Here is a 54,221-nt window from a genome sequence, read left to right as displayed (position 1 = left end):
AGCAGTAATCGACCTCGCGAACATAGTTGTAGTCGCTGAGCATGGCATGGTCCGAGCGACCATAATTCCAGGCGGATCCGTCGCGCCAGATGACGCCGCCTGCTTCCTGCAGGCTGCCATCGGCATTGAGCAGCTTCGATCCGACGGCACCGCATTGCGGATAGCGGTTGAACAACTCCAACATTGCATCCAGCCAGCCCGACGAAACGGCTGTATCGTTGTTGAGAAAATGAAGAAATTCTCCGCTGGCCAGCGCCGCACCGAGATTGCAGGCACGGAGATAACCGACGTTTTCTCCGGTGTCATGAAATCTCAAACCGGGAATTCCGGCCATCACTGCCATCCCGGGATCGCCAGAAGCGTCCTCGACGACAATAATCTCGACTGGAACCGAAGGAGGGTTTGCCGCGATCGATCGCAGGCAGTGCAGCGTCTGGGCGAGGCCACCGAAGGCGCTGATGATGATTGAAACGCGGGGCGCGGTCGGACGGTCGAACGCGAGGCCCGCCGTGGAAATGTCCGTTGCGGTAAACACGGCTCTGCCCGCCGGCGCGACCGACGCGGACGATCTGGCGTCGATCCAGCGCCCGATGCGGAAAACCAGCCCCTCGCTCGCTTGCCGTTTCAACGACCCGACGAGCTCCGGAAACCGCAAATATCTGTCATTTCGCGCGAGCCTTTCGCCATGAAGCTCGACCCCAGTGCTTCTTATAGTCTCGAACAACCCGCTATGTGTTCCCATGAAAGTCGGCAGGTCAACCATACCGACACACGGTATTTCTTGCCGAAGACCCACCGGCGCGATCGTCGCCACCGACAACGGTTCCACGCCGGTATCAAGGCCGCTTTTCACCATCCGGACGCATCGGCAACCGTCTCCGAGCGCGGCGGGCAAGAGTTCGCCGGCTCAGACCGTCCAGAAATAGCGCACGATGTGAAAGAAGATCGGGGCAGCGAAGACCAGGCTGTCGGTACGGTCCATCATGCCGCCATGGCCTTCGATGAGATGGCCCCAATCCTTGACCCCCTGGTCACGCTTGATGGCGGAGGCTACCAGCCCCCCCAGAAATCCCATCGAGCAGGCGACGAAGGCCACGCACGCCGCCTGCAGTGGCGAGAAGGGCGTCACGAACGACAGCAGCGCGCCGAGCAGGCTCGCCGACACCAGTCCGCCGATCAGGCCCTCCCAGGTTTTCGACGGCGACACGGTTGGCGAAAAACGGTGTTTTCCTAAGAGCTTTCCGAAGATGTACTGCAGCACGTCGCTGCCTTGTACCACGATGATCAGGAACGCGATCAGCAACAGGTTGCGGCCTTCGAAGCCTGGCACATCGAGCGTCAACAGCGCGGGAACATGGCTGACGCAATAGACCGAGATCATCACCGCCCATTGCTGCGCGGCGATCCGCTCGAGAAAGCGTTCGGTGTCGCCATGCAGCGCGGTGATGGCCGGCATCAACAGGAAGCAGTAGACTGGAATGAAGATGACGAAGAGTCCGTACCAGGCGGTCCATACCAGCCAGTATTGAAACGGTATGATGATGCCGAACATGCCAAGCAGCACCCAATGGTCGCTGCGGCTTGTATGCGTCAGCGTCACGAATTCGCGGAGGGCGGCGAAGGAAATCAGCGCGAACAGGATGGTCATGCCGTAGCGGCCGAAGAAGAAGGCGACCGTCATCAGCGCCACCATCACCCACCAGGCGTTGATGCGCTGGGTGAGATTGACCAGCGTCGAGCTGAGTGGCTTCGGCGCCCGCGCGCAAAGTATGGCGGCGACGATGCTGGCGGTCGTCAGCACCGCGAGCAGGCCGATGATCAGGATGGAGATGTCGTGGCGCATCAATCGTCTCGCTCGGGGCGCGGGTTGAGCGCCAGAAGCGTGGTGTGGGCGCGGTCGAGAAAGGCGCGGCGTTCTTCGCCGGGGGCCACCGTTACCGGTGCGCCGAAGACGACACGGCAGAGCAGCGGCACCGGGAGGAACTGGCCCTTGGGCAGCACACGCGACATATTCTCGATCCAGCACGGGATCAGTTCGACTTGCGGCCGCGCCATCGACAGATTGTACAGTCCGGAGCGGAAGGCCAGCAGCGGCTGGTCGGTCATGTTGCGGGTGCCTTCGGGAAACAGGATCAGCGAGTGGCCCTGATCGAGAACCGAGAGCATGATCTCGATCGGGTTTTCCTCCGGCCTGGTCCATTGCCGGTTGATGAGCACGGACGACAGCATGTCTTCGGCGATGAAGCGGCGCAGCCGCGACTTCCCCCAGTATTCGCCGGCAGCCACGGCATGGGTGATAGCGCGCTCCTTTTCGCTCAGGCAGGCCGATAGCAGGATGAAGTCACCATGGCTGGTGTGATTGGCGAAATAGATACGCTGCCGGTCCGACGGCAAGCTGCCATTCCAGATCGGACGCACGCCGGTCACCACCCAGGCCAGGACCGATAGGCCGACGGAGGTTGCCGTCTGCAGCATGGTGAAGGTCTTGAGCGAAAGCTTGCTCATCGCGGCGCCCAGAATCCCGCCGCGAAAAGCATCACCACAAACAGGCCAAGGGCTGCGCGTTGGCGGGTGAGCAACCGGCGCGTGCCGGCAACCCGGTCATCGAACTGGCGTATGGCGGACGGGATAGGCTTCAGGCGCATGCGCGCCAGCATGTCATCCACCGCGGCACCGCTGGAAGCCTCGTCTTCATGGCTGGCCATCAATCGGAACAGCAGCGCATCGAATGCCAGCAGCGTCGAAAGCGCCAGCACGGCGACAGCGCTCGCGGCGGCGACCGAAAGGGCGACGGCCGCGGGCCAGGTCTCGAAGGCGCCGCGCGCCGAAGCAGCCAAGGGCGTGAGAATATTTGCGGCCACCACAACTGCAGCCGGCCATGCGGCCTGTTGCATCAGCATGCGGGCGAAGCGTTTGGCGCGTTCCCGGCTGTCATTGTCCGTCATGACGCCGCCCGCTCCGTGGCCTTGGCAAGATGAATCGGCCGGCCGGCGGCGACGAGCATCTCGCGGGCAAGCACCGGCGTCCTGGCTCTGCCTGTCGCCACCAGCCATTCGGCGACAACGCCGGCGCTGCGTTGGAAACCGAGCGCGCAGCACACCAGCACGGTGCCGTCGCGGCGCGCGCTCTCCAGCGCGCTGGCTGTCTGCTGCTGTATCGTCACTGGCGGCGGCAACAAGTCGATCATCGGCAAGCTGATCCAACGGCAATTTGCTCCAGCCGGCTTCTCAAGTTCGGCGGCGACATCAATGACCGTGCCGAAGCTGTTGGCTTCGCTCGCCGTCGGAAAGCGGCCGAGAAAGACGCCATCGGTGACCGCCACGAGCGGCGGGAGCTTGCGCGTCCATATCGCGATATTGACCCTGGCGCCCAGTCGATAGGGGGAAAGCAGGATACGGCTTCCCAGGGACACATGGCCTTCCGCCGTCTTCTGGAACACCTTGGTGCTTGCCCCGGCATAGACGAAGGCGACGATGGCCAGCGCCAGCGCCGGCCAAAGCAGGACAAGCGCGACGGCGGAAAAGAAGGCGCCGAACGCGGCGCCCGCCAGCGCAAGGACAGCACCCAGCGCATAGAACCGCGCCAGCCGCCGCGCTTTCGCATCGCCGGTCAGTCGGGCGCCGGAAAACGGCAAGTCGCCGCTGCGCGGAAACAGCCACAGCGCAAAAAAACCGAGCAGCGCGCCGGTGGGGATGTCGATGAAATGATGTTGCCAGGTCGTCAGCACCGAGACGCCGATCAGGAAGCACCAGGCATGCCAGAGCGGCAGGAAAAGGCCGCCGAGCCGGTGGCGCCAGTGGTCCCAGATGATCACCAGCAGGGCGATGTGCAGCGAGGGCGCCTGGTTGAAAGGCTTGTCGAAACCGCCAAGCACGCCAAACAGGAAACCCGGCACGCCGGTCGTTTCCGGTCGCATGAAGGTCGCGGTCAGCGGGAACAGAACGAAGCAGGCCACGGCCACGATCTGCGCCGTGAGATAACGCCCGGCCAGCCGGTCGACCCCCTGCCTGCTATCGTTGAGCAACAGCGACAGGCCGTAGAAAAGGTTGATCGACCAGTAGGGTACGATGGTCCAGGCGATGAACGGGATGCTGTGCTCCCAGGAAAACACGATGCTGCCGACATCGTCGCGCCGTGAAGCCAACCAGTTGGCGAAACCGTAGGTCAGGTAGAAGAACGGCGTCAGGAAGGCCAGCCAAAGAGCTGCCCTGAAGACCACCCGGCCGTAAGGTTCGGCGCGCGCCGTGGATGCAAGCGATGACACCATCCTGTTCAGCGCCGCCGTGCGACCGAGACGGTGAAAATGCCCCATTGGTCGATGCGCTGGTCGAGTTTCTCGAAACCGGCGGCTTCGACGAGCTGGTCCATTTCGCCTTGCGTGCGCCGGCGCATGACCCAGGCCTGGCCGCCGCGATGCGAGGTCGGGCTGCGTGCGATCATCTCCAGCTGCGGATGCCAGGGCTGGTTGGTGTAGAGCAGTAGGCTTCCCGACTGCATGGCGCGGGCCAATCCACCGAGCGAACGGGTGATCAGCGCGTTGTCGGCGAACAGTTCGTAAAGACCCGACACAATGGCGAGGTCGGGTGCCGGATCGACGGCGGCGAGCATGTCGGCATCGAAAGCATCCGCGCGCTGGAACGAGACACTCGCCGGCAATTGCCGCTCGGCGATCAGCTTGCGGCCAAGCTGGACGTTGAGGTCGGAATAATCCTGCAGACGCACGCTCGCCGGCTGGTCTGGGCACTTCACGATGGCATCGAGGACATAGCGGCCGTGGCCGGCGGCGATGTCGAGAATATGGACTGGCCGGCCGGCGGCCTTCAGTGTCGCCAGGCAGGAACCGATCAGCTCTTCGAGATGCAGCTTGCGCTGGCGGATGCCGCGCCAGCCAATGGCTTCCAGGAAGATGCGGTCGACGACGCGGCCAAGAGGTGTAAGACCCCGCGCGTCGTTCTCGTAGACGTAATCCAGCGTCGAGCCCGAATCGAAGCCGGTGGTGACGCCCGCCTTCATACCCGACGAGAACCATGCGCCCATGCGGATGGAGGCACGGCTGAATGCCCAATGAAGGCCCTTGAGCGACAGCGGATCTAGTGGCGAGGCAAGCCTGTCGGCCTCGTCGCGCGTGTAGCCGGCGATATCCGCCTGCTTGAGGTCGACCGGCGCGTCCGGCGCGGCGAACTGCCTGGCCAGGAACGGCCGGATCAGGTCGAGGGCCCGCGCCCGATCGCGCTCGCCGAGCGTGTCATGGAAGAAGCCCGGCAACACATGGCGTTCCTTGGCGCGGCTGCCGAGATTGACGAAGAACTCGTGCTGCGGGCCGTGGCGCACCACCCAGTCACTCCCCGAAAGCAGAAGCTGCGTCGGCACCGTGATGGCGCGTGCGTCCGCAACGATGCGCGCCGCATGCTGGTAGAGTTCGACCAGGATGTTGGAGGCGATCGGCCGCGTGATCAGCGGATCGCTCTCGAAAGAGGCGATACGCACGGGATCATGGGTCAGGAACTTCGCCTTGACGTAGGAATTGACGAAGAAACGCCCCTTGATCTGCTGCCAGAACGCGATGCCTTCCTTGGCGAAGGGCACGTAGAGCTTCACCGAAAAGGCCGGTGAGGCCAGCACCATGGCACGCAGCTTGGGCGCATAGTCGTGCACCCAGGCTGCAGCGAGCACGGCGCCGAAGGATTGCGCGACCAGCGCAATATCCTGCGTGGCGAAGCCATCCTTGACGGCGATCTCGCGCATGAAGCAGTCGATGTCGCGCACCAGGGCCGAAAAGGAAGGGGCATAGCCGCGCTCGCCGGACGAGCGACCATTGCCGCGAGCGTCCCAGGCGTAGAAAGCGTGGTCGGGCATTTGCAATTCGTCGACGAGATGGGCCATGCGACCGCCATGCTCGTGGCCGCGGTGGAAGAGCACCACCGCGCCCTTGGCATTGGCGGAAGCCGCCGGCCAGAACCGGTAGAAGATCTCCGTCCCGTCATGGCTGCGGAAGACACGCTCTTGCGCTTGCCGATCAAGGCTTTCCGCAACCACGGCTGCGATTGGCTCGTGCAACATGGTCTTTCCCTCTGGCGGCATGGCGAGCCTCGATGCTCAGCTGGCGCTGCCAATAAGGCCGGCGCGTATCCGGTTTATGGCGGTCAACAGCGAAAGCGTTGCCATGGCCGGAAACACAAGCGGTGCGATGGCTGCCGGCCAAAGCCCGGCGGCGCACAGCACGGCGACCACGCCCAGCGCCAGCGCCCTGTCGCTTTTGCCGAACGGCCCGGCATAGTTTCGTCCGATCTTGGCGGCGATGCCGAGCACGCCAGCGAACTCGGTCAGCACGGCTGACATGGCGAAGGCGACGACGCCCCATGGGCTGAACTGTGGAAAGGCGGCGAACGGCAAGATCAGCGCGAGGTCCGAGACGACGTCGCAAAATTCGTTCAGATACATGCCGAGCGTCGAAGCTTGCCCGTGTTCCCGCGCCAGCATGCCATCCATGGCATTTAGCGCCATGCGCACGAACATCACCGCGGGTATCAGCAGCAGAAGCGAGCGCCATTCATGCAAGATCGCGATGACCGTCCCGGCCGCGATCGACAATAGGGCCGCCAGGATGGTTATGCTGTTTGCGGTAACTCCGATTGCCGCCAGCCGATTGACCAGCGGCCGCAGTCTTCCCTGGAAAGCCGGCTTGAGAGCGTAAAGCGTCGGCATTTCGTCGATCCCCCGATCCTGATCTGCGGCTGTACATCAATATGTCAGACGCGACCAGTAGGTCGCTGAGGCCGAAACGGCGCCTCTCCGGGGCGTGCATCCTGACGTGGCGGATGCGGTCGTGCCGACTGGGATGGCCACCCGCCAGATGTTCACCAACCGCTAACCATGACTGCATCGCAGGGCTGCCATCCACATTTGCCAGCTTTTGGCGTAATGCGGCATCTTGAATAGTGAGCACGCTTATTATATATCCCGCTCATGGTTTCCGATGGCATAGACAGGTTGGGCTTCCTGATCCACGACGTGCAGCGCCTGATGCGCAAGCGCTTCGAGGCGAGAGCCAGTGGTTTGGGACTTTCCTCGGCGCAATGGCGGCTTCTTGTCCGCGTTGCCAAGGAAGATGGTGTCGCGCAGGCGCGGCTGGCCGAACTTCTCGAAATCGAGCCGATCAGCGTTTCTCGTCTGGTCGACCGCATGGAGGAGGGAGGCTGGATCGAGCGTCGTTCCGACGCCGCTGATCGCCGCGTCCGCATGATCTTCCTGACACCCAAGGCGAGCGAAGCCTACGCCCTGATCAAGAGTCTTGCTGGCGAAGTCTACGAAGAATCGCTGACCGGCGTGTCGCCGGAAGATCGCCGCGTCCTGATCACGGGGCTTGAGGCGATGGTCCAGAACCTGGCGGACGACGAGACGCCGTCCATTGAAAAAGTGAAGAATACAGAAGGCGCAGCAGCATGAACGCGGTAGCCAAGATCGATGAGAACGCGACCAAGCTGGAAATGGAAGCGCCGGGACAGCCGGCTGCTGCCCCCATGGCGGTTGCACCTCCGGTCCAGCCGGTCCCATCGCCTGTGAAGAAGAAGCGCCGGCTGGGCCGCTCCCTGCTGATGGTGGCGCTGCCTGCGGCACTGGTCGTTGGCGGCGGCTATGTCTGGATCACCGGCGGTCGCTATCAGGAGACGGAAAACGCAAATCTGCAGCAGGCCAAGGTGTCGATCGCATCGGATACGGCCGGCCGCATCGTTCAGGTCGACATCGCTGACAACCAGTTGGTCAAGCAGGGCGACGTGCTGTTTGCCATCGACCCAGAGCCATACCGGATCGCATTGGCCCAGGCCGACGCGGCGGTTGCTGTCGCACGGGTTGGCATCGAGCAGTTGCGCGCCGCCTACAGCCAGGCGACGGCGCAGGAAAAGTCCGCCACCAGCGAAGTCGACTACGCGCAGTCGCAATATGATCGCGCCGCCGACCTCGCCCAGAAGGGCATCAACACCAAGTCGGCGCTGGACCAGGCAAGAAACGATCTCGACAAGGCCAAGCAGCAATTGGCCGTTGCCCAGCAAGGCATCATCAGCGCCAAGGCAGCACTTGCCGGCAATCCCGACATCGAGACCGACAGGCATCCGACGGTGATGGCCGCGCTCGCCGCGCGTGACAAGGCGGCCTACGACCTGGCGCAGACCACGGTCAAGGCGCCGGCCGATGGCGTCATCAGCCAGGCTTCGTCGTTCAAGGTCGGTCAGTATGTCGGCTCCGGAACGCCGCTCTTTTCGCTTGTCGAAACCGGCGACACCTGGATCGAAGCCAATTTCAAGGAAACCCAGCTGACCCATATGAAGCCCGGCCAGAAGGCCGAGATCGTGGTCGATACCTATCCGGGCCGCACCTTCGAGGCGACGGTCAAGGCGATCGGTGCCGGCACGGGAGCCGAATTCTCGCTGCTGCCTGCCCAGAATGCCACGGGCAACTGGGTCAAGGTCACGCAGCGTATTCCGGTGCGCCTGGAGCTGACCGATGCCGACGCCCGGATGGCGTTGCGCACCGGCATGAGCACCGCCGTCACCGTGGACACCGGCGTTTCGCGCGGGTTTCCCGCCATATTCGGCCACGCCACCGCGGGTGAGGTCAAATAGGGCGCTCGCCGCGCTTGGCGTGACACAGATGGCAAGATTGGTCCGAGGGGAGGGTGTGAAGGGAGAAGGGTTAGATGGCCGGGCTGCATCGAAGATGCTGTTCGCTCCAACCCTGAACCACTCGACGCCGGACCCTTTGGTCCTTCGGTTTCCGGGCGGCAGGCGTCCGCCAGGTCGAGACGCTCGGTCGATGTAACCCCCACATCGATACTCGCGTCCCACCGCGATGAGAGTCTCTCCTTACGGAAGGCTCTGCCGCCCGGAAGCCAACTGTACACGACTTTGTTACCTGCCGGAAGTTCCACATCATGAGCACGCCAGAACCCTTTCGCGAAGTGCCGCATCGCGGCCTGATCACGGTCGCGCTGATGCTGGCGACGATCATGCAGGCGCTCGACACGACGATCGCCAACGTCGCGCTGCCGACCATGACCGGCGATCTCGGCGCCTCCCCGGACAACATCAACTGGGTGCTGACCTCCTACATCGTTGCCGCAGCCATCATGACGCCGGTGACCGGCTGGCTGGCCGACCGCTTCGGCCGCAAGGAACTGTTCCTGACGGCGGTGGTCGGCTTCACCGTGTTCTCGATGCTGTGCGGCATCGCCTGGAGCCTGGAGACCATGGTGTTCTTCCGGCTGATGCAAGGCGTGTTCGGCGCCGCGATCGTGCCCCTGTCGCAGACTTTCCTGCTCGACATCAACCCCAGGGAACGCCACGGCCAGGCCATGGCCATCTGGGGCGCCGGCATCATGCTGGGGCCGATTCTGGGCCCGACCCTGGGTGGCTGGCTGACAGAGAATTTCAACTGGCGCTGGGTGTTCTTCATCAACCTGCCGGTCGGTATCGTCGCCTTCCTCGGCATGGCTGCCTATTTGCCGGCCGTTGCACGGCGGGTGCGCAGCTTCGATTTCTTCGGCTTCGCCATGATATCGCTCGGCGTCGGCGCGCTTCAGCTGCTGCTCGATCGCGGCGGCGAGGTCGACTGGTTTTCCTCGGTCGAGATCTGGATCGAACTTGGCCTTTCGATCACCGGGTTCTGGGTGTTCATCATCCACACGGTGACATCAGAACATCCCTTCATCGATCCGAAGATTTTCCTCGACCGCAATTTCGTGACCGGGCTGGCGTTCATCTTCGTCATGGGCGTGCTGATTCTGGCCTCCATGTCGCTGCTGCCGCCTATGCTGTCGACCATCTTCGGCTATCCGACCGTCACCATCGGCATCGTCATGGGGCCACGCGGCGTCGGCACGATGATTTCGATGCTCGTCGTCGGGCGACTCATGAGCAAGATCGACGCCAGGATACTCGTCGTTATCGGCTTTCTCCTGACCGCGCAGTCGCTCTACACCATGTCCAGCTTCACGCCTCAGATGGACAACTGGCTGATCATCAGCTCCGGCGTCATTCAGGGCCTGGGAATGGGAATGGTGTTCGTGCCACTGTCGACCGTGGCCTTCGCCACGCTTGACGTACGCTTCCGCACCGATGCCACGGCCTTGTTCAGCCTGGTGCGCAATCTTGGATCGTCCATCGGCGTGTCGGTCGTGACGGTTTTGATGGTGCGCAACACGCAGATCAACCATGCCGAGCTTTCAGCTTTCATCAACCCGTTCAACCCCAATCTATGGGCGGTCTCACCGGCGGCGGCGAGCGGAAATCAGATGGCGCTTTCCCAGGTGGATCGCATGGTCAATCTCCAGGCGATGATGATCTCTTATGTCAATGACTTCAAAATACTGATGATGATGACGTTGGTCGCGGTCCCGTTTGTCTTCCTGCTGCGCAAGCCGGCGCGGGCGCCGGCCGCCGGTGGGGCACCCGCCGCGCATATGGACTAAAAGGCTGGCCAGCGTTTTCCGCTGCTCATGCACTAGCCAACCGAGGTTGGCTCGAGAAATATCGCCTCCGTCCCGACGATGCCGTCATGCATCGCTGGTGGCTCCGCGAGCATTGGCTTCGGCCTGGAGGAGATGCGATGCAACATCCGACATTCCCGGTATTCGATCTCGGGCGGTTCGAGGGCTCCGGCCACGAGGAGAAAAAGGCGCTCGGCGCCGAGGTCGACCGCATCTGCCGCGGCACCGGTTTTCTGGCCGTGACGAACCACGGCATTCCGGAACCCGTGATCGACGCCGCCTGGTCGAAGGCGCGAGCTTTCTTCGACCTTCTTCCGGAGGAAAAACAGCGTTCGAAGGCGCCTTATAAGGGTTACCCCTACGGCTATCTCGGCCCCGAACTCGAAGCGCTTGCCAAATCGCGCAATGTCGACACGCCGCCTGACCTGAAGGAAAGTTTCAACGGCGGTCCGCTGCGCGTGCCGTCGGGCATGCGTGATCCGGAGGCGTTGGCCTTCTGCTACGCCGAGACGATCTGGCCGGCCGAGCCCGCCGGCTTCATCGAGGCATGGAAGGCCTATTATGCCGCGCTCGAGGACCTCGCCGTTCGCATCATGCGGGTTTTCGCCACCGCGCTCGGCCTGCCCGAGAGCTATTTCGACAGCTATCTCGATGCGCCGATCAGTGCGCTACGAGCCCTCAATTACCCTGAACAACATGTCGCGCCGAAACCCGGCCAGATCCGCGCCGGCGCCCACACCGACTATGGCAGCCTGACGATCCTCTTGCCGCAGGCCGAGTCGCGCGGTCTCGAGATCATCACCCCGGACGGGGAGTGGACGCCGGTTCCGCCAATCCCGGGCGCCTTCGTCATCAACATCGGCGATCTGATGGCGCGCTGGACCAACGATCGCTGGGTTTCCACCCTGCATCGCGTGGTCAATCCGCCGGCCGACAAGGGCGGCAAGGACCGGCGCCAGTCCATGGCCTTCTTTCACCAGCCGAACTGGGATGCGCGGATCGAGGTGCTGGACGTATGCCTTGCCGACGGTGAGGCGCCGAAATACGAACCGGTGCTATCCGGTCCCTACCTCATGGCCAAGTTCAAGGCGACGACCGCGTAGGGGAGAACATCCTATTCCCAAGCGCGAGGCTCCAGTAGCGAATGGCGCTGTCGCAATCGCTTCGCGCATAGTCGAGGCCGACGCGGCTGAAGCGCGGCTCGTGTCGCGGCGGTGGTCAGCTGAATTCGTCCTGATGCCGAAGAACACTGAGCCTGAAAGCTCAAGAGTGGTTCTGGAAGCACGATTGAGTTTCAGGCATCCAGGCCCCGCGGCCCGATTTCGATCCGGTTTATCTGTCATTAGTACATCGGTAACACTATAGGCCGACTTTCATTCTGCAGGTGGCGGTTTTTCCCAAGCACAAAATCCGAGGAACTCTGTTTGGTCACGAAATCATCCAGGCAAGTCACCGAAGCGCCCGAGTCGGCCAGTCTGGCCGTACTTGCAAAACTGGCAACTGCTTCGTACGAAACTCTTGAGCTCGAGCTTCGGGCGACGGTCGCAACGCTCGAAGCACAGGCGCTGCGGCTCGAGACGGTGATCGACAACATCTCGCAAGGCATCTGCTTTTTCGGTGCCGATGAACGGCTGATCCTGTCCAACCGGCGCTATGCGGAGATCTACCGCATTGCGCCTGGGCGATTGCAATCGGGTCTGACATTGAGCGAAATCGTCGAACGCCGCGTTGCCGCCGGAACATCCACGATGGCAGCCGAGGCCTATCTCGCATTGGTCCGGTCGGTCAATTCGGGCACCGCTTCGAAAATCTGGATCGCCAAACTCACTGACGGTCGAACTATTCAGATTTGCCATCAGCCGATGCCCGATGGCAGTTGGGTGGCCACGCATGAGGACATTACGGAACTCGCTGCCAATCGCCAGATTGTCGACGAGCGCATCTCGCTGCAAACGTTGATCGACTGGGTGCCCGACTATCTCTGGGTCAAGGACAGGGAAAGCCGCTTTGTCGTGGTCAACAGCGCTCTTGCGGCCGACAGTGGCCGGGATAAGACCAGAGACATGATCGGCTTGACCGATTTTGATCTCCATGCCCCGGAACTGGCGCAGAAATTTCGCCTCATCGAGCAGAACGTCCTCAACAGCGGACAACCGGTGATCGACGAGGAGGAGTTCATTGTCGATGCGTCAGGCACCGGCAAATGGCTCTCGTCGACGAAGGTGCCGTTGCGCAATGCTCAAAACGAAATCCTCGGTCTGGTTGGCATTGCCCATGACATCACTGCCCGCAAGCAAGCGGACGTCCTTAGGAACGGGCAGGCGCATATCCTGGAAATGATCGCGATGAGCGCTCCGCTCGAGGCCGTCCTCGACCGTCTCATGCGCCTCGTGGAATCCCAGTTGACTGGGATATTCGGTTCCGTCTTGCTGCTCGACAAGGACGGCCGCCACTTGCGGCACGGCGCCGCGCCGAGCCTGGCGAAAGACTACACGAACGCCATCGACGGTGTCGCTATCGGTCCGAAGGTGGGATCCTGCGGGACCGCCGTCTACCGGCGGGAGTCGGTCATTGTCGCCGACATCGTGCAGGACCCCCTCTGGGAAGATTATCGCGAACTGGTGTCGGCCTTCGGCTATCGTTCGTGCTGGTCGACCCCGATCCTGTCGCATCAGGGCACCGTCTTGGGCGTGTTCGCGATGTATTCGATGACGGTGCGCGAACCGGCCGAGGCCGAGACCCGGCTGATTGATTTCACGACCCACATTGCCGGAATCGCGATCGAGCGCAAACTGGCTGAAGACCAGATCCACTTCATGGCCAACCATGATGTGCTGACCGGTCTTCCCAATCGCGCCTTGCTGGAGGACCGGCTTTCTCAAGCGATCCTGTACGCGCAGCGATACGATCGCTGGGTGACGGTGGTGTTCATCGATCTGGACAATTTCAAGCTCGTCAACGACACGCTCGGCCACAATGCCGGAGACGAGCTCCTGAAGATTGTCGCCAACCGCATGGTTGAATGCGTAAGAGCGACCGACACCGTGGTCCGACTTGGCGGCGATGAATTTGTTATCGTCCTGTTTGATCAACCGACGAACGTCGATCTCATTTCGGAGACCTTGCAGAAGATCCGCACAGCGATTGCCGAGCCAGTTCATCTTGGAGAGCATTGGCTGAGGGCGACAGCCAGCATCGGCATCGCAAACTACCCCAAGGACGGAACGAGCACGGAAACTCTGCTGGCCAATGCCGATGCGGCTATGTATCGCGCAAAAGAGTTCGGCCGCGACAATTTCCAGTTTTATGCTCCCGAATTCAACTTGAGTGCGCATGAAAAATTCGTGCTTCAGGAGGAGTTGCGAAACGCCCTGGCCCGTTCAGAATTCGCGCTGCTCTATCAGCCGCAAGTCGATCTTCGCTCAGGGCGCGTCTTTGCGGTCGAAGCGTTGATTCGCTGGAACCATCCGGCACTGGGGGTGGTAGCGCCGGCCAGTTTCATTCCGATGGCCGAGGAGACGGGTCTGATCGTGCCGATCGGCGACTGGGCTCTGCATGAAGCGTGTCGACAGAACATGGCCTGGCAGGATGCGGGTCTGCCGCCGATGACCGTCTGTGTGAATGTGTCGGCACGGCAGTTCAGAGAAAGGAACCTGGTCGGTCGCGTCGTCAATGCACTCAGGGACAGCGGTCTGGAGGCCAGATATCTCGAGCTGGAGGTGACCGAAAGCCTCATCATGCAGGATATCGAATTGGCGGTCGCGACAATGAACGAACTGCAAAGCCTGGGCGTTCAGATATCGATCGACGATTTCGGAACCGGCTATTCCAGCCTCAGCGCGCTCAAGACCTTTCCAGTTGCGCGGCTAAAGATCGACAAGTCTTTCATCAACGACGTCGCCGACAACGAAAACGATCAGGCTGTGGCCAGCGCCGTGATTTCGTTGGGTCAAAAGCTGAACATGAGGGTCATCGCCGAGGGTGTCGAAACCGACGATCAGGTGGCCTTCTTGCTCAAGAACAATTGCGACGAAATGCAGGGCTACCATTTCAGCAAGCCGGTCTCTGCCCGCGACATCGAGAAATTGCTCAACCAAAAGGATTGACGGACTGCTCAGCAAGCGGGCCCGGTCGGCTCGACGAAGATCGCACGGGCGGCGATACGCCTGCTTTTATTTTCCGAGCACAAGGCTCCAGTAGCGGAGGTTGCTGTCGCGGCCGTCGCGCACATAGGCAAGGCCAAAGCGAGTAAAGCGCGGGTCGAGCATGTTGCGGCGGTGGCCGGGCGAATGCACCCAGATGTCGAACAGCTTCTGCAGGTCGAAGCGGCCCTCGGCGATGTTCTCGGCCGCCGCACCCGCGATGCCGTTGCCCTTGACCCGCGAGGCGAAATCCTTGCCCCAGCCGGTGGTGTGGGTCATGCGGCCACCCTGCGCCATGTAGCCGGCCTGCTGCAAGGCCGCCTGTTCGAGTTGCGCGTCGGGGATCAGCGGCGCGAGACCCGCCGAGGCGCGGATACTGGTCAACGTGCCGGTGGCGGAGGAGGAGACCCCGGCGCCTTCACCGGTTGGCAGCGAAACGGTACTGCAGGCAGCGAGCCCGGCCAATGCCGCGAGGGCGGCTGCCTGGAGCCATTTGCGCCTGTTCAGGCCTGCTTGACGGATTTCGATTTCTTGAGCTGTCATGCCTGCCTGACATAGTCGCGATCATGGCTTTTGCCGGGCAGGGCGGTGAAAATCGCGACAACAGGCCAAGCAGATTCGGAAAGGAGATCCGAAATGCTGCGCCGCCGGCTTTCGCCGACATGGCGATGACAATCCCGTGAGGGCGTGTCCGAGACCATCGATTCGGCGACAAGTCCTGGCAAATCGTCTATGGTGTTGCATCTACTAGTGGCAGCTGCGGGCGGCCATCCAGGCGGTGACCGCCCCCGACACACGGGAGGAAGGTTATGGCCGGTTTTCATGTCATGGCGGACGCGCGTGGGGTGCATGTGCAACCCGTGGTGCGTCGCATCACCACGGCGGATCTCAGCGCCGCACTGCGTCTCGGCGTCGAGGATTTCTGGGCAAAACCGTCGCACTACGTCTTCCTGGGCCTGATTTACCCCGTTGTCGGTCTGATCCTGACGCAGTGGACGTCTGGCTCCAATGCCATCCAGCTCATCTATCCCCTGATGTCGGGTTTCGCCCTGGTCGGGCCGTTTGCGGCGATCGGTCTTTACGAGATCAGTCGCCGGCGCGAGCTCGGCATGAACACCTCCTGGCGGCACGCACTCGACGTGCGCCGCTCGCCGGCGGTTCCCTCGATCGCGGTGATCGGCGCCATGCTGGTAGCGCTGTTCCTGTTGTGGCTGTACACCGCGCAATCGATCTACACCGGCCTGTTCGGCAATCAGCCACCAGCGTCGATCGGCGGCTTTGTCCGCGAGGTGCTGATGACCGGCAAGGGCTGGACGCTGATCCTCGCCGGCAACGCCGCCGGCTTCGTCTTTGCCGTGGTCGTGCTGGCCACCACCGTGGTTGCCTTTCCGTTGCTGCTCGACCGCGACGTCGGCGCGGTCTCGGCCATTGAGACGTCGGCCCGCGCGGTGATGGCAAATCCGCTGCCGATGGCACTGTGGGGTCTGTTGGTCGCAGTGCTTCTCGTGGTCGGCTCGATCCCGCTGTTTGCCGGGCTCGCCGTGGTCATGCCGGTGCTCGGCCATGCCACCTGGCACCTCTACCGCAGGGTGGTCGAACCGGAGCGGGCGCAGCAGATAAGGCGGCCAATGTAGGCTGGACCGTGATTCCGTAAAGTGGGGCCGTTTTTCGGAAAACCAGGAAGCCCTCAGCGTTGCGCGTCGGTCGCCATCTTCAGCGCCAGCGCCGTCAGCACGGTCCCCATCATCCAGCGCTGGATGACCAGCCACAGCGGCCGTCCGGCGAGGAAGGTGGCGATCGAGCCTGCCGTCACCGCGATGATGGCATTGACGCTGAGGCTGATCGATATCTGCGTGGCGCCGAGCACCAGAAGCTGCGACAGGACATGGCCTTTGCCGGGGCTGATGAACTGCGGCAGCAGCGACAGATAGAGCACTGCCACCTTCGGATTGAGCAGGTTGGTCATCAGGCCCATCATGAACAGCTTGCGTGGCCGGTCTTTCGGCAATTCGCGCACCTGGAACGGCGAGCGTCCGCCGGGCTTCACCGCTTGCCAGGCCAGCCACAGGAGATAAAGCGCGCCGGCAAAGCGCAGCGCGTCATAGGCGAAGGGCACGGCGAGCAGCAATGCGGTGATGCCGAACGCGGCCGACAGCACATAGAAGAGAAAGCCGAGCGCGACGCCACCAAGCGAGATCAGTCCGGCTTTGGGCCCTTGCGACAGGGAACGCGAGATCAGATAGATCATGTTGGGGCCAGGCGTCAGCACCATGCCGAGGCAGACCAGCGCAAAGGCGAGATGATTGGCGGCTTCGGGCATCTGTTCACTCCCCAGCGCGCCGCGATGGATGCACGGTAGCGCGGTCAACATCTGCCCGCCCCGGCGGGCGGGCGCAAGAGCATGGCGGTGCCAGCCGTTGCGCCAGTGCGCTACCGCTGCCCTTCGGATCAGCTGACGACGCGCAGGTTCGACAATTCGTTGCCGATTTCCTTGAAATCGTTCGACAAGGTGGCGCCGGTCGCATTCCAGAACAGTTTGGCCGGCTTGCTCGCGTCGGTCGGATCCTTGCGGAAGCGTGAGTCCGACGAGCAGGATTTCAGCGCGTCGATCGCCTGCTTGTCGCTGGTCTTGGTGGTGGACAGGTCGAGCGCCACCGTCATCACCATGATATTGGCTGCCTTGGCGTTGTTGCAAAGCGTCGCCATCTGCTCGTTGAGCGCGTTGGTGTAGTTGCCGTTCGAATAGTCGAACTGACCGATGGCGCTCGACGTGCCCAGGAACATGCGGCCGACCGAGGTGCCGTTGTAGCCGGGCTTGAGATAGCCATAGGATGCGTAGGTCGATTTCGTGTCGGCGGGATCGGAATAGCCCAGGGACGAAGGCGTATAGTAGGTGTTGGCGCCATCGGTCAGCACGATCACGACCTTGTCGTTGCCTTTTTCCGTTTCCGGGCGCCCTTGCGTGAACGGCTCGCCGCTCGAAACCACCCGCCAGCCCCACGCCATGCCCTCGGGAACACTGGTGCCGCCATTCGGCTGCATCAGGTCGATCGCCGCCTTGATCGCGGTGAGCCCCGTTGTGACGCTGACGTCGGTCAGCGGCGTGATTGGGCTGGTGGTGCAGCTGTAGTTCGGGCCATTGCCGGCGGATAGCGCCGGCGCATTGATTGGCCGCGGCTGGAAATATTTGGCCATGTTGCGCAGCCGGGACTGACCGGTGCTGCTCGACGGGTCGTCGTTCCACCAGCTGTTCACGGCGCCGTAGGTCGTCGGCGCGGCCTCGTCTGGGTCCTGGGTGAGCTTCCAATGATTACCGGGTTCGTCCGGGGCGAACATCGGCACGAACATCGTCGCCGGATCGCCGACGCCTATGCCGGTGTTAGCCGAGCCGCCGGACGGCGCGGCGTCGTTGACATTATAGGGATAAGGTCGGGCTTCCACGCATCCTTGCCAGTTCGCGAACGGACCATAGGAATCGATATAGTCATATTCGTCATGGCTGCGTTTGCAGGTGTTGTTCCAGTTGTATTCGTCGCAAACCACGCGCTTGCTGCTGACGACGCGCTCGTGGTTGGTGACGACCTTCATGTCGTGGTAGAGCGAAAACCGGGTCAGCATCTGGCCTTCCTCGCTGCCCCAACCGGTGCCGCGCTTGTACCAGATGCCGTTGGTCTGCTGGGCGTATTTGTTGGCCGCGTTCAGCGTCGACCAGTCGAAATTCTCGTTCGATACCGGCGACAGGCCTTCGGTGTCCATCCATGATGCGTTGCCGTTGCCAGGACCGACATTGACCGAGGCGGCAAATGGCACGAGGCCGAATTGCACCGGCTTGTCGACCTGCTTGATCATCGCCGCCTGCTGGGCAAGCGTGTCGACCAGCTGTTTGGCCGCGTCCTTGAGAAGATCGATTCGCTTTTGTCCCGAGCCTGTTCCGGGCGTGACCATCGAACCGGAATTGTCGAGCACCAGGGCGACTTCCAGAGTGTTCTTCAGCCGCACTTCGGAGGTGACGTCAAAGCTGATCTTCTGGTTGGCCTCGGCTTGGGATTTGCCGACGAGCTGGGCGAAGACAGGATAGAAATAGGGCTTGTAGTCAAGCCGCGCGCTCATCTTGAGCAAGCCGCCGCCGCTGGTGTTGCTTGGCAAGGTGACGCTGAGCGTCGTGTTGGCGGGATCGATATTGTTCAGGTTGGCGTTGAAGAAGTCGACCGCATAGGCTCTTAGCTGGTCGTCGGTCGCGCCTTCCGTCAGCCGGCGCGCCGTGGCGAAGTTGGCGGCGTCGAGCGCATTCGTCACCATCTGCTTTTCGCGGTTCATCTCGGTGAAGTCGACCGCCATCGCCAGGCCGCCCATGAGCGGAACCATCGCAACGACCGTCATAAGAGCATAGTTGCCGCGTCTGTCGCGGCAGAACTGACGCCAGAGTTCATGCATGTCTTGCAGCGGCCCCCGCCGGCGGATTCTCGATCGACGCCAGCTTTCCACAAAACGCTGAAGGACGAGTTTGGGAAACCGCTCGATTGCTTGGTCGGCGCTTCACCAACCGCTAACCAATCCGGCAAGCTTGTTCTTCATCCGGGCAGGCAGGGTATCCCGCATCGGGACAATGCCGGCCTGCGGACGATGCTCGGGTACCCGCGAAAGCTGGTGACAGGCCTGAGCGGTTCGGTTAATCCGAACCGGCTGCGGCGAACCGTCGGTCGCGGCGCTCGCAACGATCATGACTGAAGGAAACGGCATGGCGGATTCGCCTGAAATCATCGGCTCGCTCGAGGACGTGTCGAAAGCCTATTCGGCAATCCTGTGCGATGTCTGGGGCGTGGTGCATAACGGCGAAAGGCACTTTCCGGCGGCCGCCTCGGCGCTGGCAAGGGCGAGAGAGGCAGAAATCCCTGTCGTCCTGATCACCAATTCACCGCGCCGCAATGTCGATGTCGTGGCGCAGATGAACGCGATCGGCGTCCCATCGTCAGCCTATGACCGCGTGGTCACTTCCGGCGATGTCACCCGCGACCTGATCGCCGACGGCCCACGCAAGATTTTCCATATTGGCGGCGATCGCGATTTCACGCTCTATGATGGTCTCGATGTCGAGCTTGTCGAGGAGTTCGAGGCATCTGGCGTCGTCTGCACCGGATTGTTCGATGACGAGGTCGAGAAGCCCGAGGATTACACGGAGCTTCTGCGGCGGCTGCGCGCCAGGAACCTGCCGTTCATCTGCGCAAATCCCGATATCATGGTCGAGCGCGGCGAGCGCATCATCTGGTGCGCCGGCGCCCTGGCACGCGACTATGCCCAGCTCGGTGGCCGCACGCTGATCGCCGGGAAACCTTACGCACCGGTCTATGAGGTCGCGATGAAGGAGGTGGCGGACATTGTGGGCCGGCCGGTCGAGCGTTCGCGGGTGCTGGCCATCGGTGACGGCATGATGACCGACGTGAAGGGTGCGGTCGACAACGGTTTTGACGTTCTTTATGTCTCTGGTGGCATCCACGCGCGCGACTATGGCGATGCATCGCAACCGGATCCGGCAAGGTTGGTGACCTTCCTGGAGAAGCATGGCTATCGTCCGGTGGCCGTCATTCCGAAACTGCGGTAGGTGACAATGGCAGCCTTCCAGCACATTCTGGCAACGGCGCCGCTACCCGCCGAATTGCGTGGCGGCGTGGTGGCGATCGGCAATTTCGACGGCGTCCATCGCGGCCATCAGGCGGTGCTTCAGCAGGCATTGGCCGAGGCCAGGCGGCGCGGGGTGCCGGCCCTGGTGCTGACTTTCGAACCGCACCCGCGAAAGATCTTCAGGCCGGACATGCCGTTGTTCGTGCTGACTCCGCCGCCGATGAAGGCCCGGCTCCTGTCGCTGCTGGGTTTTGCCGCGCTGGTCGAACAGCCGTTCACGCGCGACTTCGCCTCGCTGTCGGCGGAAGCGTTCGTGACCGATGTGCTGGAGAGGAACCTTGGCATCACCCATGCGGTGACCGGTTTTGATTTTCATTTCGGCAAGGACCGTCAAGGCGGCCCTGCCTACCTCATGGCGGCCGGCGGGCGCCATGGCTTCGGCGTCACGCTCGTCGACGCCTTTCGTGACGAGGGCGCCGAGGTGGTCTCGTCGAGCCGCATCCGCGGGTTGCTCAGCGACGGCGAGGTGACCGAGGCCGCCGCCCTGCTCGGCTATCGTTTCACTGTCGAAAGCGAGGTGGTGGGCGGCCAGCAGCTCGGCCGCACCCTTGGCTTTCCAACCGCGAACATGAGACTTTCTCCGGAAGCCGCGCTGAAGGAGGGCATCTATGCCGTCCGCTTTCGTCGCGCCGACGGCACGCTTCATGACGGCGTCGCCAGCTTCGGCCGTCGTCCGACCGTCGATGACAACGGCGCGCCGCTTCTGGAAACCTTCGTCTTCGATTTCTCCGGCGATCTCTATGGCGAAATCTGCCAGGTTTCCTTCTTTGGTTTCCTGCGCAGCGAGATCAAGTTCGACGGTCTCGATGCGCTGGTTGCGCAGATGAAGCGCGACGAAGCCGAGGCGAGGGCGCTGCTTGCCGGCGTCAGGCCGCTTTCGGACCTGGATCGCGCCATCGCCTCCTGAGGGCCGAAAAGCCGCGGACTGTGAACCAGTTCATCGAAGGCGGCCGGCAGAAAGCCCAACATTCATCGATGAAAATCGACATGTTCGTCTGGAGCGTTGTGCTCGTTTGCGCCGGACTGTTTATCCTTTGCGATGGTCTGAGCGCGCACTGGGGCAAGACCGGCAGCGGCCGCAGCCTGGCATATGTCATGCTGCTGTCGCCGATCTCCTACGGGGCATTTGCAATTATCAACACACGGTTGAACCTCGCCGTGACAGGAGCGCTGGTCAACACCATCGTCGTGGCCGGCGCCATGCTGGTTGGCGCCATTGTCTTCAAGGAAGAGGTGTCCTCGCTGCAGTATGTCGGGATCGGACTGGCGCTGATTGCGGTGACGCTGTTGAATCTTTCGTAAGCCTGTCGGCGGGGGCTACCTCTTCAGCGCCAGGCCGAGGGCGATGAAGCTCCAGCCCTGGAAGATCAGGTCGATCGCCAGAAAGAGCCCGAGAACCCACAGGCTGTTGACCGGCCAACCCATGGCGATGATCAGGCCCGCAAGCGCGCTGATGATACCAGCCGCGACAATCCAGCCCCAGCCGGGTTCTGGCCGGTGACTGTAGCCGACCCAGACCCTGAGCACGCCTGACGCGACCAGCGCGACCGCCAGCAGGAAGGTCAGCACTGTCGAAGCGAGAACCGGATTGTCGAAAGCGAAGAAGCCGGCAACTGCGTAGAGCAGGCCGCTGAGCAGCCAGTAGAAGAAGCGACCCCAGGTCTTGACGCCGAACGCATGCACGATCTCGATGACGCCGGCCATCAGCATCAGCCAGCCCACGACATAGACCGAAGCCACGGTGGCGATGAACAGATTGCCGAAGGCAATGCCGCCGAAGATGAGCAGCAGCACGCCGAGCGCCACGAACCACCCCCATTTCGCCCGTGTCTGACTGATTGCAGTTTTCAAGGCGTCGCCATGCAGGGTCATTGTCGCGGTCTCCTCAAGGGCTGCGGGGTACTACCAAGGGAAGGTTAGTCCCGGCGTTGGGGAACGTCCAGTCGACGACCGACAGCCGGATCGCGGCGAACCGCGACCGGATGCCTGCGCTTTAAATCAAATTTTACCAAACGGCGGCCAAAAGCTGTCATCGGTAACCGTGTGCGTTGTGTTAGTGGAGTGGCCATGAGTCCGGTCGGAAAAATCTCTGTGCTGTTGGCCGTTGCGGTGCTGAGTGGGACAGGCGCAGCCAACGCGGGCGAGGGCAGCTGGCTGTCCGGCGACTGGTATCTGACTGTTGGCGCCACGGGCATGGTGGCGCCGAATTTCGAGGGCGGCAAGAAGTACCTGCTCAGCACCTCGCCGATCATCTCGCTGGGCAAGGCCGGTCCCGCGGCCCGTTTCACCTCGCGCAACGACAATATCTCGCTGGCGCTGGTCGACGATGGCGGCGTCCGCGCCGGTCTGAGCGGCAAATTCCTGTTCTCCCGTGACGATGGCGATGCCGACGAACTGAAGGGCCTCGATCCGGTGCGCTGGGGCGGCGAAGTGGGCGGCTTCTTTGAATTTTATCCGACGGATTGGCTGCGCGCGCGTGCCGAACTGCGCCATGGCATTCGTGCTCACAACGGCTTTGTCGCCGATATCGCCGCCGACGCGTTCTACGATGTGACGCCAACTGTCAGGATTTCGGGCGGACCACGCGTTTCTTTCGCCTCGGCCAACTATTTCGACGCCTATTACGGTGTCGATGCTCAGGAGGCCGTCGCCTCCGGCCTCAGCGAATATCACCCGGGTGGCGGCCTGAAATCGACCGGCCTCGGCGGCGCCATAACCTGGAAGGTGACCGAGCCGATGACCGCCAGCCTGTTTGGCGAATATTCGCGCCTGATGGGGCCGGCGGCCGATTCCAGTCTGGTCAAGGAACGCGGTGACCGCAATCAGTTCATGATCGGCGTGTCCACCACCTACCGCTTCGACTTCACGATGTAAGTGAATCGAACGAGAGACGCTTTATTCCTGCGCCCATCTCCGCTAAAAGCCCACCAATGACGAGCTTTTCGCGTCCCGTCGCCATTGCGATACGAATTACCGGCCCGGTGTTTCGGGCGGCCTGAGCGCCGCTGGAACCGCCGGGAATCTTGCGCGCGACCCTCGCGCTTTTCCAGATCATCAACGCATATCGCCCAACAGTGGCTCCGTTTTGGGAAAACGATATGTGTCAAAGCGAAGACTTCAACGCCGCGGGCCGTCTGGCCGGGCACGTACATGGCAGACCAATGACCGACGAAACGCCCAACAATTCAACGATCGATTATTCCAAGACGCTTTATCTCCCGCTGACGGATTTCCCGATGCGCGCCGGCTTGCCCGAGAAGGAGCCGCTGCTGGTCAAGCGCTGGCAGGACATGGACCTTTACCGCAAGCTGCGCGAGAGCGCGGCCGGCCGTACGAAATACGTGCTGCATGACGGCCCGCCCTATGCCAATGGCAACATCCATATCGGCCATGCGCTGAACAAGATCCTCAAGGACGTCATCATCCGCTCGTTCCAGATGCGCGGCTACGACTCGAACTATGTGCCTGGCTGGGACTGCCATGGCCTGCCGATCGAATGGAAGATCGAGGAGCAGTACCGCGCCAAGGGCAAGAACAAGGACGAGGTGCCGGTCAACGAATTCCGCAAGGAATGCCGCGAATTCGCCGCGCACTGGATCTCCGTGCAGGGCGGCGAGTTCCAGCGGCTCGGCGTCATCGGTGACTTCAAGAATCCCTATACGACGATGGCTTTCCACGCCGAGGCGCGCATCGCCGGCGAATTGCTGAAGTTCGCCATGTCGGGCCAGCTCTATCGCGGCTCCAAGCCGGTGATGTGGAGCGTGGTCGAGCGCACCGCGCTGGCCGAGGCCGAGGTCGAGTATCAGGATTATGAGTCCGACACGATCTGGGTGAAGTTTCCGGTCGTCAGCCTTGCTCGACAGGTCGCCAATGCCGAAGAGCCGGCAAAGCTGACCGAGACGTCGCTGGACCTGCTGGAAGCCCATGTCGTCATCTGGACGACAACGCCCTGGACCATCCCCGGCAACCGCGCTGTCAACTATTCGCCGCGCATCGGCTATGGTCTTTACGAGGTCATGGCGGCCGAGAACGCTTTCGGACCGCAGCCGGGCGAGAAGCTGATCTTTGCCGATGCTCTGGCGGAAGACTCCGCGGCCAAGGCCAAGGTCACCTTGAATCGCCTTCACAGCGTTTCGGCGGAACAGCTTGGAAGCCTTACGCTTTCGCATCCGTTCAAAGGCTTTGGCGGCGGCTACGAATTTCCGGTGCCAATGCTTGCCGGCGATCATGTCACCGACGATGCCGGCACCGGCTTCGTCCATACCGCGCCCGGCCACGGCCGCGAGGACTTCGACGCCTGGATGGACGCGGCCGCGGATCTGCGCGCGCGCGGCATCGATGCCGCCATCCCCTTCACGGTCGACGACGCCGGCTTCTTCACCAAGGATGCGCCGGGCGTCGGTCCGGATCGTGAGGGTGGGGCCGCGCGCGTCATCGACGACAACGGTAAGAAGGGCAACGCCAACCAGGCCGTCATCGATGAGCTGATCAAGCGCAACGCGCTGTTCGCGCGCGGTCGCCTGAAGCACTCCTATCCGCATTCCTGGCGCTCGAAGAAGCCGATCATCTTTCGCAACACGCCGCAGTGGTTCGTCTATATGGACAAGGACCTCGGTGACGGCACCACGCTGCGCAGCCGCGCGCTGAAGGCCATCGACGATACCCGGTTCGTGCCGGCGGCGGGCCAGAACCGCATCCGCGCCATGATCGAGGAACGCCCCGACTGGGTGCTCTCGCGCCAGCGCGCCTGGGGCGTGCCGATCGCCGTGTTCGCCGATGCCGACGGCAATGTGCTGAAGGATGAGGCGGTCAACCAGCGCATCATGGACGCCTTCGAACAGGAGGGCGCCGACGCCTGGTTCGCCGCCGGCGCCAAGGAGCGGTTCCTTGGCAATCATGATGCTTCGAAATGGAAGCAGGTGATGGACATCCTCGATGTCTGGTTCGATTCGGGCTCGACACACGCCTTCACGCTGGAGGATCGTCCGGATCTCAAATGGCCGGCCGACGTCTATCTCGAAGGCTCCGACCAGCATCGCGGCTGGTTCCATTCCTCGCTGCTGGAAAGCTGCGGCACCAGGGGCAGGGCGCCTTACGAAACCGTCGTCACCCATGGCTTCACCATGGACGAAGACGGCCGCAAGATGTCGAAGTCGCTCGGCAACACCGTCGTGCCGCAGGATGTCATCAAGCAGTCCGGCGCCGATATCCTGCGCCTGTGGGTGGTGACGACCGACTACTGGGAAGACCAGCGGCTCGGCAAGAACGTGTTGCAGACCAACATCGATGCCTACCGCAAACTGCGCAACACCATCCGCTGGATGCTGGGCACGCTTGCCCATGACGATGGCGAAGAGGTGCCGCTGGAAAAAATGCCGGAGCTGGAGCGGCTGATGCTGCACCGGCTGGCCGAGCTGGATGAGGTCGTGCGCTCGGGCTACGACGCCTTCGAGTTCAAGCGCGTCACCCGCGCATTGCTCGATTTCATGGTGGTCGAGCTGTCGGCCTTCTATTTTGACATCCGCAAGGACGCGCTCTACTGCGACGGGCCGTCGAGCGTGAAACGCAAGGCCTCGGTTCAGGTGGTGCGCCATCTCTTCGACTGCTTGGTGAAATGGCTGGCGCCAATGCTGCCCTTCACCATGGAAGAGGCTTGGCTCGACCGTCATCCTGACGCCGTCTCGGTGCATCTCGACCAGTTCCCGCAGGTCCCGGCGGACTGGAAGAACGAGGCGCTGGCGGAAAAATGGCGCAAGGTGCGGCAGGTGCGCCGTGTCGTCACCGGCGCGTTGGAGATCGCGCGCGCCCAGAAGGTGATCGGTTCGTCGCTGGAAGCAGTGCCGGTCGTCACCATCAACGATGCGGCGCTCGAAGCGGCGATATCGGACGTCGACATGGCCGAGATGGCGATCACCAGCGATCTGGTCATCGCTCACGGCAACGCACCGGCGGGCGCCTTCACCCTGGACGATGTCAAGGGCGTCGCCGTGGTGGTCGAGAAGGCCGAGGACCGTGGCCTGGTGAAATGCGCGCGGTCATGGCGCTACACCGCCGATGTAGGGCAGGACGCTGCATTTCCCGACGTTTCGGCGCGCGATGCGGCGGTGCTGCATGAGTTGAAGGCATTGGGTCGGCTTTGATCGGCCGCCGGAAGCCTCTATCGGTGCACAATTGCCACGCCGGGCGGGTGAAAACCGCCCGCGCGTTGCCCTTAACGAGCGGTTGAGGTAAACACGCGAAACTCCGGAAGACAAATTGTCGCCGGATTTCCGTCGCAAGTGCTTGGACGATGGGGACCGGACATTGGGCCGGTGGCAATCGAGAGGCTGTCTAGAGTGGGACTTTTTGGCATGACCGAGAGATACAACGCGCGCCTCGCGCTGCTGGCGCCGCTTGTCGCATCGGGCCTCGCTCTGTCCGGCTGTGTCGGCTCTCCGACCTACGGGACCGACAAGACCGCAGGCGAACAGCTGGCCGGGGATATTTCCGGCGCCTTTTCGTTCGCGCCGAAGCGCAAGGAACAGATCGACTACAAGCCGCGTCCGACGCTGGTGAAGCCTGCGCCAGGGCAGAAGGGAGCGCTGCCGGTGCCGCAGGACAGCATCGAGACGGCGAGCGCCGAATGGCCCGAATCGCCCGAGCAGCGCCGCGCCCGCTTGCGCGCCGACGCCACCGCCCATCAGAATGATCCGGCCTATCAGTCGGAGATCGTCGACGATGTGCAGACCGATCCGGAATCGATCAAGAGGGCGATGGCGGATTCGGGATCGAGCCATCCGCCACGCTGGACGCCGGCTGATTCCGACAAGGGCCGCGCCGCCGAGATCCAGCGCCGCCTTGCCGAAAGCAAGCAGGGCGACCCGAACACCCGCAAATATCTGAGCGAGCCGCCGGTGCAGTATCGCGTCGCCGCTGACACCGCGCCGAAAGATCAGCTCGGCGAAGACGAATACAAGAAGGAACGCCGCCTGAAGAAACTGGCGGAAGGCAAGAAGGGCAGCGGCTGGTTCGACTGGCTGCCGTCCCTGTAATAACTGGCGACGTTGATTGCATTTGCTGGCGGGTATTGCGCCCGGTTCAGTCGCGACGTTCGCGGAAAAATCCCTTCAGCAGCACGGCTGCATCGGTCTCGCCCATGCCCGGATAGATGTCCGGCACGTGATGGCAGGTCGGCGAGGCGAAGAAACGCACACCGTTGACCACCGCGCCGCCCTTTTCGTCCGCGGCGCCGAAATAGAGCCGGCGCAGCCGGGCGAATGAAATGGCGCCGGCGCACATGGCGCAGGGTTCCAGCGTCACATAGAGATCATGCCCGGTCAGCCGCTCAGCCGACAGTTTGCGGCAGGCTTCGCGGATCGCCAGCATCTCGGCATGCGCCGTCGGGTCGGCAAGCTCGCGGGTGCGGTTGCCGGAACTGGCAACGACCGTGCCGCCGCTGGCGATGACGGCGCCGACCGGCACTTCGCCGCGCAAGGCGGCGGCTTCGGCCTCCTTCAGCGCCAGCGCCATGAAATCCGGCCGCTTCACGCGGTTTCCATTCCGATTATCTCCTCGCCACCCGGCGGCGATCCTGTTATTGAGCGCATCAACCCGAAAATCGGACTCGATTTTCGGAAATGATCATGCGCCAAATCAAAGTGCTACAGCGTTCGTTGCGCGCCCGAAAGGATGCGCCACGCTGTAGCAGCGCAAACGGATAAAGGCCACATGGACGACAACGACAAGAAATCTCCGCGCCAAAAAGGCCCGGGCAAGAAACCCGCGGCTCCGCGAGGCGAGAGGGGCGGCAAGCCGTCTTCCGGCACGAAAAAGCCCTATGCGCCGCGCGGTAATCGGCCGATGGCGACCGAGGGCGAACGGCCCAAGCGCGACTTCAAGAGTGGCGACAAGCCATTCACCAAGGGACCGCGTGCCGAAGGCAAGCCCTATGAAAAACGCGAAGGCCCGCGCAAGCCTTACGCGCCGCGCGGCGACCGCCCGATGGCTGCCGAAGGCGAGCGGCCAAAGCGCGACTTCAAGAGCGGCGACAAGCCATTCACCAGGGGACCGCGTCCCGAAGGCAAGCCCTATGAGAAGCGCGAAGGCCCACGCAAGCCCTACGCGCCGCGCGGCGACCGCCCGATGGCTGCCGAAGGCGGGCGGCCAAAGCGCGATTTCCAGCCGCGCGAGGCCGGTGAAGGCGGACGCGCCGAGAGGCCGTTCCACAAGGGCCCACGCCCCGAAGGCAAGCCCTTTGAAAAACGCGAGGGTCCACGCAAGCCTTACGCACCGCGCGGCGACCGTCCGGCTGCTGCGGCGGCGGGTGGCGAAAAGCGCTTCGACCGTCCCAAGCGCGATTTTGGCGATCGCGCGCAACGCGAAGGCGGCGATCGTCCGAAGCGCGATTTCGCTGAACGCCCCAAGCGCGACTTCGGTGGCGACAGACCCAAGCGTGATTTCGGCGATCGGCCGCAGGGGGCATCAGGCGTCGGCTTCAAGCCGCGTTCGCGTCCTCCTGAGGCAACGGAGGAAGCTGGCGAGCGCATCGCCAAGCGGTTGGCGCGCGCCGGCCTGGCCTCGCGCCGCGACGCTGAGGAGCTCATCGCCGCCGGCCGCGTCAAGGTCAATGGCCGCGCTCTGACTTCGCCGGCCTTCAACGTCATGCCAGGCGACATCATCCATCTCGATGGCATGGAGATCCCGCCGATCGAGCGCACGCGCCTGTTCCTGTTCCACAAGCCGGCCGGCGTCGTCACCACCAACCGTGATCCCGAGGGCCGCAAGACCGTCTTCGACGTGCTGCCGGCCGAATTGCCCAGGCTGATGACCATCGGCCGGCTCGACATCAACACCGAAGGCCTGCTGCTGCTCACCAATGATGGTGGCCTGTCGCGTGTGCTTGAACTGCCTGCCACCGGCTGGCTCAGGCGCTACCGCGTGCGCGTGCACGGCAAGGTCGAGGAAAGCGCGCTCGCCGGCCTGCGTGAAGGCATCGCCGTCGACGGTGTCTTCTACGGCGCCATCGAGGCGACGCTCGACCGCGCGCAAGGCTCCAATGCCTGGCTGACGATCGGCCTGCGCGAGGGCAAGAACCGTGAGGTCAAGAACATCCTTGGCTCGCTCGGCCTTGATGTGACGCGGCTGATCCGGATCTCCTACGGTCCGTTCCAGCTCGACGACCTCGCCGAGGGCCATGTGCTGGAGATCAAGGGCCGCGTGCTGCGCGACCAGCTTGGTGAACGCCTGGTCGAGGAATCCGGCGCCAATTTCGACGCCGAGATATCGAACCCGTTTTCCAACAAGCCGGTGCGGCGTACCGAAATCCGCGAGCCGGAACCGGAACGGCCGAAATTCACGCGCGATGGCGAGCGCCGGCCGATCGGCGAGGGCGGTTTGATCAAGAACCGCAAGCGCCGCGAGGGCAGCCGCGACGAAGCGCTGGGCAAGCTGTCGACAAGTCCCGACGCAACATCCCGGCCGGAAAAGAGCTTTGGCGAACGCGGTCCGAGACCCGAACGCGGCGGCTTTGGCGACAAACCCCGAGGCAATTTTGGTGACAAGCCGCGCGGTGGCTTCGGTGACAAGCCCCGTGGTGGCGGCAAGAAATCCGAGCGCGAACAGCGGCCCATCGAGCCGCCCGGCCAGCGCAAGGCCAATGTCTGGATGGCGCCGGGTGCGCGGCCGATCGGCAAGGGCAGGGCTGAGGCTGACGCCGCCAAGGCCGCGGACGCCAAGGCACGCAAGGCATCGTTCAAGCCGTCCTATGGCAAGCCCGGTGGCAAACCGGGCGGCGCCAAGCCGTTCGGCAAGCCGCGTGGCGAGCGCCCGGGCGGCAGCGAGCGGCCGCGTGGCGGCCCCAAGGGGCCCAGAACGAGATGAGGCCCGGACTGAAATGAGAATCGTCGGCGGTGAGTTTCGCGGGCGTCCGCTGGCGACGCCCCGCAGCAGCGCCATTCGCCCGACGACCGATCGCACCCGCGAGGCCGTCTTCAACGTGCTGGCGCATCGCTTCGCCGAGCAGTTGGACGGCGCGCGCGTGCTTGACCTGTTCGCCGGCACTGGTGCGCTTGGCCTCGAAGCGCTTTCGCGTGGTGCCTCATACGGCGTCTTCATCGAGGAATCCGCCGAAGGCCGTGGCCTGATCCGTGACAATGTCGAGGCCTTCGGCCTGACCGGCCGCACCAAGATATTCCGCCGCGATGCCACGGGCCTTGGCGAGGCGGGCACGCTTGCGCCGTTCGGCCTCGTCTTCGCCGACCCGCCCTACGGCAAGGGCCTTGGCGAGCGTGCCTTGCAGTCGGCGAAAGCCGGCGGCTGGCTTCGCCCCGGCGCGTTGTGCGTGGTCGAGGAGGCAGCAGCGGCTCCCTTCGAGCCCGGTCCCGGCTTTTCCGTGCTTGACGAGCGCAACTATGGCGAGACCGTCATCCGCTTCATCGATGCCGCCTGACCGCCTGCCTGCACGGCCAGCCTCGTTGCCGCCGCCTTTGCCTGAGACATGACGAACAATTCACTTGGCTTGTCGTACCGACCCTGCCTATCGTCTTGCCGAGGAACCGGAGCAATTGATGACATTTCAGGCTGAATGGCTGCGCACAACGCTGCTGGCGACGTCGCTGGCTTTCACCATGGCCGGCCCGGTGCTGGCCGGCAGCGCGCCGGCCGAATTCAAGGTCACGGATTTCCTGCTCGACAATGGCATGGAGGTCGTCGTCATCCCCGACCACCGCGCGCCGATCGTCACCCACATGGTGTGGTACAAGATCGGCAGCGCCGACGAGCCGCCGGGCAAATCCGGCATCGCCCATTTCTTCGAGCATCTGATGTTCAAGGCGACGACCCACCACGCGGCCGGCGAGTTCGACCGCGCCGTCTCCGACATCGGTGGCTCAAACAACGCCTTCACCTCTTACGACTACACCGCCTTCCACGAGACGGTGGCGCCCTCTGCGCTTGAGCTTATGATGGGCTTCGAGGCCGATCGCATGCGCAATCTCATCCTCACCGACGATGTCATCAAGACCGAGCGGGACGTCATCCTCGAGGAGCGCCGCTCGCGCATCGACAACAATCCCGAGGCGGTGCTGGACGAGGAAGTCGACGCCACATTGTGGCAGAACCAGCCTTATCGCGTTCCCGTCATCGGCTGGATGCAGGAGATGGAGCAGCTGAACCGCACCGACGCCACCGCCTTCTATGACAAATACTACCGGCCCAACAACGCCGTGCTGATCGTTGCCGGCGACGTCGAGCCGGACGCGGTCAGGGCGCTGGCCGAAAAGACCTATGGCAAGGTAGCCCGCGGCCCCGATTTGACGCCGCGCATCCGCCCGGTCGAACCGGAGCAGAACACCAAACGCACGGTCACGCTCTCCGACGCCCGCGTCAGCGTGCCGAGTTTTTCGACGCAGTGGGTGGTGCCGTCCTATCATTCGGGCAAGCCGGGCGAGGCCGAAGCGCTCGACCTGCTTGCGGAAATCCTCGGCGGTGGCAATCGCAGCCGGCTCTACCAGGCGCTCGTCGTCCAGCAAGGCATTGCGTCCGGCGCCGGCGCCTATTTCCAGGGCACCATGCTCGATGACACCAATTTCACCGTCTATGGCACGCCGCGCGGCGACGCCAGGCTCGCCGATGTCGAAGCGGCGGTCGACGTGGAGGTGGCGCGCATCGCCAGGGATGGCGTCACGCCGGCGGAGCTGGAAAAGGCCAAGGACCGCTATGTCCGCTCGATGATCTTTGCCCGCGACAAACAGGATTCCATGGCCAACATCTACGGCTCGACACTGGCCACCGGCGGCAACGTGCAGGATGTCCAGCAATGGCCAGACCGCATCCGCAAGGTCACCGCCGACGAGGTCAAGGCCGTTGCAGCGCGCTATCTGGTGCTTGACCGGTCGACGACCGGCTATCTGTTGCCGCAAGCCAAGGCGGAGAATTGATGATGATGAACCAGCCTCGCCGCGGCTTTCCTTCTCCCACAAGGGGGGAAGGAAAAGCGCGCGCCGCGTTCGCAACCCTCTTCCTCTCCATCATCTTCCTGATCCTGCCGGCGCTTGCCGCCCGGGCCATGGACATCCAGCAAGTCACCTCGCCAAAAGGCGTCACTGCCTGGCTGGTGGAGGACTATTCGGTGCCGATCGTCGCCATCCGCTTCGTCTTCGGCGGCGGCTCGACGCAGGATCCGCCAGGCAAGGAGGGGCTGGCCAATCTGATGACCGGCCTGTTCGACGAAGGCGCCGGCCCCCTCGACAGCGAAGCCTTCCAGATAAAGCTCGACGATGCCGGCGCCGAGATGAGCTTCGACGAGAGCCGCGACGGCATTTACGGCTCGATGCGCATGCTGGCCGAGCAGCGCGACGAAGCGTTCGATCTGTTGCGGCTGGCGGTCAACGAGCCACGCTTCGACCAGGCGCCGATCGACCGCATCCGCGCCCAGATCCTGTCCGGCATCATCGCCGGCGAGAACGACCCCGATACGGTGGCGCAGAACAAATGGGCGCGGGCACTCTACGGCGACCATCCCTATTCGCGGTCCGACCAGGGCACCAGGCGCAGCATCGCCGCCATCACGCCCGATGACCTGAAAGCCTTGCACAAGGCGGTTTTCGCGCGCGGTGGCTTGCGTGTCGCCGTGGTCGGAGCCATCGATCCCGAAACCCTCAAGAAGAAGCTGGACATGGTGTTTGGCGGCCTGCCGCAAAGCCAGTCGCTCGCCCCCGTGGCCGATATCGACCCGAAGCTGGCGCAGCATGTCGAGGTCGATTACAACCTGCCGCAGACCTCGTTGCAGCTCGCCTATCCCGGCGTGAAGCGCAAGGCGGCGGATTTCTTTCCCGCCGTGCTGATGAACGAGATCCTTGGTGGCGGCACCTTCACTTCGCGCCTGTTCCAGGAGGTGCGTGAGAAGCGCGGGCTGGCCTATAGCGTCAACTCCTCGCTGGTCAACCAGGACCACGCCAGCGCGCTGATCGTCAGCACCGGAACCCGATCGGACCGCGCGGCCGAGACGCTGGGGATCGTTCGCGACGTGGTCAGGCGACTGGCCGAGGAAGGCCCGACCGAGGCCGAATTGGCGGCCACCAAGAAATACATGATCGGCGCCTACGCCATCAACAATCTGGACTCCTCGAGCGCCATTGCCGCGACGCTGGTCGAATTGCAGCTCGACGACCTCGGCATCGACTACATGCAGCGCCGCGCCGCCTTCATCAACGCGGTGACGCTCGATCAGGTCAAGGCGGCGGCGAAGAAGCTGCTGTCCACCGAACCGACCATCATGGTCGTCGGGCCGAAGCTTGCCGAGGCCGGCAAGGGATGAGCCCGACTTTCGGCATCGCCTTCGGCGGCGGCGGCGCGCGCGGGCTGGCGCATATCCATGTCATCGAGGCGCTCGACGAACTGGGCATCAGGCCCGTGGCAATAGCCGGCTCGTCGATCGGCGCCATCATGGGCGCCGGCATGGCCTCTGGCATGACCGGAAGGGATATCCATGACTATGCCCGTTCGATCCTCGGCCGCCGCGCCGAAGTGGCGAGCCGCATGTGGCGGGCGCGGCCCGGCACGATCGCGGAAGCCATGCAGGGCGGCATTCGCGTCAGCCAGTTCAATGTCGAGCGCATCCTGAAGGCCTTTCTGCCCGAGGCCATTCCCGAGACCTTCGCCGAGCTCAAGATCCCGCTGAAAGTGACGGCGACGGACTATTTCGGCCACAAGCTGGCCGTCTTCGATGACGGCGAACTGCATTCGGCGCTGGCCGCTTCAGCGGCCATCCCCGCCGTGTTCCGCCCGGTGACGCGCGATGGAAGGCTGCTGATCGATGGCGGCATCTACAACCCCGTGCCCTTCGACCTCATCGAGAACGACGCCGACATCATCATCGCCGTCGACGTGGTTGGCGCGCCGGAGGAAGCCGATCGCAAGCAGCCGACCTCCGTCGACCTGATGTTCGGCGCCACGCAACTGATGATGCAATCGATCATCGCCAACAAGCTGAAGCAGGGCCGGCCCGATATCCTGGTCCGCCCGGCGGTGTCGAAATACCGCGTGCTCGATTTCATGAAGATCGACGCCCTGATGAACGAGACGGTGGCGATCAAGGACGAGCTGAAGCGGGAAATCCAGAAGGCGGTTGAGGCGCGGGGCGGGAAGGCCAAGCGCGTGGCTGGGTGATGCATCCGGGATGCGCCCGTCGGGCTCGACTTGGGCCTCGGGCAAAGCGGCCGTTCGAGGCATTGCAGGGCGCTCATTTTTGAGCAGACGCAGGCTTTTCCGGCTTGGCACTCATCGCGCGAAGCGACGTTTGATGCGATCGACCACTGCGCGTATGGGGGCGGAGGCGCGCCAGGTCGTGCTGGATATTATGGCGGCCAGATGAGTCTGCGCGTCTAGGCTCGTCTTTCGCATGCATTCAATCTCTTCGATCAGCTTTGAGTTCTCAGAATGCAGCCGCTCTGTTTCGGCCTGGATTTTTTGAGAATGCACCTCGGCAATATGAGACCATAGCTGCCGTTGCGATCGATCCAGGTAAGTCTCCCGGTCCAATGCGTGAGGTTGGAGTTGATCTCGGACCGCGGATGCCAGACTGCCGAGGCCAATGACGGCCACGGTGTCTGGAAGGAACACTGTTTCGTGCGTGATGCCGAGATGATCGAGAAGACGTTCCGCATTGACGATCGCGTCCGCGATCAGGTTGGCGTCGTGGAAGGAAACAATGCAGTCCGGTTTCATAAGTGGCAAGACACCGACGAAGTCCGAAAAACAGGCCCTGTTCGTGTGCTCGCCGTCGATCAGTGCAAGTGTGGCCTTGGAGTTGACCGCGTCGGCGCGCACATCGGAGACGTCGCTGTCGATCGTGGTAAGCTTGGTCATTGCCGCCGGGGGAAGCCAATCCGACAGCACGGAGATCATTCGGGCAGCTGAGTTTTCGGGATAATGAAAAACCTGTGAGCGTTCGTCAGGCTGCGCCGTGGGCCGCGGATCGACCGATATCGCAGCCTCGCAGGCCGGATCAATCAGGTGGGGGAACAGGCTGCCGCCGATATGCGAGCCAACCTCAAGATAAACATAGTGGCCTAACTCGCCGCGAGCGAAGTTCTGCACCCGCAGGAAACTGGTGCGGTCATTGAGGGTGCTCTCGGTCTTGACCTGGAAGACGGCGATGTCGAGCGTCTCGATCATGCCCATCGCTTGATCTGCGGTTGGCATTGGGGCGGCTCCCTGGGCAATTGGTTGCGACTTGCTTGCACGGCGCTCTGGACAGACCGTCGCGAATTAATGGTCGTTCCGTTGCACTTCGGCTGGATATCCGCAACAGCATATTTCGATATGGAATCGTGATGCACTGAAAGGTCGATTGTGAACCGTCTCTATACAGATCTCCTGATCAAGATCATCGCCAATACCATCTACGGCTCCGGTTCGCAGGTGATGGATCCCTCGAAGGTCGGCCAGTCGACCCCGTTCAATCGCGAGGATCGGCTCAATGGCCGCGATTGGCCAACGGTTGCCCATTCCATGGCGGGCATCAAGCGCCTGACCAATCTGCGCGACCTCGTCCAGCGCGCCGTCGATGAGGACGTGCCCGGGGATTTCATCGAGACCGGCGTCTGGCGCGGCGGCTGCTGCATCCTCATGCGCGGCGTGCTGGCCGCCAACGGGGTCACGGACAGGAAGGTCTATGTCGCCGACTCGTTCGACGGTCTGCCGCCGCCGGACCCCGAGAATTTTCCCGCCGACCGGGGCGACAGGTTGCACGAGTTCCGCCAACTGGCGATCGACCAGGGGCAGGTTGAAGCGAATTTTGCCGCCTATGACCTGCTGGATGACCAGGTGGTCTTCGTCAAAGGCCTGTTCGGCGACACGCTGCCCGGCCTGAAAGCTGGTCCTTTCGCCCTGATCCGGCTGGACGGCGATCTGTACGAGTCGACGATGGACAGCCTCGAGGCGCTTTATCCAAGGCTGTCGCCAGGCGGTTTCGCGATCATCGATGACCTGGCGCTGCCGACCTGCCGGCAGGCGGTCGAGGATTACCGCGCACGCAACCACATCACCGCGCAGATGCACGAGATAGACTGGACGGGCGGTTGGTGGCAGAAGTCCGGCAACTGAGCCACGGAAGCGCGATAAAGGCAGAACCACGTGTCAGTCGTTGTTGTTGCGTACAACATTCCCCGAGAACTGTCCCGAACCCTGCTTTCACGCGGCGAAAGGGAGAAGATCGGCATGATCGACGGTGCGCGGATCGTGATGCCCGGGTGTGCGGAGGCATCCGCGCACCGAGCTGGGTTCATGAAATGCCGGCGCTAAGAGACCAACAAAACTGTCGCCCTCAGTCCTTCGCGCGCTCCACATAGGCCCCATCGGCCGTCATCACCACGACGCGGGTGCCGGGGGCGATGTGCGGCGGCACCAGCGTGCGCACGCCGTTGGAAAGCACGGCCGGCTTGTAGGACGACGAGGCCGTCTGCCCCTTTGTCGTCGGCTCGGTTTCCACCACTTCGAAGGTGGCGCGCTGCGGCAGCACCAAGGAAATCGCAATGCCGTTGTGCTGCGAGATCTGCACCGCCATGCCTTCCGACAGGTAGGGTGCCATGTCGCCGACCACGCTTTCCGACACCGCCACCTGGTCGTAGGTCTCCGGGTTCATGAAATGATAGCCTTCGCCGTCGCTGTAGAGGAAGGTGTGTTCGCGCTCCTCCACATAGGCGCGCTCCACCTGCTCGGTGGTGCGGTAGCGCTCCGAAACCTTCACTCCGTCGGCGATGCGGCGCATGTCGAGCTGCGTCACCGGCGTGCCCTTGCCAGGGTGGATGTTTTCGGCAAAGAGGATCACATAAAGCTTGCCGTCCTTATCGACGACGTTGCCTTTGCGTAGGGAACTGGCGATGACCTTCACCACGGTTTTTCATCCTGCAAGAGTTGACTGGCGTTTGCCGGCTTGTGCGGCGCTGGATGGGGGCCTAGCGCATCTTGGCGGGAACCGCCAGCCCCCAATGCGAACTGACGTGGGGCGAACTGACCTGCCTGCAATTCGGCGATGACCGCGGCTTCGCCCTGGTGGACGCCACACGTCCACGCCGACCGCCGCCCGCGGCTGATGCTGCGCAACGCCATCGCCACCAGCCTGCGCGACTGGTTCGCCCGCCACGACTTCGTCGAGGTGGAAACGGCGGCCCTGCAGGTCTCGCCCGGCAACGAGGCGCATCTGGCGGCTTTCGCCACCGAAGCGGTCGGGCCGGACGGCGCGCGGTCGCCGCTCTATCTCCATACATCGCCGGAATTCGCCTGCAAGAAGCTGCTCGCCGCCGGCGAACAGCGCATTTTCAGCCTCGGTCCGGTCTACCGCAACCGCGAGCGCGGCCCCTTGCACCATCCCGAATTCACCATGCTCGAATGGTACCGGGTGGGCGAGACCTATGAAAGCCTGATGCAGGATTGCGCCGCCCTTCTGGCGCTGGCCGCGACAAGGGCAGGGACGGCGCGCTTTTCCTTCCGTGGCCGCGATTGCGATCCGTTTGCAGAGCCAGAGCGGCTGACGGTGGCGGATGCCTTCACCCGCCATGCCGGTATAGACCTGCTGGCCACGGTCGCCGCCGACGGCGCCACCGATCGCGATACGCTGTACGCCGCCGTGACCGGGGCCGGCCTGCGCACCGCGCCCGATGACAGCTGGGCTGACCTGTTCAGCCGGGTGATGGTGGAAAAGGTCGAACCGTTCCTCGGGCAGGGGCGGACGACCATTCTGTGCGAATATCCGGTAGCAGAGGCGGCGTTGGCGCGGCCAAGCCCGCGCGATCCCCGCGTCGCCGAGCGCTTTGAACTTTATTGCTGCGGTGTCGAGCTCGCCAACGGCTTTGGCGAACTGACCGACGCCGGGGAGCAGCGCCGGCGTTTTGTCATCGAGATGGACGAGAAAGAGCGCATCTATGGCGAGCGCTATCCGCTGGACGAGGATTTTCTCGCCGCCCTTGCCATCATGCCGCAGGCCAGCGGCATCGCGCTCGGCTTCGACCGGCTGGTCATGCTGGCGACCGGTGCCCGGAAGATCGAGGATGTGATCTGGACGCCCGTGGCGGAGCCGTGAACCGATTAGCCACCGGCTTTGCCCTTGATCTGCCCACCAAGAAGCCGGCGCCGACACCTGCAATCGATCCACTGATTCCGGCCTTCGCCATTGCACAAGCCGAACCGGAACAATAGATGGGTGGCAGCGGCCGAGGCTGGCCGCACACCAGCAGGATCGCGCGCATGACCGATACATCAGACGCAGCAAAATTGACCGACCGTGTCGCGGCTTTGGTCGATGCTGCCAAAAAGGCTGGCGCCGATGCCGCCGACGCGGTGGCCGTGCGCGGCCGCTCGACCGGCGTGTCGGTGCGTCTTGGCAAGGTCGAGGGGACGGAATCGTCCGAGAGCGAGGACGTTGCACTGCGCGTCTTCGTCGGCGGCAGGGTGGCGAGTGTCTCGGCAACGGCCGCGTCTGACCCGAAAACGCTGGCCGAACGCGCGGTTGCCATGGCGAGGGTCTCGCCCGAGGATCCCTATCAAGGCCTTGCCGATCCGGCATTGCTGGCGAAACAGACACGCGATCTTGACCTGTTCGATGCCACCGAGGTGTCCGCCGACCAGTTGAAGGAAGCCGCACTTGCGGCGGAAGCTGCAGCCCTTGCCGTCAAGGGTGTGACCAATTCGGCTGGTGCCAGTGCCGGTGCCGGTCTGGGCGGTCTGGTGTTGGCCACTTCGCACGGCTTCCTTGGCCACTATGTCGGCTCGCGTTTCTCGCGCTCGGCCAGCGTCATTGCAGGCGAGGGCACCGGCATGGAACGTGACTATGAATTCTCCTCGCGCCAGCATTTTGCCGATCTCGAGGCGCCGGAGGATATCGGCCGCAAGGCCGGCGAACGCGCCGTGCGCCGCATCGGCGCGCGCAAGGCGGCGACCGGGCCGATCGACGTGATATTGGACCCGCGCGTCGCGCGCGGCATCGCCGGCCACCTCGCCGGCGCCATCAATGGCGCTTCCGTCGCGCGCAAGACATCGTTCCTGCGCGACATGATGGGCAAGCAGGTGGCCGCGTCGGCCATCACCGTCACCGACGAGCCGCTCAGGCGGCGTGGCCAGGCCTCGCGTCCCTTCGACGGCGAGGGCGTCGAGGGCGAGAAGCTGTTCATGGTCGAAAAGGGCGTGCTCAACCACTGGTTCCTGTCGACATCGGCCGCGCGGGAGCTGGGGCTCATCACCAACGGGCGAGGGGCGCGCAGCGGCTCCTCCGTCTCGCCGTCCTCCACCAATCTCGCCATCGAGCCGGGCGAGCGATCGCCGGAAGACCTGATCAAGTCGCTCAAGACCGGGTTCTATGTCACCGAAGTGTTCGGCCAGGGCGTCGACATGGTCACCGGCGAATACAGCCGTGGCGCCTCGGGCTTCTGGATCGAGAATGGTGAGCTGGCCTATCCGGTGGCCGAGGTAACGATCGCCTCGAACCTGAAGACCATGTTCCTCAACATGGTGCCGGCAATCGACCTCGACCGCAATTTCGGCACCGCGGCCCCCACGCTTCTGATCGAAGGCATGACCCTTGCCGGAGCATGACCTGACCACGGCCGGTGCCGTCGAGGATCTGCCGCTGCTGCGCGAAGCCGCCCGCGAGGCGGGTCTCATTGCCATGCGCTATTTCGGCAACAACCCGCAAGTCTGGTTGAAGGGCGGCACATCGCCGGTGAGCGAAGCCGATCATGCCGCCGACGCCTATCTGCGCGAGACGCTGCTTTCGGCACGGCCGGATTATGGCTGGCTGTCGGAAGAGACGGCCGACGATCCGGCGCGGCTTTCGGCGCGCCGCACCTTCGTCGTCGACCCGATCGACGGCACGCGCGGTTTCCTGGAAGGCCAGCGCACCTGGTGCGTCAGCGTTGCCGTCGTCGAGCAGGGCCGCACGCTTGCCGGCGTGCTGGAATGCCCCGCGACCGAAGAAACCTATTGGGCGCTGCCTGGTGAAGGCGCTTTCCGCAACGGCCAGTGCATTTCGGTACGCAAGCCGGCGGACATGGCCGAGATTTCCGGCCCGAAGCCGCTGATCGACCTGCTGCCGGACGAGTGGCTGGCCCGCTTGAAGCGAGCTCCCTACAGTCCTTCGCTGGCCTATCGGCTGGCCATGATCGCCAATGGCGCGCTTGACGCTACTTTCGTCAAGCCGAACGCCCATGACTGGGATATCGCCGCCGCCGATCTCATCCTGCGTGAGGCCGGCGGCCGGTTGCTCGACCGGCATGGCCGCGCGCCGCTCTATGCCGGTGAGGTGATCCGCCACGGTGCGCTCGCCGCCGGCAGCGGTGAATTGCTGGCCGTGCTCGCCGGCGTCATCGCCGGGCTGGATGCGTGAAAGCGTTTTCGAAGGTTCCAAAGTCGGCGGCTTTGGTCTAGACCTGTCACAAACTCACAATATGTGAAGGACCGACATGGCCGCGGAAGACGGAAAGAAACAGCTTTTGCATCTGGTGTTCGGCGGCGAACTGAAGAAGCTTGGCGGCACCGAGTTCCGCGACCTCGACGCGCTCGACATCGTCGGCGTCTATCCGGACTATCAAACCGCGCACACGGCGTGGAAGGCCAAGGCGCAAGCCAGCGTGGACAATGCCCACATGCGTTATTTCGTCGTGCATCTGCACCGTCTGCTCGACCCCGACAGCAAGGCTGCCGGTTGACTTCGATGGAGCATGACCTGGCGAAAGGGCCAGCCAGCGAGGCCGCGTCCACGGGCAGGGGCGGCAGCCGCACGACCAAGGCCTTCTGGCGCAAGATTCGCGAACCGCTTGCACAATCGCGATTCGTCAAGAACGCCATCGCCAGCCTGCTCGCCCAGTTCGTGCGGCTGGTTCGCATGACCAGCCCTCTGGTCGCCGGATCGGCACGCTTTTCGGGTGGCGCCTATGCCGAGTTCGAGCCCGGCATCATCGCGCTGTGGCATGGCCAGCATCTGCTGACGCCGGCCTACTATCCCAAGCGCAAGCCGTTGGTCGCCATGGTCTCGCGCAGCGCCGATGCCGAGCTCAACGCGCTGATGCTGGAGAAATTCGGCATCGAGGCGGTGCGCGGTTCCGGCGGGCGTGACAATGCCAGGCATCTCGACAAGGGCGGGGCAAAGGCGCTCATCGCCCTGAAAAAGTCGCTCGCGGCCGGCAAGAACGTCGCCATGATCGCAGACATTCCGCACGGCACGCCGCGTGACGCCGGGCTTGGCATCGTTCTCCTGGCACGCCTCTCCGGCCGGCCGCTGCTGCCTGTCGCCATCGCCACCAGCCGCCGCAAGGTGCTGGAGAAGAGCTGGGACAAGACCACCATCAACCTGCCATTCGGCCGTTCCGCCGTGACCATCGGCGCTCCGATCTTTGTGGCGGCGGACGCCGACGATGCCGAAATGGAGCGCAAGCGCCAGGAAGTCACCGCCGCGCTCAATGCCGCGACCGCCGAGGCCTACCGTCTCGTGGATGGTCCGCGATGAGCGGTCGCTGGGCGCGAGCCATGCTGACGGCATACCGTTTCGCCGGTGCCGCCGCCTATCCGCTGGTCGGCCCGTATGTCGCCTGGCGCACATCGCGCGGCAAGGAAGACCGCAACCGCCGCCGCGAGCGCTATGGCGTCGCCGGCCGCCCCCGCCCCGAGGGGCCGGTGATCTGGATCCACGCGGCGAGCGTCGGCGAGACCATAGCTGTCGTGCCGCTGGTCGAAAGCATTCTCGACTACGGCGTCAACATCGTGCTGACGACCGGCACGGTCACCTCGGCGCAGGTCGCCGATGAGCGGCTCGGCGATCGCATCATCCACCAGTACGTGCCGCTCGACCTCAAGCCGGCGGTCAGCCGGTTCCTCGATCATTGGCAGCCAGATCTGGCGATCATCGCCGAATCCGAGATCTGGCCGATGACCATCCTCGAGCTTGGCGCGCGCCGCGTGCCACAGGTGCTGGTCAATGGCAGGCTGTCCGACCGCTCGTTCACGTCGTGGAAGAAGCGTGCCAACATCGCCGAGGCGCTGTTTGAGAACCTCGCCCATGTCGTCGCCCAGTCGGACATCGACGGCGAGCGCTTCCGTTCGCTCGGCGCGCGGCCGGTCACCGTCTCGGGTAATCTCAAGGTCGATACCGCGCCGCCGCCCGTCGACGATCGGGCGCTGGCGACGCTGAGGCGGCAGATCGGCACCCGCCCGACCTGGGCCGCGATTTCGACGCATGACGGCGAGGAAGTGGTCGCAGCCGAGGTCCACGCCACGCTGCACAAGCGCCATCATGGTCTTCTGACGATCGTCGTTCCGCGCCATCCCGATCGTGCCGAGGCGCTTGCCGCGCAGATTTCCGGCATGGGCCTGAAGGTCGCGCGGCGCAGCAAGGGCGACAGGATCGTCGCCGACACCGACATATTGCTTGGCGATACGATCGGCGAGATGGGGCTCTATCTCAGGTTGACCGAAATCGCCTTTGTCGGCCGTTCGCTGACCTCGGAGGGTGGCCAGAACCCGCTGGAGCCGGCGATGCTCGACACGGCTGTTCTCGCCGGGCGCAATGTGCAGAATTTTCGGGAGGCCTATCAGCGCCTTATCGATAGCGGCGGCGCCAAGCTGGTGCGCGATCGCGACATGTTGGCTGGTGCCGTGCATTTCCTTCTGACAAATGAAGTGGCGCGCCACGAGATGATGGCGGCGGGAGCGGCGACCGTCGACGAGATGCGCGGCGCGCTGGCGCGCACGCTGAAATCGCTTGAGCCCTATATCCAGCCACTGGTCGTCAAGTCGCGCCTGAAGGGCGCGAACGGGCGCTAGCGTGGCTTCCGAAGCACCACCATTCTGGTGGGAAGAGCCGGACTGGCGCGTCCTGGCGCTGTCGCCGCTGTCGGCCGTCTACGCGCTCGTAGCCGGCCGCGGCATGCGGCGAGCCCGGCGCGAGAAGATCGAGGCGCCGGTCCTGTGCATCGGCAATTTCACGGTTGGCGGCACCGGCAAGACGCCGGTGGCGATCGCGCTCGCCGAGCAGGCCAAGCGCATGCAACTGAAACCCGGCTTCCTGTCGCGCGGCCATGGCGGCTCGTTCGCCGAGCCGCATGTCGTCGATGCCCATCACGACAGCGCAAGGCATGTCGGCGACGAGCCGCTGCTCCTGGCCGAACACGCGCCGGTGGCGGTGACGCCGCACCGTGCCGCCGGCGCCCGGCTGCTGCTGGAACGGCACGGCTGCGATTTCCTGATCATGGATGACGGTTTCCAGAGCGCGCGCATTCACATCGACTATGCGCTGGTCGTCGTCGATGCACGCTACGGGATCGGCAATGGTCGCGTCATTCCGGGCGGTCCGCTCAGGGCCAGGATCGTCGACCAACTGGTCTTCACCAGCGCTCTGTTGAAGATGGGCGAGGGCACCGCCGCCGACGCTGTCGTCCGCCAGGCGGCGCGCGCCGGCCGGCCGGTCTTCGAGGCTCATACGGAGCCGAGCAGCAAAAAGCGACTTGCCGGCAAGCGGTTCCTCGCCTTCGCCGGCATCGGCCATCCCGAGAAATTCTTCGACACGGTGCGAGAGGCCGGCGGCGAGTTGGCGCTGACGCGGCCGTTTCCAGATCATCATTTCTATGGCGAGGACGAGCTTGCCGAACTGGCGGCGACGGCGCATGCGGAAGGGCTCGGCCTCATCACCACGGCCAAGGACGCCGCCCGGCTGCGCCACGGCGCGTCAAGGGACTTTCTCGACAAGCTCGACGTGCTGGAAATCGACACCGTGTTCGAACTCGACAATGTGCCGGAACGCATCATCCACGAGACGTTGGATGCGTGGCGCCAGCGCAAGCTCAAAGGCTGATCAGCCTGTCGTCTTGAAGGGCGCAACCATTTTTTGCGGCAAACGAGATGCGGCAGGTCACCGCCGGCTGCGCAACTCCGGATGCACCTCGATCTCGCGGCGCAACGAGGCGGCGGCGTTGATATAGGGCTCTTGCCTTGCGACGCTCCAGTATTTCAGCTCATCGAGCGGAATGCTTTCGCCGGTCACCGCGCAGCGCACGAATGCGCCGGGGCTGGTAACCTGGAAGTCGCCATCAAGATAGCGGATACGGGCTTCCTTGCCGCCAGGGCCTTCGAAACGGTTCATCATGCAGGGACGCTGAGGTTCATGAGGATTTCATCGCCATAAATTGCCGGCAAGGTCAAGCTTGGCGCAATGCAGAACGGTTAATCACAGCCTGGAAACGGCTATAGTGGGGACAGAATGGACATTTCCTCTGCTCGTCTTGCCACCTTGCTCGGGCAAGCGATGACGCCGCAGACTGTCCCGCAGGCAAAGGCCGATCCGGTCAGGACGGCGCTGGTCAAGGCGCTGGTCCAGCCGCCGGCTCCGTCCCTGCTTGCGCAACAGACGGCACCGGCGCTGTTGGCTTTGCCGGCGGTGCCGATGGCCGTCAAATCGCAGCAGATCGCTTCGGCTGGGATTGTCGAGGCTTATCTGGCGGAGGTCGAGTCGAACGAAAGGGTGGCGCCGGCGCCGGTCGTCGCGAGAAAAGCGGCGCCCGAAGCCGAACCACAGCGAGGTGCGTTGCCGCCTTTGGCAACGGCCAATGATACCGCTCCCGCCGGAACTGCGGCGCTATCGTTGCTGGCGTTTGTTGCGCCACAGGCCCGCGTATCGCGTAACGGAGCCATCTCCGATGCATCGGCGGGGCCGAGCAAGCCGACCAACCAGACCCACGCCGCGCCGCCGCCGAATCACGAGCGCCTGCTGCTGAAGATCGCCTTTGTTTCGGCAACGACAGGATTGCTGGCAGCGGCGGCCTTCGGTCTGGCGATAAGGATCCTCAGCTAGCTCTCGGCTTCGATGAACGTCTCGATCCTGTCCGGCGTCAGTCCGGCCTCGTTCGCGATACGGCGGGCGAGATCCGCCGCCGCCGCACGTGGCCGTCCCATCGGCCGGTCGAGCCAGTAGGACACCGGATTGAGCGCGGTGCGCTCGTCGACGGCGATGATGCGGCCTGATTTCAGTTGATGCCCGGTCAAGGGCGGCCGCGCCAGCGCGATGCCGAGCCCATAGGCAGCGGCGTCGAGCACCAGATTGTAATCCTCAAAACGACGGTCCTGCGGGCGCGGGCGGTAATCCATGCCTTGCGCGGCGAACCAGGCACGCCATGCCGAGGCGTCGGAATCGTTGATCAGCGGAAATTTGAGCAACCGGGCAGGGTCGCCATGGCCGATCTCGCGCGCAAGTTCCGGCGAGGCGACAGGGAAGACATGTTCCTCGAAAAGCTGCACCGAGACGCGGCCCGGAATGCCGCCGCGCCCACAGCGGATCGACAGGTCGATGCCTTCATCGGCAAGGTCGGCCTGACGGATATCGACATCGAGCACGATGCGCAGCTTGGAGGGATTGTTCTCCAGCGCCGCCATGCGCGGCATCAGCCACAGGCCGCTGACCGAGGGGATCGAGGTCAGCCGCACCACGGCGGTGCCGCGCGGCTCGACCCAACGGTCCGAATGGCTCGATATCAGCGCGAAGGCTTCGGCCGTGCGCAGATGCAGCCTGTTGCCCTCGATCGTCAGCGAGACACCGCGCGCACCGCGATCGAACACCTTGAGCCCAAGCCAGTCCTCGAGCTTGGCGATCTGCCGGCTGATGGCGCCATGGGTGATGTTGAGCTTTTCCGCCGCCGCCGAAAAACTGCCAGTGCGTGCCGCCGCGTCGAAGGCACGCAAGGTTTCAAGCGGCAGCATCGTGTCCGAGCTGTGATCCATAGTCACAGGTGATCCTCGATTTGGTCGTTTGTCAACCAGGCCGAAAAGGCGTTTTCTGCATTTCACAGGCAAGAATGCGAGGACGGTGAGATGAGTGTGATGACCAGTGCGTTGAATCCGACACAACGGATGGACACCACGGCGGCCATCGCGGTGGCGCTGACGGTGGTTGGCTGGGCGTCCGCCTTTCCGGCGATCCGCGCCGGCCTGGCCGCCTTTGGGCCGCTGGAACTTGGCTCGCTACGCTTCGCCATCGCCGCGGTGCCGGCGGCGATCTTCCTGGCCATCAAGCGCCCGGCGCTGCCCAGGCTGGACGAGTTGTGGCGCCTCGCCGTCGGTGGCGCTATCTTTGTCGCGCTCTACACGGCGATGCTCAATTTCGGCGAACTGAGCGTTTCGGCCGGTGCCGCCGGCTTCATCATCAATGTCAGCCCGATCTTCACCGCCATCATGGCTATGGCACTGCTCGGCGAACGCTTTTCCGGCATGGCCTGGCTCGGCACGGCCATTTCCTTCGCCGGCATCGGCATTATCGCCGTGGCCGATGGCCATGGCCTGCACTTCAATGCCGGCGCGCTGCTGGTGCTCGGTTCCGCGCTCTGCTCAGCCGTCAACACCATCGTCCAGAAGCCGCTGTTTGCCCGCCACCACCCGCTGACCATCGCGGCCTCCAACATGGTGCTTGGGGCGCTCTGTCTGTCGCCCTTCCTGCCGAGCGGCCTGGCGCAGGCTGCGGTCGCCAACACCGCCGGCCTCGGCGCCGTCATCTATCTCGGCATCGTGCCGAGCCTGATCGCCTATGCCGCCTGGGCAACCGCGCTATCGCGTCTGCCGGCCGCACGTGCCTCCAACTTCCTCTATCTAGTTTCGCCCATGTCTGCCCTGATCGGCTTCTTCTGGCTGGGCGAAGTGCCGACCCTGCTCGGCATCCTCGGCGGCGCGCTGGCGCTGGGTGGTGTGATCGTGGTCAATTTGAAGCGATAAAACAAAAGGCTGGAGCCATTTCCGGACTCAAAATGTCGGCCCGCCCCCGCTGTGATACAGACACGCGCCAGGCGCGCGGCTATGGTGAGCCGCTTTCGTAAAGCGCGGCGGGGTCGGGATGGCAATACGGTTCATATTCGCTATTTTTTGCGTGCTGCTGCTAAGCGGGAACGCGTTCGCGGGTTGGTATCACGTGGAAAATTACGAAGGGACGATCGGCTCTCAACCCGTTCATGTGTCGCTTCAGACATATGACAGTTTCGGCAGCGGCATAACGGTCGAGGGAAGTTACTTCTACGACGCCAAGCAAAGCCCCATAGCGGTGTACGGCAAGCTCAACGGCACCGCGCTCGTACTCTGCGAGATCTCGGGCAAGAAGGAATTCGACCGGATATTGGTGATGGGATCAAAGACTCCAGTCGACACCACCGGATGCCCGTTTTCCCTCGACATGGCTGAAGGCGACGCCACTGGCACTTGGAGCAAAGGAACAGATACATATCCCGTCACTCTCAAGAAGGTCGCGAGCCTGGACGATACGGGCGACACAAAAATCGACGGGGCCGTAGAAATTCCCTTCTGGGCCGAAACAGCAGCCGACAGGTTTGCCGGTATTTACACGAACACCGACTCAGGCACTTGCATGGCAAAAATGCAGGTCATCAAAAAGAGCAGCAGGAAGGTCGTTCAGGAGATCGCCTTTGATGACGATGGCTGCAACGCCGGTATGCTGATGACGTCCATCTATGAGAACGTCCAGAAGTGGGTCGAGGGAGGCAAGGACATCATTTCGGTGAATTTTCGAGGTGGCGGCGCCGGATACACATTGGAATACGTTTTCAATCGTCCCACCAGGAAATACCAGCAAAAGAAATGACGCGAGACGTCCAGTTTTGCTCTTGGCCGGTGGACCGCCAACCTATCGCCGGCCAAACAGCCTCTCGATATCCGCCAGCTTGAGTTCGATATAGGTCGGGCGGCCGTGGTTGCAGGTGCCGGAGCCGGGCGTCGCCTCCATCTGGCGCAGCAGCCCATTCATCTCCTCGGCCTTGAGCAGCCTGCCGGATCGGACCGAGCCGTGGCAGGCCATGGTCGCGGCTATTCTGTCCAGCCGTTCCTTCAGCGTGTCGACCGTGTCGTTGTCGGCGATCTCGTCGGCGAGGTCGCGCACCAGTTGCTGGACATTGGTCTCACCCAGCATCGATGGCGTCTCGCGCACCGCGACGGCGCCTGGGCCGAAACGCTCGATGCCGAGGCCGAAGCGGGCCAGCGTCTCGGAATGCGTGGCGAGCCGCTCTGCATCCTCTTCCGGCAGGTCGATGATCTCCGGCAGAAGCAGCATCTGCGACGGCACTGGTCGGGAATGCAGTGCGTTCTTCAGCGCCTCGTAGACCAGCCGCTCATGCGCCGCATGCTGGTCGACGATGACGAGCGAATCCCTGGTTTGCGCGACGATGTAGTTCTCATGCACCTGCGCGCGCGCGGCACCCAGCACCGCGCCAAGCAGCGTCTCGGCCGCTTCGCTCTGCCCGGCGCGCGCGTCGGCACTGGCAAGCGGGCCAGCATCGAACGCTGCCTGTTCGTTTTCGTCAAAGCCGCCTCTGGCAAAGCCCGTCTCTTCAAATCCCATGTCGAGAGGGCGCTGGGATGAACGGGCGGGATCGAAGCCGGCCGAGCCGGAGGCGCGGTGCGCTGCCTCGTAGCCGCGATGGCCGTTTGCCGGGCCGCCGTGGCCGTAGGATGCGGCGCCTGGCCGGAACGCCGACATCATGCCGGCAGCACCCGTGGTGGCGGCGCGGATGCCGGCATCGGCCAGCGCCTGGCGGACGGAACCGACTATCAGCCCGCGTACCAGTCCGGGATCGCGGAAACGCACGTCCGCCTTGGCCGGATGGACATTGACGTCGACGATGGCCGGATCAAGCGTCAGGAACAGCACCGTCATCGCGTGGCGGTCGCGCGGTAGCACGTCGGCGAAGGCGCCGCGAATGGCGCCGGCGATGAGCTTGTCGCGCACCGGCCGGCCATTGACATAGGCATATTGCTGCAACGCGTTGGCGCGGGTGAAGGACGGGATCGAGACATGCCCTGTCAGATGCACGCCTTCGCGCATCGCGTCGATGGCAATCGAATTGTCGGGAAAGTCGGCGCCCATCACCTGGGCGACGCGGCGCAGTCTGCCTTCCGGAGTGTCGTCGGTCGCCGGCAATTCCAGCGTCGAGCGATCCGAGCCTGCCAGCGTGAACCGCACGGCGGGGAAGGCGATGGCGATGCGCTTGACCACATCGCTGGTTGCCGAGCTTTCGGCGCGTTCGCCCTTCATGAATTTGAGCCGGGCGGGCGTGGCGAAGAACAGGTCGCGCACCTCGACCGTGGTGCCGCGATTGGCCGCCGCCGGCCTGACGGCCGAAACGCGGCCACCCTCGATACCGATCTCGGCCGCACTGTCACCTGTTGCCGTGCGCGAGCGGATCGACAGCCGCGACACCGAACCGATCGACGGCAGCGCTTCGCCGCGGAAGCCGAGCGAGCGGATGTCGTGAATGTTCTCGGTGAGCTTGGAGGTGCAGTGGCGCGCGATGGCCAGCGCCAGCTCCTGCTCGGCGATGCCGGAGCCGTCGTCGGTGACGCGGATAAGGTTCAGCCCGCCGCCAGCGGTAACGACCTCGACTCGGTTTGCGCCGGCATCAAGCGCGTTCTCGACCAGTTCCTTGACCACGCTTGCCGGACGCTCGATGACTTCGCCGGCGGCGATCTGGTTGATCATCGTTTCGGAAAGCTGGCGAATGGGCATACGAACACTATAGGCGGATTCGGGTCGCGCGGGAGGGGCAGAATTGCGCTAGCGGTGGATCAGTGAAAACGATCTATGCCTGCGCCACCAGCCAATCCCTTACCTTGCGAGCATTGTCGCTGAGCTCGCGGTTCTTCGGCCAGATGACGTAGAATCCGATGCCGGTCCTCAGCACATGATCCGTCACCGGCACCAACAGTCCTGATGCCACGAGACGCTCGACCAGATGCCGCCAGCCGAGCGAGATGCCTTGTCCTTCCATAACCGCCTGAATCACCAAGGCATAGTCATTGATGCGCAAGCCGCGCTCGGCATTACGGAGGCTGGTTCCTGCGGACGCGAACCATTCGTCCCAGTTCGGGGCCTCGCGGTAGGGCTCCTCGAGATGGATGAGTCGGTGCGTTGCCAGTTCCTCGACGGTCTTCGGCAACCCAAACTTCGCCAGATAGTTGGGACCTGCGACCGGGAAGATCTCCTCGTCAGAGAGCGACAGCGAATGATAGTCCGGCCAGTCGCGCGGCACGCCGCCGCGCACGCCGAGCGGAATCCCTTCCGCGATGATGTCGAGATCGCGGTCGGCGGTTTGGATGCGTAGATCAACGCCAGGCAGTTCGTCGCGGAATTGCTGCAGGCGCGGCATCATCCAGAAGGAGCCGAAGGCGGTCGAGGCAGCAAGCGTCACGTGGCCGCCGGTCGCCTGCAGGCGCAGATCCTCCGCCGACTTGCGGATATGCGAAAGGCCGAGCGAGACGTCGGCGTGGAAACGCTCGCCGGCCTCGGTCAGGATGACCTGGCGGTGGCGGCGCTGGAACAGCTTGGCGCCGAGCTGTTCTTCCAGTCCGCGCACGGCGTAGGACACGGCCGCCTGCGTCATGCCGAGCTCGCGCCCGGCGGCGGTGAAGCTCGACAGTCGTCCGGCCGCCTCGAAGACGATCAGGCTGCCAGCGGAGGGTAGTAGGTGGCGTAGGTTTCGCATAAGCTCAGCTTATACAAGCGATCAGGATTTTCCAGCGTCACAGCTGCATTTTGTCTCGCTAGATTGACGGCCTCTGGGAGGATGGAGTTTCCATGAACGCACCGGCCGTTGAAGTGACCGAACCTGCCAACCGTCGAGCGGGTGGCCGCCTGGGGCGCAAGGTGCTGCGGGGAATTCCCATGGCGTCGTTTCCGACTCTGGTCCGCAAGATCCCTGTGTATGAGATGGTCCCGGATGAGGCGGTGGAACTGATCCACCAGGAGTCGCTCAGCATCCTCGAAGAGGTGGGATGCGAGTTCCGCGACGACGAGGCCATTGCACTTTGGAAAGCGGCGGGAGCCGATGTTTCGGACACCAGAGTCCGGATCGACCGTGCCCTCCTGATGGAGCTGGTATCGAAGGTCCCGTCGGAATTCACGCTCAATGCGAGGAATCCACAGCGTTCGGTGCAGGTAGGCGGCAACAACTCGATCTTCGTGCCGATGTACGGCGCGCCTTACGTGCGCGACCTCGACAACAACAGGCGCTATGGCACGCTCGCCGACCTGCAGAACTTCCACAAGCTTTCCTACATGGCGCCGGCGCTGCACTCTTCGAGTTCGGTCATTTGCGAGCCGATGGAAATTGCGGTGCCGAAGCGTCACCTCCACATCATCCATTCAGCGTTGAAGCACTCCGACAAGCCGTTCATGGGCATCGTGACGTCCAAGGAGCGAGCCGAAGACACGATGGCCATGGCAGGCATCGTGTTCGGCGAGGACTATGTCCGAGACAATCCGGTGCTGGTGTCGATCACCAACTGCAATTCACCGCTGGTGTGGGACGCCACCATGCTGGACGCGATGAAGGTCTATGCGCGCCACAACCAGCCGCTCATCCTGGCGCCCTTCGCGCTGTGCGGCGCCTCGACTTCGGCCTCCGCCGTGGGTGCGGTCGCGCAGGTCAATGCCGAGGCGCTGGCGGGCGTCGCCTTCACACAGCTGCTGCGTCCGGGTTCGCCGCAGCTCTACGGCCAGTTCATGGTCACGGTGGACATGAAGACCGGCGCTCCGATGGGCGGCACGCCGGAGGCGGCCCAGATGATGTATCTGATGGGAGCACTGGCACGGAAATACCGGCTGCCGTGGCGCACTTCGGGCTTCCATGTCGGGTCGAAGCTGAATGACGCCCAGGCCGGCTACGAGTCGAACATGCTGATGCATGCCGCGATCCTGTCCGGCGCCAACTACATCTGGCACTCCGCCGGGTGGCTCGAGGCCGGCCTGACCTGCGGCTATTCAAAATTCGCGACGGACTGCGAACAGCTTGTCGGCTGGTACAAGTATGCGGGCGGGCTGCCGTTCGACGATTTCAAGGAGGCCATGGCGGCGATCCGCGAGGTGGGGCCTCAGGGCCATTTCCTCGGCACCCAGCACACGCTCGAACATTTCGAGTCGGCCTTCTTCATGCCCACCATCATGGACTTCAACTCGTTCGAACAGTGGAAGGCTGAAGGCGCAAAGGACCACGACACCCGCGGCCGCGAAAAAGCGCGCAACATGCTCGCGGATTATGAAGAGCCGAAGCTCGATGAGGGTATCGCGGAGGGGCTGAAGGATTTCATTGCGCGGCGCGAGGAGGCGCTGCCAAACAGCGTCAGCTGACGCGACGGACGAACAACTAACGGGAACAAAAAGGGAGAAAAAAATGACATTCTTCAGAAGCAATGGCGACCGCGTGCCGGGCGCTATCGAGGCAATGGCGAAAGAGACGCGTGCAGGTCGTATGGACCGGCGGGAATTCCTGGCGCTGGCCAGCGCCTTCGGCGCCTCGACGGCTTTCGCCTACGGTATGATTGGCCTTGCCGCGCCGACAAAAGCCCTGGCCGACGAACCGAAAAAGGGTGGAACGCTGCATGTCGCGATGTCGGTCAAGGCGCAGAAGGATCCGCGCACCTATGACTGGACCGAGATGGCAAACGTCACTCGTTGTTGGCTGGAGCCGCTCGTCCGCTACACGCACCAGTTCACTTTCGAGCCGGTCCTGCTCGAAAGCTGGGACGTCAATGACGACGCCACCGAATACACACTGCATCTGCGCAAGGGCATCACCTGGAACAATGGCGATGCCTTCAACGCCGATGACGTGGTCGCCAATCTGAATCGCTGGTGCGAGAAGGGCGCTTCCGGTAATTCCATGGCGGCACGCGTCGGCGCGCTGATCGACACAAAGACCGGCAAGGCCAAAGATGGCGCTATCACCAAGGTCGATGACCACACGGTCAAGCTGAAGCTGTCCGAACCCGACATCGCGATCATACCGGGCTTCACCGACTATCCGGCGCTGGTCGTGCACCGCGACTTCGACAAGGATGGCGCAGACCCGCTCAAGAAGCCAATCGGTACCGGACCTTTCGAATTGGTGTCCTATGCAGTGGGTTCGAAGGCGGTCGTCAAGCGTCGCGAGAACGGCAAGTGGTGGGGTGGTGAAACGCCGCTCGACGGTGTCGAGTTCATCGACTACGGCACCGACTTCAACGCCACGCTGAATGCCTTCGAATCCGGCGAGATCGACCTCGATTTCGAAACGCCGGCCGACTTCATCGACGCCCTTGACAAGATGGATCTGGTGAAATCGGAGGTCGCGACGGCGACCACGCTCGTTGCCCGCACCAACATCACCCACAAGCCCTATGATGATCAGCGGGTGCGCAATGCGCTGCAGATGGCCGTGGACAACAATGCCGTCATGCAGCTCGGCTACGCCGGGCTCGGCACAGTCGGCGAGAACCACCACGTCGCCCCGATCCATCCCGAATACTATCCGCTGCCCAAGAAGACACGCGATGCCGCCGCCGCCAAGAAGCTGATGGCGGATGCCGGGCAAGCCGACTTCGAGCACGAGCTAATCACAGTCGAGGACGAATGGCAGAAGAACACCGGCGATGCGATCGCCGGCCAATTGCGAGATGCCGGCATCAAGGTGAAGCGTACGGTGCTGCCGGGCTCGACCTTCTGGAACGACTGGACGAAGTATCCGTACTCGATGACCATCTGGTACATGCGGCCCCTCGGCGTCCAGGTGCTGGCGCTCGGCTATCGCTCGGGTGAAGCCTGGAACGAAACGGCCTATGCCAACCCGGATTTCGACGCCAAGCTGAAGCAGGCGCTTTCGCTGGCGGATCCTGCCAAGCGCAAGGAGGTCATGAAGGACGTCGAGCAGATCCTGCAGGATTCCGGCGTCATCGTCCAGCCGTTCTGGCAGAAGCTCTACTGCCACATGAGCAAGAAGGTGAAGAACTACGGAATGCACCAGACCTACGAAATGGACTTCCAGAACGTTTGGCTCGACGCCTGATTTAACTCCCGAGACTTGCAAGCAACCACCGCCGGCACCTATGACAAAAGGTGCCGGCGCCCGTAAATCACCGACAAGCAATTGGCGTAGGCA

The 54,221-nt window shown here is 63.4% G+C and carries 49 protein-coding genes; 30 read left to right on the top strand and 19 right to left on the bottom strand.

Annotated elements, in window-relative coordinates; genetic code table 11:
- From OOJ09_RS29950 to OOJ09_RS29920, 7 genes are all read right to left on the bottom strand, one after another.
- Nucleotides 1-856, bottom strand: an 856-nt coding sequence (locus tag OOJ09_RS29950; RefSeq protein ID WP_269908664.1) for a glycosyltransferase family 2 protein, incomplete at its 3' end; no start/stop codon positions are given.
- A gap of 51 nt (nucleotides 857-907) precedes the next feature.
- A complete protein-coding gene (locus OOJ09_RS29945) occupies nucleotides 908-1,843 on the bottom strand; it encodes a phosphatidate cytidylyltransferase (RefSeq protein ID WP_269908663.1) in 936 nt (311 codons plus the stop codon).
- Nucleotides 1,843-2,505, bottom strand: a complete 663-nt coding sequence (locus OOJ09_RS29940) for a lysophospholipid acyltransferase family protein (protein ID WP_269908662.1) — start codon at nucleotides 2,503-2,505, stop codon at nucleotides 1,843-1,845. The genes OOJ09_RS29945 and OOJ09_RS29940 overlap by 1 nt, the downstream gene beginning before the upstream one ends.
- Nucleotides 2,502-2,945: a hypothetical protein gene (locus OOJ09_RS29935; RefSeq protein WP_269908661.1), complete on the bottom strand. Its 444-nt coding sequence runs from the start codon at nucleotides 2,943-2,945 to the stop codon at nucleotides 2,502-2,504. Before OOJ09_RS29935 ends, OOJ09_RS29940 begins: the two co-directional genes overlap by 4 nt.
- Nucleotides 2,942-4,267, bottom strand: coding sequence for a phosphatase PAP2/dual specificity phosphatase family protein (locus tag OOJ09_RS29930; protein ID WP_269908660.1), 1,326 nt, complete (start codon nucleotides 4,265-4,267; stop codon nucleotides 2,942-2,944). The genes OOJ09_RS29935 and OOJ09_RS29930 overlap by 4 nt, the downstream gene beginning before the upstream one ends.
- A gap of 5 nt (nucleotides 4,268-4,272) precedes the next feature.
- A complete protein-coding gene (locus OOJ09_RS29925) occupies nucleotides 4,273-6,060 on the bottom strand; it encodes a bifunctional alpha/beta hydrolase/class I SAM-dependent methyltransferase (RefSeq protein ID WP_269908659.1) in 1,788 nt (595 codons plus the stop codon).
- A 36-nt stretch (nucleotides 6,061-6,096) separates the two neighbouring features.
- On the bottom strand, nucleotides 6,097-6,705 hold the full coding sequence (locus tag OOJ09_RS29920) for a CDP-alcohol phosphatidyltransferase family protein (RefSeq protein WP_269908658.1): 609 nt from the start codon (nucleotides 6,703-6,705) through the stop codon (nucleotides 6,097-6,099).
- Between the two features lie 261 nt (nucleotides 6,706-6,966).
- Between OOJ09_RS29920 and OOJ09_RS29915 the strand changes: the two genes are divergently transcribed.
- The 5 genes from OOJ09_RS29915 to OOJ09_RS29895 all read left to right on the top strand — a co-directional run bounded on the left by OOJ09_RS29915 (nucleotide 6,967) and on the right by OOJ09_RS29895 (nucleotide 14,589).
- Nucleotides 6,967-7,446, top strand: coding sequence for a MarR family winged helix-turn-helix transcriptional regulator (locus tag OOJ09_RS29915; RefSeq protein ID WP_269908657.1), 480 nt, complete (start codon nucleotides 6,967-6,969; stop codon nucleotides 7,444-7,446).
- Entirely contained in the window at nucleotides 7,443-8,621 is a 1,179-nt protein-coding gene (locus OOJ09_RS29910; RefSeq protein WP_269908656.1) for an HlyD family secretion protein, read from the top strand. The genes OOJ09_RS29915 and OOJ09_RS29910 overlap by 4 nt, the downstream gene beginning before the upstream one ends.
- Before the next feature lie 308 nt (nucleotides 8,622-8,929).
- Nucleotides 8,930-10,465, top strand: coding sequence for a DHA2 family efflux MFS transporter permease subunit (locus OOJ09_RS29905; protein WP_269908655.1), 1,536 nt, complete (start codon nucleotides 8,930-8,932; stop codon nucleotides 10,463-10,465).
- Nucleotides 10,466-10,602: 137 nt separating this feature from the next.
- A complete protein-coding gene (locus OOJ09_RS29900; protein WP_269908654.1) occupies nucleotides 10,603-11,586 on the top strand; it encodes an isopenicillin N synthase family dioxygenase in 984 nt (327 codons plus the stop codon).
- Nucleotides 11,587-11,907: 321 nt separating this feature from the next.
- The gene (locus OOJ09_RS29895) at nucleotides 11,908-14,589 is read left to right on the top strand and encodes an EAL domain-containing protein (protein ID WP_269908653.1); all 2,682 of its coding nucleotides are present in this window, start codon (nucleotides 11,908-11,910) and stop codon (nucleotides 14,587-14,589) included.
- 66 nt (nucleotides 14,590-14,655) lie between these two features.
- On the opposite strand, the gene OOJ09_RS29890 is transcribed toward OOJ09_RS29895, so the two are convergent.
- On the bottom strand, nucleotides 14,656-15,168 hold the full coding sequence (locus tag OOJ09_RS29890) for a CAP domain-containing protein (RefSeq protein WP_269908652.1): 513 nt from the start codon (nucleotides 15,166-15,168) through the stop codon (nucleotides 14,656-14,658).
- A gap of 266 nt (nucleotides 15,169-15,434) precedes the next feature.
- Between OOJ09_RS29890 and OOJ09_RS29885 the strand changes: the two genes are divergently transcribed.
- Nucleotides 15,435-16,259 carry a DUF2189 domain-containing protein gene (locus OOJ09_RS29885; RefSeq protein ID WP_269908651.1) on the top strand — a complete coding sequence of 275 codons (825 nt, stop codon included), beginning with the start codon at nucleotides 15,435-15,437 and terminating at the stop codon, nucleotides 16,257-16,259.
- A gap of 53 nt (nucleotides 16,260-16,312) precedes the next feature.
- Here OOJ09_RS29885 and OOJ09_RS29880 read toward each other — a convergent pair whose 3' ends face one another.
- Nucleotides 16,313-16,945 carry a LysE family translocator gene (locus tag OOJ09_RS29880; protein ID WP_269908650.1) on the bottom strand — a complete coding sequence of 211 codons (633 nt, stop codon included), beginning with the start codon at nucleotides 16,943-16,945 and terminating at the stop codon, nucleotides 16,313-16,315.
- Between the two features lie 128 nt (nucleotides 16,946-17,073).
- Nucleotides 17,074-19,059, bottom strand: coding sequence for a TadE/TadG family type IV pilus assembly protein (locus OOJ09_RS29875; RefSeq protein ID WP_269908649.1), 1,986 nt, complete (start codon nucleotides 19,057-19,059; stop codon nucleotides 17,074-17,076).
- A 304-nt stretch (nucleotides 19,060-19,363) separates the two neighbouring features.
- On the opposite strand from OOJ09_RS29875, the gene OOJ09_RS29870 reads away from it, so the two are divergent.
- The 3 genes from OOJ09_RS29870 (at nucleotide 19,364) to OOJ09_RS29860 (ending at nucleotide 21,606) form a co-directional block, all read left to right on the top strand.
- Nucleotides 19,364-20,224 (top strand): TIGR01459 family HAD-type hydrolase, encoded by an 861-nt coding sequence (locus OOJ09_RS29870; protein ID WP_269908648.1) that lies wholly within the window; start codon nucleotides 19,364-19,366, stop codon nucleotides 20,222-20,224.
- Between the two features lie 6 nt (nucleotides 20,225-20,230).
- On the top strand, nucleotides 20,231-21,211 hold the full coding sequence (locus OOJ09_RS29865; RefSeq protein WP_269908647.1) for a bifunctional riboflavin kinase/FAD synthetase: 981 nt from the start codon (nucleotides 20,231-20,233) through the stop codon (nucleotides 21,209-21,211).
- Nucleotides 21,212-21,291: 80 nt separating this feature from the next.
- Nucleotides 21,292-21,606, top strand: a complete 315-nt coding sequence (locus OOJ09_RS29860) for a hypothetical protein (protein ID WP_269908646.1) — start codon at nucleotides 21,292-21,294, stop codon at nucleotides 21,604-21,606.
- A 15-nt stretch (nucleotides 21,607-21,621) separates the two neighbouring features.
- Here OOJ09_RS29860 and OOJ09_RS29855 read toward each other — a convergent pair whose 3' ends face one another.
- Complete coding sequence (locus tag OOJ09_RS29855; protein ID WP_269908645.1) at nucleotides 21,622-22,176, bottom strand: HdeD family acid-resistance protein; 555 nt, start codon at nucleotides 22,174-22,176, stop codon at nucleotides 21,622-21,624.
- Between the two features lie 195 nt (nucleotides 22,177-22,371).
- Here OOJ09_RS29855 and OOJ09_RS29850 point away from each other — a divergent pair, with 195 nt between their 5' ends.
- Nucleotides 22,372-23,178: a MipA/OmpV family protein gene (locus OOJ09_RS29850; protein ID WP_269908644.1), complete on the top strand. Its 807-nt coding sequence runs from the start codon at nucleotides 22,372-22,374 to the stop codon at nucleotides 23,176-23,178.
- On the opposite strand, the gene OOJ09_RS29845 is transcribed toward OOJ09_RS29850, so the two are convergent.
- A complete protein-coding gene (locus OOJ09_RS29845; RefSeq protein ID WP_143019406.1) occupies nucleotides 23,168-23,359 on the bottom strand; it encodes a hypothetical protein in 192 nt (63 codons plus the stop codon). The two genes, OOJ09_RS29850 and OOJ09_RS29845, sit on opposite strands and share 11 nt — an antisense overlap.
- 106 nt (nucleotides 23,360-23,465) lie before the next feature.
- Between OOJ09_RS29845 and ileS the strand changes: the two genes are divergently transcribed.
- Nucleotides 23,466-26,444, top strand: coding sequence for an isoleucine--tRNA ligase (gene ileS / locus OOJ09_RS29840; RefSeq protein ID WP_269908643.1), 2,979 nt, complete (start codon nucleotides 23,466-23,468; stop codon nucleotides 26,442-26,444).
- A 210-nt stretch (nucleotides 26,445-26,654) separates the two neighbouring features.
- Nucleotides 26,655-27,335 (top strand): hypothetical protein, encoded by a 681-nt coding sequence (locus OOJ09_RS29835; protein ID WP_269908642.1) that lies wholly within the window; start codon nucleotides 26,655-26,657, stop codon nucleotides 27,333-27,335.
- Nucleotides 27,336-27,381: 46 nt separating this feature from the next.
- Here the strand turns inward: OOJ09_RS29835 and OOJ09_RS29830 are convergent, their stop codons facing one another.
- A complete protein-coding gene (locus OOJ09_RS29830; RefSeq protein ID WP_269908641.1) occupies nucleotides 27,382-27,831 on the bottom strand; it encodes a nucleoside deaminase in 450 nt (149 codons plus the stop codon).
- Between the two features lie 180 nt (nucleotides 27,832-28,011).
- On the opposite strand from OOJ09_RS29830, the gene OOJ09_RS29825 reads away from it, so the two are divergent.
- The 5 genes from OOJ09_RS29825 (at nucleotide 28,012) to OOJ09_RS29805 (ending at nucleotide 34,449) form a co-directional block, all read left to right on the top strand.
- The gene (locus OOJ09_RS29825) at nucleotides 28,012-30,162 is read left to right on the top strand and encodes a pseudouridine synthase (RefSeq protein ID WP_269908640.1); all 2,151 of its coding nucleotides are present in this window, start codon (nucleotides 28,012-28,014) and stop codon (nucleotides 30,160-30,162) included.
- Nucleotides 30,163-30,175: 13 nt separating this feature from the next.
- Complete coding sequence (gene rsmD / locus OOJ09_RS29820) at nucleotides 30,176-30,730, top strand: 16S rRNA (guanine(966)-N(2))-methyltransferase RsmD (RefSeq protein ID WP_269908639.1); 555 nt, start codon at nucleotides 30,176-30,178, stop codon at nucleotides 30,728-30,730.
- A gap of 118 nt (nucleotides 30,731-30,848) precedes the next feature.
- Nucleotides 30,849-32,219 (top strand): M16 family metallopeptidase, encoded by a 1,371-nt coding sequence (locus tag OOJ09_RS29815; protein ID WP_269908638.1) that lies wholly within the window; start codon nucleotides 30,849-30,851, stop codon nucleotides 32,217-32,219.
- Between the two features lie 2 nt (nucleotides 32,220-32,221).
- Complete coding sequence (locus OOJ09_RS29810; RefSeq protein WP_269908637.1) at nucleotides 32,222-33,598, top strand: M16 family metallopeptidase; 1,377 nt, start codon at nucleotides 32,222-32,224, stop codon at nucleotides 33,596-33,598.
- A complete protein-coding gene (locus OOJ09_RS29805) occupies nucleotides 33,595-34,449 on the top strand; it encodes a patatin-like phospholipase family protein (protein WP_269908636.1) in 855 nt (284 codons plus the stop codon). Before OOJ09_RS29810 ends, OOJ09_RS29805 begins: the two co-directional genes overlap by 4 nt.
- A gap of 111 nt (nucleotides 34,450-34,560) precedes the next feature.
- Here the strand turns inward: OOJ09_RS29805 and OOJ09_RS29800 are convergent, their stop codons facing one another.
- Nucleotides 34,561-35,484 (bottom strand): class I SAM-dependent methyltransferase, encoded by a 924-nt coding sequence (locus OOJ09_RS29800; RefSeq protein ID WP_269908635.1) that lies wholly within the window; start codon nucleotides 35,482-35,484, stop codon nucleotides 34,561-34,563.
- Between the two features lie 150 nt (nucleotides 35,485-35,634).
- On the opposite strand from OOJ09_RS29800, the gene OOJ09_RS29795 reads away from it, so the two are divergent.
- Nucleotides 35,635-36,387, top strand: coding sequence for a TylF/MycF/NovP-related O-methyltransferase (locus tag OOJ09_RS29795; protein WP_269908634.1), 753 nt, complete (start codon nucleotides 35,635-35,637; stop codon nucleotides 36,385-36,387).
- Nucleotides 36,388-36,607: 220 nt separating this feature from the next.
- Here OOJ09_RS29795 and efp read toward each other — a convergent pair whose 3' ends face one another.
- Nucleotides 36,608-37,177 carry an elongation factor P gene (gene efp, locus OOJ09_RS29790; RefSeq protein WP_091577433.1) on the bottom strand — a complete coding sequence of 190 codons (570 nt, stop codon included), beginning with the start codon at nucleotides 37,175-37,177 and terminating at the stop codon, nucleotides 36,608-36,610.
- 138 nt (nucleotides 37,178-37,315) lie between these two features.
- Here efp and epmA point away from each other — a divergent pair, with 138 nt between their 5' ends.
- The 7 genes from epmA to lpxK all read left to right on the top strand — a co-directional run bounded on the left by epmA (nucleotide 37,316) and on the right by lpxK (nucleotide 44,119).
- On the top strand, nucleotides 37,316-38,362 hold the full coding sequence (gene epmA, locus OOJ09_RS29785) for an EF-P lysine aminoacylase EpmA (protein ID WP_269908633.1): 1,047 nt from the start codon (nucleotides 37,316-37,318) through the stop codon (nucleotides 38,360-38,362).
- Between the two features lie 164 nt (nucleotides 38,363-38,526).
- Nucleotides 38,527-39,870 carry a TldD/PmbA family protein gene (locus tag OOJ09_RS29780; protein ID WP_269908632.1) on the top strand — a complete coding sequence of 448 codons (1,344 nt, stop codon included), beginning with the start codon at nucleotides 38,527-38,529 and terminating at the stop codon, nucleotides 39,868-39,870.
- The gene (locus OOJ09_RS29775; RefSeq protein ID WP_269908631.1) at nucleotides 39,857-40,660 is read left to right on the top strand and encodes a 3'(2'),5'-bisphosphate nucleotidase CysQ; all 804 of its coding nucleotides are present in this window, start codon (nucleotides 39,857-39,859) and stop codon (nucleotides 40,658-40,660) included. Before OOJ09_RS29780 ends, OOJ09_RS29775 begins: the two co-directional genes overlap by 14 nt.
- Before the next feature lie 76 nt (nucleotides 40,661-40,736).
- Entirely contained in the window at nucleotides 40,737-40,982 is a 246-nt protein-coding gene (locus tag OOJ09_RS29770; protein ID WP_137929775.1) for a DUF4170 domain-containing protein, read from the top strand.
- A 5-nt stretch (nucleotides 40,983-40,987) separates the two neighbouring features.
- Nucleotides 40,988-41,779: a lysophospholipid acyltransferase family protein gene (locus OOJ09_RS29765; protein WP_269908630.1), complete on the top strand. Its 792-nt coding sequence runs from the start codon at nucleotides 40,988-40,990 to the stop codon at nucleotides 41,777-41,779.
- The gene (waaA, locus tag OOJ09_RS29760) at nucleotides 41,776-43,092 is read left to right on the top strand and encodes a lipid IV(A) 3-deoxy-D-manno-octulosonic acid transferase (protein WP_269908629.1); all 1,317 of its coding nucleotides are present in this window, start codon (nucleotides 41,776-41,778) and stop codon (nucleotides 43,090-43,092) included. Before OOJ09_RS29765 ends, waaA begins: the two co-directional genes overlap by 4 nt.
- A gap of 1 nt (nucleotide 43,093) precedes the next feature.
- Nucleotides 43,094-44,119: a tetraacyldisaccharide 4'-kinase gene (lpxK, locus tag OOJ09_RS29755; RefSeq protein WP_269908628.1), complete on the top strand. Its 1,026-nt coding sequence runs from the start codon at nucleotides 43,094-43,096 to the stop codon at nucleotides 44,117-44,119.
- A 57-nt stretch (nucleotides 44,120-44,176) separates the two neighbouring features.
- Here the strand turns inward: lpxK and OOJ09_RS29750 are convergent, their stop codons facing one another.
- On the bottom strand, nucleotides 44,177-44,410 hold the full coding sequence (locus OOJ09_RS29750; RefSeq protein ID WP_269908627.1) for a DUF2093 domain-containing protein: 234 nt from the start codon (nucleotides 44,408-44,410) through the stop codon (nucleotides 44,177-44,179).
- Nucleotides 44,411-44,524: 114 nt separating this feature from the next.
- On the opposite strand from OOJ09_RS29750, the gene OOJ09_RS29745 reads away from it, so the two are divergent.
- Nucleotides 44,525-45,115: a hypothetical protein gene (locus OOJ09_RS29745; protein ID WP_269908626.1), complete on the top strand. Its 591-nt coding sequence runs from the start codon at nucleotides 44,525-44,527 to the stop codon at nucleotides 45,113-45,115.
- Here the strand turns inward: OOJ09_RS29745 and OOJ09_RS29740 are convergent.
- On the bottom strand, nucleotides 45,112-46,038 hold the full coding sequence (locus OOJ09_RS29740; protein WP_269908625.1) for a LysR family transcriptional regulator: 927 nt from the start codon (nucleotides 46,036-46,038) through the stop codon (nucleotides 45,112-45,114). The two genes, OOJ09_RS29745 and OOJ09_RS29740, sit on opposite strands and share 4 nt — an antisense overlap.
- Before the next feature lie 90 nt (nucleotides 46,039-46,128).
- Between OOJ09_RS29740 and OOJ09_RS29735 the strand changes: the two genes are divergently transcribed.
- Complete coding sequence (locus tag OOJ09_RS29735; RefSeq protein ID WP_269908624.1) at nucleotides 46,129-47,022, top strand: DMT family transporter; 894 nt, start codon at nucleotides 46,129-46,131, stop codon at nucleotides 47,020-47,022.
- A gap of 118 nt (nucleotides 47,023-47,140) precedes the next feature.
- Nucleotides 47,141-47,899: a hypothetical protein gene (locus OOJ09_RS29730; protein ID WP_269908623.1), complete on the top strand. Its 759-nt coding sequence runs from the start codon at nucleotides 47,141-47,143 to the stop codon at nucleotides 47,897-47,899.
- A 42-nt stretch (nucleotides 47,900-47,941) separates the two neighbouring features.
- Here the strand turns inward: OOJ09_RS29730 and mutL are convergent, their stop codons facing one another.
- Together mutL and OOJ09_RS29720 are read right to left on the bottom strand one after the other, a co-directional pair.
- On the bottom strand, nucleotides 47,942-49,816 hold the full coding sequence (gene mutL / locus OOJ09_RS29725) for a DNA mismatch repair endonuclease MutL (RefSeq protein WP_269908622.1): 1,875 nt from the start codon (nucleotides 49,814-49,816) through the stop codon (nucleotides 47,942-47,944).
- Nucleotides 49,817-49,889: 73 nt separating this feature from the next.
- Complete coding sequence (locus OOJ09_RS29720) at nucleotides 49,890-50,792, bottom strand: LysR substrate-binding domain-containing protein (RefSeq protein ID WP_269908621.1); 903 nt, start codon at nucleotides 50,790-50,792, stop codon at nucleotides 49,890-49,892.
- 92 nt (nucleotides 50,793-50,884) lie between these two features.
- Here OOJ09_RS29720 and OOJ09_RS29715 point away from each other — a divergent pair, with 92 nt between their 5' ends.
- Nucleotides 50,885-52,435 (top strand): trimethylamine methyltransferase family protein, encoded by a 1,551-nt coding sequence (locus OOJ09_RS29715; protein ID WP_269908620.1) that lies wholly within the window; start codon nucleotides 50,885-50,887, stop codon nucleotides 52,433-52,435.
- 43 nt (nucleotides 52,436-52,478) lie between these two features.
- Nucleotides 52,479-54,128 carry an ABC transporter substrate-binding protein gene (locus tag OOJ09_RS29710; RefSeq protein ID WP_269908619.1) on the top strand — a complete coding sequence of 550 codons (1,650 nt, stop codon included), beginning with the start codon at nucleotides 52,479-52,481 and terminating at the stop codon, nucleotides 54,126-54,128.
- Nucleotides 54,129-54,221: the final 93 nt, after the last annotated feature.

The sequence above is a fragment of the Mesorhizobium qingshengii genome, assembly GCF_027563465.1.
Lineage (GTDB): Bacteria > Pseudomonadota > Alphaproteobacteria > Rhizobiales > Rhizobiaceae > Mesorhizobium > Mesorhizobium qingshengii_A.
This window is presented reverse-complemented; position numbering and strand designations above follow the sequence as displayed.

Coding starts and splice junctions, on each gene's coding strand:
- OOJ09_RS29945 (WP_269908663.1), bottom strand. CDS start 1,843: ATGCGCCACGACATCTCCATCCTGATCATCGGCCTGCTCGCGGTGCTG.
- OOJ09_RS29940 (WP_269908662.1), bottom strand. CDS start 2,505: ATGAGCAAGCTTTCGCTCAAGACCTTCACCATGCTGCAGACGGCAACC.
- OOJ09_RS29935 (WP_269908661.1), bottom strand. CDS start 2,945: ATGACGGACAATGACAGCCGGGAACGCGCCAAACGCTTCGCCCGCATG.
- OOJ09_RS29930 (WP_269908660.1), bottom strand. CDS start 4,267: ATGGTGTCATCGCTTGCATCCACGGCGCGCGCCGAACCTTACGGCCGG.
- OOJ09_RS29925 (WP_269908659.1), bottom strand. CDS start 6,060: ATGTTGCACGAGCCAATCGCAGCCGTGGTTGCGGAAAGCCTTGATCGG.
- OOJ09_RS29920 (WP_269908658.1), bottom strand. CDS start 6,705: ATGCCGACGCTTTACGCTCTCAAGCCGGCTTTCCAGGGAAGACTGCGG.
- OOJ09_RS29915 (WP_269908657.1), top strand. CDS start 6,967: ATGGTTTCCGATGGCATAGACAGGTTGGGCTTCCTGATCCACGACGTG.
- OOJ09_RS29910 (WP_269908656.1), top strand. CDS start 7,443: ATGAACGCGGTAGCCAAGATCGATGAGAACGCGACCAAGCTGGAAATG.
- OOJ09_RS29905 (WP_269908655.1), top strand. CDS start 8,930: ATGAGCACGCCAGAACCCTTTCGCGAAGTGCCGCATCGCGGCCTGATC.
- OOJ09_RS29900 (WP_269908654.1), top strand. CDS start 10,603: ATGCAACATCCGACATTCCCGGTATTCGATCTCGGGCGGTTCGAGGGC.
- OOJ09_RS29890 (WP_269908652.1), bottom strand. CDS start 15,168: ATGACAGCTCAAGAAATCGAAATCCGTCAAGCAGGCCTGAACAGGCGC.
- OOJ09_RS29885 (WP_269908651.1), top strand. CDS start 15,435: ATGGCCGGTTTTCATGTCATGGCGGACGCGCGTGGGGTGCATGTGCAA.
- OOJ09_RS29880 (WP_269908650.1), bottom strand. CDS start 16,945: ATGCCCGAAGCCGCCAATCATCTCGCCTTTGCGCTGGTCTGCCTCGGC.
- OOJ09_RS29875 (WP_269908649.1), bottom strand. CDS start 19,059: ATGCATGAACTCTGGCGTCAGTTCTGCCGCGACAGACGCGGCAACTAT.
- OOJ09_RS29870 (WP_269908648.1), top strand. CDS start 19,364: ATGGCGGATTCGCCTGAAATCATCGGCTCGCTCGAGGACGTGTCGAAA.
- OOJ09_RS29865 (WP_269908647.1), top strand. CDS start 20,231: ATGGCAGCCTTCCAGCACATTCTGGCAACGGCGCCGCTACCCGCCGAA.
- OOJ09_RS29860 (WP_269908646.1), top strand. CDS start 21,292: ATGTTCGTCTGGAGCGTTGTGCTCGTTTGCGCCGGACTGTTTATCCTT.
- OOJ09_RS29855 (WP_269908645.1), bottom strand. CDS start 22,176: ATGACCCTGCATGGCGACGCCTTGAAAACTGCAATCAGTCAGACACGG.
- OOJ09_RS29850 (WP_269908644.1), top strand. CDS start 22,372: ATGAGTCCGGTCGGAAAAATCTCTGTGCTGTTGGCCGTTGCGGTGCTG.
- OOJ09_RS29845 (WP_143019406.1), bottom strand. CDS start 23,359: ATGATCTGGAAAAGCGCGAGGGTCGCGCGCAAGATTCCCGGCGGTTCC.
- ileS (WP_269908643.1), top strand. CDS start 23,466: ATGACCGACGAAACGCCCAACAATTCAACGATCGATTATTCCAAGACG.
- OOJ09_RS29835 (WP_269908642.1), top strand. CDS start 26,655: ATGACCGAGAGATACAACGCGCGCCTCGCGCTGCTGGCGCCGCTTGTC.
- OOJ09_RS29825 (WP_269908640.1), top strand. CDS start 28,012: ATGGACGACAACGACAAGAAATCTCCGCGCCAAAAAGGCCCGGGCAAG.
- rsmD (WP_269908639.1), top strand. CDS start 30,176: ATGAGAATCGTCGGCGGTGAGTTTCGCGGGCGTCCGCTGGCGACGCCC.
- OOJ09_RS29815 (WP_269908638.1), top strand. CDS start 30,849: ATGACATTTCAGGCTGAATGGCTGCGCACAACGCTGCTGGCGACGTCG.
- OOJ09_RS29810 (WP_269908637.1), top strand. CDS start 32,222: ATGATGAACCAGCCTCGCCGCGGCTTTCCTTCTCCCACAAGGGGGGAA.
- OOJ09_RS29805 (WP_269908636.1), top strand. CDS start 33,595: ATGAGCCCGACTTTCGGCATCGCCTTCGGCGGCGGCGGCGCGCGCGGG.
- OOJ09_RS29800 (WP_269908635.1), bottom strand. CDS start 35,484: ATGCCAACCGCAGATCAAGCGATGGGCATGATCGAGACGCTCGACATC.
- epmA (WP_269908633.1), top strand. CDS start 37,316: ATGACCGCGGCTTCGCCCTGGTGGACGCCACACGTCCACGCCGACCGC.
- OOJ09_RS29780 (WP_269908632.1), top strand. CDS start 38,527: ATGACCGATACATCAGACGCAGCAAAATTGACCGACCGTGTCGCGGCT.
- OOJ09_RS29770 (WP_137929775.1), top strand. CDS start 40,737: ATGGCCGCGGAAGACGGAAAGAAACAGCTTTTGCATCTGGTGTTCGGC.
- OOJ09_RS29765 (WP_269908630.1), top strand. CDS start 40,988: ATGGAGCATGACCTGGCGAAAGGGCCAGCCAGCGAGGCCGCGTCCACG.
- waaA (WP_269908629.1), top strand. CDS start 41,776: ATGAGCGGTCGCTGGGCGCGAGCCATGCTGACGGCATACCGTTTCGCC.
- OOJ09_RS29750 (WP_269908627.1), bottom strand. CDS start 44,410: ATGATGAACCGTTTCGAAGGCCCTGGCGGCAAGGAAGCCCGTATCCGC.
- OOJ09_RS29745 (WP_269908626.1), top strand. CDS start 44,525: ATGGACATTTCCTCTGCTCGTCTTGCCACCTTGCTCGGGCAAGCGATG.
- OOJ09_RS29740 (WP_269908625.1), bottom strand. CDS start 46,038: ATGGATCACAGCTCGGACACGATGCTGCCGCTTGAAACCTTGCGTGCC.
- OOJ09_RS29735 (WP_269908624.1), top strand. CDS start 46,129: ATGAGTGTGATGACCAGTGCGTTGAATCCGACACAACGGATGGACACC.
- OOJ09_RS29730 (WP_269908623.1), top strand. CDS start 47,141: ATGGCAATACGGTTCATATTCGCTATTTTTTGCGTGCTGCTGCTAAGC.
- mutL (WP_269908622.1), bottom strand. CDS start 49,816: ATGCCCATTCGCCAGCTTTCCGAAACGATGATCAACCAGATCGCCGCC.
- OOJ09_RS29720 (WP_269908621.1), bottom strand. CDS start 50,792: ATGCGAAACCTACGCCACCTACTACCCTCCGCTGGCAGCCTGATCGTC.
- OOJ09_RS29715 (WP_269908620.1), top strand. CDS start 50,885: ATGAACGCACCGGCCGTTGAAGTGACCGAACCTGCCAACCGTCGAGCG.
- OOJ09_RS29710 (WP_269908619.1), top strand. CDS start 52,479: ATGACATTCTTCAGAAGCAATGGCGACCGCGTGCCGGGCGCTATCGAG.